Raw genomic sequence first — 43,278 nt, 5'->3', positions numbered from 1 at the left:
TCAGCGCTTCCACAAAGCTCGGCTGTCCTGTCCGCTTCACCGCCATCGTCATTCCCCCAAGGCTTTGCCCTAGGGAATCACAACTGGCGGATTACGCAACAGGCCCACAAGGGGAGAAGGGAAGAAACTAACTTTCACAAAATCGCATGCGGCAGAAACCGCGAGCCGTTGCCCGTGATGGGGCTTTCGTCCTCGCGGATCGACAGGCCGCACGGCTCGTGATTCACCAGCCAGCTTCCAATCACCGGATAGAAGCCTGAAAAATTCGGCAGCGGTGACAGCGCCTGCCGCACGAAGCCTTCGGCGCCGTAGGGACCTGCCTGCTCGTCGAGCGGCATGCCGCCCGACACCAGCGTGACATTGGCGCCCTCGCGCGACAGCAGCGGCTTGCGCACATAGGATTTTCCGAGCTCGGCGGCGCGCGGATCGTCCTCGAAGAAGGCCGGCAGCAGATGGGGATGGTTCGGAAACATCTCCCACAGCAGCGGCAGAATGCCCTTGTTGGAGAGCACCGCCTTCCACGGCGGCTCGATCCAGCGCGTGGCGGCGTCCTTGAGCTTTGCGCCGAAGGCGTCGTGGAACATCCATTCCCAGGGATAGAGCTTGAAGGCGAGTGCGATGTCGCCATCGTCGAGATCGACGAAGCCGCCGGGCTCATCGCGCCAGCCGACTTGTTCGATGTCGAGCAGCGTGGTCGACAGTCCGGCCTGGCGCGCGGTGTCCTCGAGATAGGCCAGCGTGCCGGCGTCTTCATCGTTCCCGATCGTGCCGGTGAGATGGACATGGCGGCCGGCTGCAATCTCCTTCCACGCCGCGATCAGCCGCTCGTGGATCGAGTTGAACTGATCGGCACGCACCGGAATGATGCGGCGTTCGATCGCCTGTTCGAGCCATGTCCATTGAAACACCGCGGCCTCGAAGATCGAGGTCGGCGTATCCGCGTTGTATTCGAGCAGCTTTGCAGGGCCTTGGCCGTCGTACTTCAGGTCGAGCCGGCCATAGAGGCTGCGGTCGTCGCGCGCCCAGCTTTCGGCGATCAGGCTCCAGAACGCTTCCGGGATATTCAGGCGCCGCAGATGGCGCTCGTCACTGACGACGCGGCCGGCAAGCTCCAGGCACATCGCGTCGATCTCGCCGGTCGGGGTCTCGATGCCGCGCTCGATCTCGTCGAGCGTGAAGCCGTAATAGGCCCGCTCGTCCCAATAGCGGTCGCCGCCGATGGTGTGGAACACGAAACCGCATTGCGCGGCGGTCTCTCGCCAGTCATCGCGCTCGAGACAGGTGATGCGTTGCATGGGTCAGCCGCCGCCCGAGAAGCCATGGCCGAACGAGCCGAAGCCGCCGCGGCTCACGCTGCTATGGCCCGAATCGGATGACGTTCCCGAGGAGGAATGGCTGGAGGAATCGCTGCTGAAGAAGCTCGATCGCGACGACCAGTGCGAGCCGCCGCTGCCGCCCGACGAACCGCGGCTGCTACACGTCACGCTCGTCTGCCCCGGCGCAGCTCCGGAGGAAGGCGGATCGCAATTCTGCCGCGGCATCAGCGTGAAGGCGGTGGCGCCGACCGCGATCGTGCCCATCACCAGCAGCGCGACCTGGCCGGAGCGCTTCACCGGCGGCGTCGCCGGCGGCGGTGGTGCCGGCCGGCGCTTGCCGAAATCCTTGCTGGGGCGTTTCTCGGCCATGGTCAGTAGATCATGCAGGCGGCGTTCAACAGGCCGGCGGCGAGCGAGGACAGCCCGAGCCAGATCGCGGGCGCAAGCTCGCCGGCGGCGATCCGGTTCGACAGGTCCGGCACCGGCACGCGCACGAGGAAATAGACGATCACCTGGACGACGAGCGCGATCATTGCCCAGATCAGGCAGTCCAGCACATTGGCCGAATGCGCGATCGCGCTGACCAGCGGGGCCACGAAGCCGAGCAGGCTGAGGCCGAGCGCGATCGCCGCGGCCGGATCGTTGTCGCGGATCAGCTGGAACTCGTTATGCGGGGTGATGCGGGTATAGACGAACAGATAGGCCACGATCGCGACCAGCCCGGTGCAGAAATAGACCAGGAAGGCGGGCAGGCCGGCCAGTGATTGCAGGATCATCGTTCCCCCATCGAGCAGCGACCATTCGTCGGCGGGGAGAGCATAGCGGTTCAACGTTAGAGGTGGGTGAAGCCGCGGTCGTCGCGGGCAATCGCCTATGGGGGCAATTTCTCCGCGGCCATCCTTCGAGACGCCCGCCGTTGGCGGGCCCTCAGGATGAGGACCGAGTGTGCGGCAACAGCTTCAACGATCACCGATGCCGCTTAGCCTCATCCTGAGGGGCCGCGAAGCGGCCGTCTCGAGGGACGAGGCGCGCGTTCAAGCGGAGCAAAATGCCATACGCGATTGCCCTGCGCTTGCGGGGGAGGCATAGGCCGCGCGAGCGGGAGAGGGAGAAGACGTCCCCAAAAAACAAAACCCCGCCATTTGCGGCGGGGTCCAGGCTGGGAGGAGCGAGCCGTGGCTCGCGACGTAAACCCAGGATCAGGCGGGGATGCGCTCTTCGTGCTCGTGCGGCTCGCGCAGCACGTAGCCGCGGCCCCACACGGTCTCGATGAAGTTGCGTCCCTCGGAAGCGTTGGCCAGCTTCTTGCGGAGCTTGCAGATGAAGACGTCGATGATCTTCAGCTCGGGCTCGTCCATGCCGCCATAGAGGTGGTTGAGGAACATTTCCTTGGTGAGGGTGGTGCCCTTGCGGAGCGAGAGCAGCTCCAGCATCTGGTATTCCTTGCCGGTCAGATGCACGCGCTGGCCGCCGACTTCCACCGTCTTGGTGTCGAGGTTGACGACGAGGTCGCCGGTCTGGATGACCGACTGGGCATGGCCCTTGGAGCGGCGCACGATCGCGTGGATGCGGGCCACCAGCTCGTCCTTGTGGAAGGGCTTGGTCATGTAGTCGTCGGCGCCGACGCCGAGACCCTTGACCTTGTCCTCGATGCCGGCGAGGCCGGAGAGGATCAGGATCGGTGTCTTGATCTTGGAGACCCGAAGCTGCTTGAGCACGTCGTAGCCGGACATGTCGGGCAGGTTGAGGTCGAGAAGGATAATGTCGTAATCGTATAATTTACCGAGATCGACGCCTTCTTCCCCCAAATCGGTCGTGTAGACGTTGAAGCTCTCAGACTTCAACATCAGCTCGATCGACTGCGCGACGGCGCTGTCATCTTCAATCAGCAAAACGCGCATGCCAGTTCCCCATAGTCGCCGCTCCTGGGCGTCAGGTCGGCCGCATTCGCGGCACTCAACAAAACGCCTTTGAACAACTGATTCGGATCCTGACAACAGATGGTTAACAAACTCTGATTCTGGAACGCAAGTCCCCCCGGTGCAATTTTTGTCGAATCGCCCTAAGGTCTTGCGCGCGAAGCAGCTTTCGTCAGCCGATCCCGTTCAAGTTCCACTTTAAGAGACGGGCCTAACCGACTCCCGCGACTCAGCCTTCTTCTGAAGGGGAGTCACGCTCAGTCACAAAGACAGTGACGCAATGATTAATGATGCGGGTAAACACGAAGTTAAGCGGCGTTCAGAAATATGGCGAAACTTAAGAGTTTCACCGTGAAGGCCCGGAGGCACGACGGCGATCACCCTCATGAAAGCCCTCTTATGAAGGCACGGCCCATATGAAGGCTCTTGCCGAGCAGATCGGCGACATCGACGGCATCAACATCTATGGCCGCGTGGTCGGCGTGCGCGGCCTGATGGTCGAGGTGGCAGGTCCCATCCACGCCATGTCGGTCGGCGCGCGGCTCGTGATCGAGACCGGCGCCAACCGCTCCATCCCCTGCGAGGTCATCGGCTTCTCCGGCAACAATGCCGTGGTGATGCCGTTCGCCGGCCTCGACGGCGTGCGCCGCGGCTGCAAGGCGGTGATCGCCAATGCCGCCAATCTCGTGCGGCCGTCGTCGGCCTGGCTCGGCCGCGTCGTCAATGCGCTGGGCGAGCCGATCGACGGCAAGGGGCCGCTGCCGCAGGGCGCCTCGCCGATGCCGTTCCGCAATTCGCCGCCGCCGGCGCATTCGCGAAAGCGCGTCGGCAGCCCGCTCGACCTCGGCGTGCGCGCGATGAACACCTTCCTCACCTGCTGCCGCGGCCAGCGCATGGGCATTTTCGCAGGCTCCGGCGTCGGCAAGTCGGTGCTGCTCTCGATGCTGGCGCGCAACGTCGATGCCGCGGTCAGCGTCATCGGGCTGATCGGCGAACGCGGCCGCGAGGTGCAGGAATTTTTGCAGGACGATCTCGGCGAGGAAGGCCTGGCGCGCTCCGTCGTCGTGGTCGCGACCTCGGACGAGCCGGCGCTGATGCGCCGGCAGGCGGCGTATCTGACGCTCGCGGTCGCCGAATATTTCCGCGACGAGGAGCAGGACGTCCTTTGCCTGATGGATTCGGTGACGCGCTTTGCCATGGCCCAGCGCGAGATCGGCCTGTCCGCCGGCGAGCCGCCGACCGCCAAGGGCTATACGCCGACCGTGTTCACCGAGCTGCCGAAGCTTCTGGAGCGGGCGGGGCCGGGCCTCGGGGAAGGCGCCATCACCGCGATCTTCACGGTGCTGGTCGACGGCGACGATCATAACGAGCCGATCGCGGATGCCGTCCGCGGCATCCTCGACGGCCATATCGTGATGCAGCGCTCGATCGCCGAGCGCGGCCGCTACCCCGCCATCAACATCCTCAAATCCGTCTCCCGCACCATGCCGAAATCCGCTGATCCGCAGTTCTGGCCGACCATCCAGAAGGCGCGGGCGGTGATGGCGACCTATGCCGATATGGAGGAATTGATCCGGCTGGGCGCCTACCGGGCCGGCTCCAGCCCCGAGGTCGACGAGGCGATCCGCCTGCACGAGCCGCTGGAAGCGTTCTTGCGGCAGCGCAAGGACGAAAATGCCTCGCTGGCGGACGGCTACCGCCAATTGGCGCAAATCCTCGGCAATTTGGAAACGGAACGCTAACTTTGTCAGGTCATCATCCCATCCCACAGAGTAGCAGAGCCGGTCTTGGCCCCAGTCGGGCCTGTGGGGAGACCGGTGACGTCCCAATGTGTGTATGTCTTGCAGCTAGGGGACTTCTGGGGAGTACGAGTCGATGAAGTCACGTGATACCCTCATTCGCCTGAAGAAGTTTCAGGTCGACGAGAAGCGCCGCCGGGTCACCCAGATCGAGACCATGATCGCCGACTTCCAGCGGATGTCGACCGATCTTGAACGCGAGATCACGACCGAGCAGGAGCGTGCCGGGATCAACGATCCCTCGCACTTTGCCTATCCGACCTATGCCAAGGCCGCCATCCAGCGCCGCGAGAACCTGACCCGCTCAGCCGACGAGCTGAAGGGCCAGCTCGACGAAGCCAAGGCCGCGCTGGCCGAGGCCTTCGAGGAGCTCAAGAAGGTCGAGCTCCTGGACGAGCGCGACCAGGCCCGCGAGCGCGCCGAGGAAAACGCCCGCGAGCAGGCCGACCTCGACAGCATCGGCCTGATGCGCGCCCGCATCGGCGCCGTCGCCTAACGGCGCCAGCAGCCGGATCATCTTGGAATTTGCAGAACCCGGGCCCGCTAGGTCCGGGTTTTCGCATGGGCTGTCCACAGCGTGGCGCCGCGCCCCTTGGTGGTCGGCTTTGTCGCGCGCTATGGTGGCGGGAATGAGTGCTGTGCCAGCGACGGTGGTGCCCACCTCTCCCTTGGGGGAGGTCGGCGCGGAGCGCCGGGTGAGGGGTGACGGTCCCCCGTCAGCCCTGCGCCCCCTCACCCGATTTGCTGCGCAAATCGACCTCTCGCCGTCGGGGAGAGGTGAAGGGAAGCGACGGGCCGCGTTTCAGGGGGCTGAATGCTGACGCCGGCAGAGCTGGTCGGGCTGATCGAGGCGGTCGCCAAGGGCGATCAGGCCGCGTTCGAGCGCCTCTACGTCGCCACCCGCGCGAAACTCTATGGCGTGGTGCTCCGTATCTTGCGTCGACAGGATCTCGCAGAGGAGGTCATTCAGGAGGCCTACGTCAAGATCTGGAACGGCGCGGGCCAGTTCAATCCGGCCCTGTCGTCGCCGATCACGTGGATGGCGTCGATCGCGCGCAACCGGGCCATCGACATCGTGCGGAAGAAGTCGGAAGTCTCCATCGAGGAAGAGCCCCAGGCGATGGAGGTCGCGGCCGACAGTCCCGATCCGCTGGCGCGGCGGGAGATGACCGAGGAGTTGAAGCGGCTCCTCGAATGCGTCGGCCGGCTCGAGCCGGACCGTCAGCGGCTCGTGCTTCTCGCCTATTACAATGGCTGGAGCCGCGAGCAATTGGCGGAGAAATTTGCAGCGCCCGTCAACACGGTGAAGACGTGGCTGCGGCGCAGCATGCTGGATATCCGCGAATGTCTCGGACTTTAGCGAGGTGATACTGTGAGGGTGGTTCTGGACTGCATGTGATGGCCTATTCGGAGGACCATATCGCGCTCGCCGCGGAATATGCGCTCGGCACGTTAGATGCCGACGAGCGCGTGCAGGTCGAGACCATGATGGCGGTGGACAAGGCGTTCGCCGAGATCGTGCAGGGCTGGTCGTACCGGCTCGGCGTGCTCAACCAGATGGTCGGCACCATCGAGCCGCGGCCGATCGTGTGGGAGAACATCAGGGCCGAGCTGGCGCGGACGGACTTTGCGCAAGACTCGCCTGCGCCGTCCGGCGTCGCGTCGCCGCAAGCTTCGGCGCCGCCGCCACCGCCCCTTCCCGAGGTGTCCTCGCTCGACGTCGTGCCGCCCGTGCCGGTCTCGTCCGCGCCCGACGCAGCGCGGCCCGAATTGCCGTCGGAGGATGTCAAGCAACCGGAGCCGCCGCCTGCCGACGCGGAGCAGGTGGACACCGCAAGGCCAGCGCCTGATGCGATTCCCGACATCACGCCGGTCTTCATGCCGCAGGTCCATGCGCCCGATCCCGACGTCGTGCGCGCGCCGCTGCCGCCGGTCGTCGACACCAGCAATGTGATCCGGCTCGAGGGCCGCGTGAAGCGCTGGCGCACCATCGCCTCCGGCCTCAGTGCGCTGGCGGCTGCGCTGCTCGTGACGCTGTCGCTTCAGATCCTGCGGCCCGACGCGCTGCCGGGGGCCTTGCGTCCCGCACCGCGAATCCAGACGGTCGAGGTCAAGACGCCGGCGCCGCTCGCCGCGTCCGCGCAATATGTCGCGCTGCTCCAGGGCCAGGGCGGCGGCCCCGCCTTCATCCTCACCATCGACGGCGCGACGCGGAATTTCACCGTGCGCAAGGTCGGCGCGACGCCGGAGGCCGGCAAGAGTTTTGAGCTCTGGCTGATCTCGGACAAGCTGCCGCGCCCGCGCTCGCTCGGCGTGATCGGCACCGGCGAGTTCACCGCGCGTCCGCTGCTCGCCGGCTACGATGCCGACGTCGTCAACGGCGCGACCTACGCCGTCACCATCGAGCAGGCCGGCGGCTCGCCGAGCGGCCAGCCAACCTCGGCGCCGCTGTTTTCCGGCAAGCTGATCGAGACCGTGCCGCCGTCCCAGCCGCAGGCGCCCGCGAAGAAGTAAGCGCTCCGTCGTCGTCCTGGCGAAAGCCAGGACCCATTACCCCGGTCGAATGTTGTGGCAGATCGCCGTGGCCACAGGCTGTAGGATGGGTTGAGCTCTTGCGAAACCCATCTCTTCCCGGTCACCGCTCTCCGTAGTCGCGGTCATCATCCGACTGATCGCCGGCGCTATCGCGTAGGACGGGCGGAGCGAAAGCAGCGCCCATCGATTTGAGTTCACAAAGAACACTCAGGTTCCTTGATGAGTTTGCGTATTGAGAGAAGAGGCTAGCGATGAAAGGTGTCGAGCAAGTCTTTGATTATCGCTTTCCAACCGATCGTTGCCCGATCGCTGGTTTGCGAAGCCAAATTTCCGAACTTGCAGATCGATTTGGCCTGAATGTCGAATCTTGGAACGAGGACGGGTTGGGGAAGTTGCTGGGCGTTCTGCTGAAGCTTCCGTCCAAGCGCATAGTTGCGCTCATTGAATATGAAACATACAACGAGGCTCACCGCTTGGAGCACGGCACATTGGAAGTAAGTCTCGGTGCAGAGGAGGTTGCAGCGTTGGGAGCCGAGCCCTTGATAGGCGAGGTCTTGGAGTGTCTCGGGCTTACGCGAGATGATCTTATATGGCTTGCGACTGAAGCCGTTCAAATGGAGGCCCGTGATCTACTGCGACATATGTAGGATTTGAATTACGGTGACAGTGCTGGACTGCGCCCCTGAAGTGAGACACGATAATTTCAGTGACAGGCATTTCGAGGGCGACCTGTTCCAGTACGAGAAAGAGCTGTTAGTCCGTAGGATGGGTTGAGCCCTTGCGAAACCCATCTCTTCCCGGTCACCACTCTCCGCAATCGCGGTCATCATCCGACTGATCGCGTGCACTCAACTGATGGTTAGCCGTCGCTCCGAATTTTTCGCCGCCACCGCTCGCGCGTCGCGAGGAGCCGGTCGCGATTTCCGAAAGGGGCAGCATGGCATAGTGCCACTGTTTTGCCCGACGGGTCAAACGGAATTCGTAAAAGTCGAAATTCACGCCGGCCTTGTATCGCGCCCGCTGACGGCCTGTCTGGTCGCGAAAACGAACCCGCGCCGCTGATTCCGCGATCATTGCCGCCTTGCCTCTGATTTGTTCGACGCAGCAAGGGCTTGACGGAGCGATGTCTGCACCGGCTCGCAACCATAGTTCTACTGTGCATGGGGTTGTTTTTCATTTTTTTGCAGAAGGGCTCCCGAACGATAGGAGGGCAGGGGTGCCGGACGTCCGGTCCCGCATGTCGCTTCCGCCTTCGCTCTTCGAGCTACGGCGGACAAGCCCCTCCATGCGGGCTACAGGCCCTTCACTGTCGCCACGGTCCATCCGGCCGTCGCATGCCGACAAATCCCGCCGAATCCGCTCCCCGTTTGAACCTCCCCGCAAGTCGCGGCGTCAAATCCCGGAATTCAAAGTCGGCGCCGCCGATCATGGTGCCGGAAGAGGGGCGAGAAATCAGATGGATGCAGCGAAGACGCCGGGCATCTTCATTCACCAATATGCGGGCCTGGCGCAGGGCCCGGCCTTCGAACAATGGCGCGAGCGGGCCTTCGGGGCCTGCGGCCTCGACATCGGGCCGAGCCATGGCGACAGCATCGACTGCCGGCTCCAGATCAGCGTGGTCGACAATATCGCGCTCGCCATTCCCGAGGGCGCCTCCGCGCAATATACGCGCACGCAGAGCCACCTGGCCGACGGCAGCGACGATCTCGTCCTGATCGCAGCGCATGCGGGCCTCGTCCGCGTCGGGCAGAACGGCCATTCCGTGGAGCTCGCGCCCGCGCAGATGGTGCTCGTCGACATGGGCATCACCGGCACCGTCGGCCATACCGACGAGAATCGCTTCACCTCCATCCGCATGCCGCGCCGCGCGCTGCTCGACATCAATCCGCGCGCCGAGGACAAGCTGTCGCAAGTGCTCTCGGACGGCGCGGTCGCCGAGACAATCTTCCGCTACCACTCGCTTGCCGCTCATCACGCGCCGCATCTGGACGCCATCGGCCAGCGCCTCACCGCGCAGCACATGGTCGACCTCGTCGGTCTCTTGCTCGGCACCGATGCCGAGCATGCCAGCCTTGCGCGCGGCCGCGGACATGCGGCGGCGCGTCTCGATCTCATGCGTGCCGACGTGATGGCCGCGCTCGGCCGCAACGATCTCTGCCTGTCCGAGATCGCGACGCGCTCCGGCCTCAGCCCGCGCCAGGCGCAGCGCCTGTTCGAGCAGGCCGGCACCACCTTCACCGAATTCGTGCTGGAGCAGCGCCTCCTGCTGGCGCGCAAGCAGCTCGGCGATCCCCGCGCGCGGGCGCGCAAGATCAGCGACATCGCGCATTCCTCCGGCTTCTCCGACCTGTCCTATTTCAACCGCGCCTTCCGCAAGCGCTTTGGCGCGACGCCGTCGGAGCTCCGCGAGGCCTGAGCTGCGCCGCGGTTTCGTTCTGCGCATCACAGTTGGCCCCTTCGCGGCGATGAGCTATACCTACCTGTGCGGGCAGGCCACTCGATCGCTTGTCGTCCCCTTGTCGTCCCCTTGTCGTCCCCTTGTCGTTCCCTTGTCGTTCCCTTTGTCGTTCTCTTTGTCGTTCTCTTGGGAAAGTGCAGTCAACGGACATGGCGCGTATCGTCGTGCTCGGCGCCGGATTTGCAGGCCTGTGGGCGGCCATCGGTGCCGCGCGCAAGCGCGACGAGATCGGTGCTGTCGGCGACATCGAGATCCGCCTCGTCGACCGCAATCCCTATCACAACATCCGCGTGCGCAATTACGAGACCGATCTCAGCGAGGTCGCGCTTCCGCTTGCGCAACTGCTCGATCCGATCGGCGTCGTTCACGGCATCGGCGAGGTCGAGGCGATCGATCCGGCGCATCGCCGGATATCGCTCGTCACCAGCGGCGGCGAGGAGACGCTGAGCTATGACCGCCTTGTGCTGGCGCTCGGCAGCGAGGTGATGCGTCCCGCCGTTCCTGGCCTTGCCGAGCACGCCTTCGACGTCGACACCTATGTCGCCGCGCTCCGTCTCGAGGATCATCTCGTCTCGCTCGGACGCAGTGCGCCGTCGCCGGGGCGTTCGACGGTGGTGGTGGTCGGCGCCGGCTTCACCGGCATCGAGGTCGCCGCCGAGATGCCGGACCGCCTGGCGCGTGCGGGCATCACCGGCAGCCGCCGCATCGTCCTGGTCGATCCCAATCCGGCGGTCGGCGCCACCATCGGCGCGCATGCGCGGCCCGTCATCGAGACGGCGTTGTCGTCCCTCGACGTCGAGACGCGGCTCGGCGCGCGCGTCGCATCCGTCGAGGCGGCCGGCGTTCACCTGAGCTCGGGTGAGTTCATTCCGACGCAGACGGTGATCTGGTGCGCGGGGATGCGTGCGAGCCCTTTGGCGGCGAGCTTTCCGGACGCGCGCGATCGCCTCGGGCGCCTGCTGGTCGATCCGTTCATGCGGGTGGCCGATGTCGGCGGCGTGTTCGCGGCCGGCGACATCGCCTCCAGCGTGGTCGACGGATTGCATCCGACCGTGATGTCCTGCCAGTTCGCGCGTCCCATGGGCCGCTTCGCCGGCCACAATGTGGTGGCCGATCTCGCGGGCCTGCCGATGCTGCCGCTGCGTATCGACTGGTACGTCACCGTGCTCGATCTCGGCACCTGGGGCGCGCTCTATACCGAGGGGTGGGATCGCGAGGTCCGCGCCACCGGTGCGGCCGCGAAAGCGACCAAGCAGACCATCAACCGCAAGCGCATCTATCCGCCGCTCACCGGCAACAAGGACGAACTGTTCGCCGCGGCAGCTCCGACCGTGCAGGCGCCGCCGCCGACTTATGGAGGGCGCCGCTGAGACGGACGGCGCATCGGCGCGAGGCAGCGTCGCCTGCCAGCCTTGCGTAGCCCGACGGGCAAAACACCCAAGCAATAGGGCAATGGGCGCCGCCGAAAATATTCCACTTTACCGAAATTCGGAAACGGCGTATGTGTGACCTCGCTCCAGCCCGAGGAAGAGGGGCGTATCGCGATCGTCACGGACGCGGGCTGGACGGCGGTGGACGTGGGTCACATCGGCGCGAAAGGCATCGCAGGGCGGGCAACCGTGAGCGGAGGCGTCGCGCATGCGACCGGTGTGATCCGCGTACGGCAAAATCGTGTGGTCCTGACGCCCGGGGTCTGTGCGTCAAGCCTTGCGGGGATGCGTGCGGCCCAACCGGGTCCTCGCATCAGTCATCCGCAAGGCGACGGGGGCAATAGTGCATCGCTCCCCGGGGAGAGCGCGACATAGGCCGTAAAACCACTGCGCAGGGAAGGTCGGATGTTTTGGCTTCACCTGTATGCCGCTGTGCAAGTTCTTTGTTGCCACCTATCGCACAGTGGACCGTGGGTGCCCGGCCGGCACCCGGTCTTCCCTGCGCCCTTTTCCAATCGAGGGTGAAGCGATGAAGCAAAGCTCGGGCGAGGTGAGCCGCGAGAGCGCGAAAGTGTGTCTGCGATGGAAATGCGAGCCATGGAAGCGACTTCGGTGCGCCATGCACCGTCGTTGCGAGGAGCCAATCGACGAAGCAACCCAGACTGTCTCTGCGGAGGGTTTTGGATTGCTTCGCTAGCTCGCAGCAATGACGACGTGGAAGCATTTTTGCGCCATCACTCTGCTCTCGTGCCCCGGACGCAGCGCAGCGTCTCTTCGATGGTGCGCTGCAGGGCCGGTGCCCATCAATCAGTATGCCGTACGGTCTCCTGGGACCCGGCTCTGCGCAGCAGCGTAAGAACGCTGCAGCGCGTCCGGGACACGAGAGACGAGTTCGGAGTGGTGCGCTCCCCAGTGACTCAGAGTCCCCCAGACATGAGAAAGCGCCCGTGGGGGGCGGGCGCTTTCTGTAGTCGACTTGGGGTTGGGGTCGTCTACATATCCACGTGGCGACTTTGGGGGGCTGGTAAAGAGCCGCGTGAATTCAAAAAACTCGTCAGATCTCCTTAGCGAACGAGGGACGCGTTCGAGCTGGTGATTACGACCGGCTTGCCGGCCTTGATGACGCGGGCCGTCTGGGTCAGACCTTCATCCGAACCCGAGCGTGCCGTGATGCCGAAGCCCGCCACCGCGATCCCTGCGACGAGGGCCACGACCACGATCTTCAGATGGGTCGAGCGATCTGCGCTGTAGATCGAGTGGTTCATGGAAGCCTCCTGCCGCCATCTACCCGAAGTAGTCGCCGGCCGTTTGAGGCAGGTTCATGCTTCCGGTGCCCAACAACCTAGTATTGGGGGGATTCGTTCCCAAGGGGCGATCACAAGAGCGTGACAGGACGTGAAAGATCGCGATCGAAAACGAGCCTCGATCGTGCATTTTTGTAATTATTTCAAAGCTGTAATGTGCTTGTAAGGCGCCTTACCCACCTTTGGTCGACAAGGCGCCAGGAACTCAAAAACCATTTGCCTGTGGCTGAAAAACACACGGCTTCTTAAGGCAAATCAGACGCTTCCGACTGTTTTCAACCTCGCCCTGGGATGGATTTCAGCCTGCGAGAGCACGGTCGTCTGGGCCCGGAACCGCTCCACCAGGGAACGGACGAAGGGACGAATTGCCGCAGATGTGACCAGCACCGGCGCCTCGCCTTCGCGCGCCGCGCGCTCGAACGCCTCGCGCACCGCGGTCATGAATTCCGACAGTTTCGAGGGCTGCATGGCAAGGCTGCGCTCCTCGCCCTGGCCGATGATGGATTCGGCAAAGGCCTGCTCCCAGCGCGCCGACAGCGCGATCAGCGGAAGGTAGCCGTTGTACGACGTGTTCTGCGCGCAGATCTGCCGCGCCAGGCGGGCGCGGACGTGCTCGACCATGGTCGTGGGATTGCGCGAGAAGGCCAGCGAATCGGCGATGCCTTCGAGGATGGTCGAGAGGTCGCGGATCGAGATGCGCTCGGCGAGCAGCAGCTGCAGCACGCGCTGGATGCCGGAGACCGTGACCTGTCCCGGCACGATGTCCTTGACCAGCTCGCTCTGCTCCTTCGGCAGCTCCTTGAGCAGCTTCTGCACCTCGCCATAGGAGAGCAGGTCCGACATGTTGGCCTTGAGCAGCTCGGTGAGATGGGTGGAGAGCACCGTCGCGGCGTCGACGACGGTGTAGCCCTTGAGCGAGGCCTCCTCCTTGAGGCTGGCGTCGACCCAGGTCGCGGGCAGGCCGAAGGTCGGCTCGGTGGTGTGGATGCCGGGCACCTGCACCTGGCTGCCGCCGGGGTCCATGACCATGAACTGGTTCGGCCAGATCTTGCCGGTGCCGGCGTCGACCTCCTTGATCTTGATGATGTAGGTGTTGGCCTCGAGCTGGACGTTGTCGAGGATGCGCACCGCAGGCATCACAAACCCCATCTCGATCGCGAGCGACCGGCGCAGCGCCTTGATCTGCTCGGTGAGACGGTCGGTGCCGTCGGGCCCGTTGACCAGCGGCAGCAGCGCGTAGCCGAGCTCGATCTTGAGATCGTCGATCTTGAGCGCGGCCGAGATCGGCTCCTCCGCCGCGGCAGTGCCCGGCGCACCCGGCGCCCCCGGAGCGGGCGCGGCCTTGGCGGCTTCCTCGGCCTTGGCGGTCACCCGGTTGCGGTTGCGGGCGTGCCAGGCGAGCGCGCCGGCGCCGGCGCCGAGCGCCAGGAAGGGGATGGTCGGAATGCCCGGCAGGGCCGCCAGCACCAGCATGACCGCCGAGGACATCGCCAGTGCCTGCGGATAGCCGGAGAACTGCTTCATCAGCGCCTTGTCGGCGGCGCCGGACACGCCGGCCTTGGAGACGAGCAGGCCGGCCGCGGTCGAGACGATCAGCGCCGGCACCTGGGTGACGAGACCGTCACCGACCGTCAGCAGCGTGTAGCTGCGTCCGGCGTCGGCGAAGGACAGGCCTTGCTGCGCGACGCCGATGATCATGCCGCCGACGACGTTGATGAAGACGATCAGGAGGCCCGCGATGGCATCGCCGCGGACGAATTTGGAGGCACCGTCCATGGCGCCGAAGAAGCCGCTTTCGTCCTCCAGCTCCTTGCGGCGATGCTTGGCGACCTTCTCGTCGATCAGGCCGGCGGAGAGGTCGGCGTCGATCGCCATCTGCTTGCCGGGCATGGCGTCGAGGTGGAAGCGGGCGGCGACTTCGGCGATACGGCCCGAACCCTTGGTGATGACGACGAAGTTGACGATGATCAGGATGGCGAAGACGATGATGCCGATGACGAAATTGCCGCCCATCACGAAGCTGCCGAAGGCCTCGATGACGTGACCGGCGGCATCCGTGCCCTCGTGCCCGTGCGACAGGATCAGGCGGGTCGAGGCCATGTTGAGCGACAGCCGCAGCATGGTCGAGATCAGCAGGACGGTCGGGAAGGCGGAGAATTCCAGCGGCGTCTGGATGAACAGCGACGTCATCAGGATCAGGATCGAGAGCGTGATCGAGATCGCCAGGAACAGGTCCAGCACGATCGCGGGCAGCGGCAGGATCAGCACCACCAGGATGGTGAGGACGCCGAGCGCCAGCGCGATATCGCCGCGCTTGAGGATGTTGACGATCTCGTTGAGGGAGGGGAGGCCCGGCCTCGCGCTGCCTACGCCCTGTCCTGCGGTGACGTCGACCATGGTAGCTGCCTCCCCGCGCGACTGCCGCCCGCGCGCCCCAAACGTCTGCGCGGCGGCCGATGGGCCGCCGTTCCGAAAGTGAGGCACCGCACTGGCGTCCACAGGGGATCCCCCGTTCTACGCGGCTGACGACACTCGACTTCACTCGGCAATTCTTGCCGGGTGTATGGTTAGCAAAGGGTTAACGGAGGGGCGGCAGGAGGTCAGACCGGGGTGTTTCGGGGGCAAGGGTGTCATCCGGGGCGGTGCGCAGCACCGAACCCGGAATCTCGAGATTCCGGGTCTGGTCCTGCGGACCATCCCGGAATGACGGCGCGGCTGGCAAAGCGCCCCTACTTCGCCTTCTCCATCTTCGTCACTGTGTACCCCGCCGCCGCCTCCTCGGCCTCGAAGGTGACCTTGTCGCCGACCTTCACCTGCTTGAGCAAAGCGGGGTCCTTGACGCGGTAGACCATGGTCATGGGGTCATCCATGCCGAGGCTTTTCGCCGGTCCGTGCTTGAGCGTGATCTTGCCGGCGCCCTCGTCGATCTTCTTGACCTCGCCGCTGATCGCGGCGCCCTGGGCGGCGATGGCTCCGGTGGCGAGGCTTGCGGTCAGCGCCAGTGCTGCGGCGATACGGATGATGCGGTTCATGGGGGGCTTCCTTCGTTACTTCACGGTGACGTGGCCGACCATGCCGTAGTCGCGGTGGTCGGGAATCAGGCAGGAAAATTCGAACGTGCCGGCCTTGCTGAACTTCCAGACGATCTCGGCTGTCTTGTTCGGGGCAAGCCGCACGCCGTTGGGATCGTCGTGCTCCATGTGCGGATGCTTCTTCATCACCTCGGCATGCGCGAGATTTTCCTTGGGCGTGGCGAGCAGGAATTCGTGGTCCTCCTTGCCGACATTGCGCAGCACGAAGCGGATCTGCTCGCCGCGCTTCACGTCGATCTTCGACGGCTCGTACGACATCTCGCTCAGTGAGATCTCGATGGTGCGCGCCGGCTTTTTGGGATCGCCGGGCTCGCCCGCGGAAAAGGACGCATGGCCGTGATTTTCGTGCGCGCCGGCGGACGAGATCGAGAGCGCTGCCAGCGCGAGGACGAATGTGACGGTCTTCTTCATTGTGGTCTCCAGTTGGTGGTTCATCGAAACGCTCACATCTTCATGTTCTTCATCGGCGGGCTGCCCGGCTTTTGCCGCGTCGGTTCGGCAGCCGGTGCCGTGACTTCGTAGGCGACGGTGCCTTGCGGGAACTTGTAAGGTCCGGGATCGCGATAATCGTCGTGCGCGAGGTCCTCGCGGATCTTCATCACCGTGAACATGCCGCCCATCTCGATCGGACCGAACTGGCCGGCGCCGGTCATCATCGGCAGCGTGTTGTCGGGCGCGGGCATCTCCATGTTGCCCATCGCCATCCCGGTCGATCCCATCGCCATGCCGTCAGGCGCGAGCTTGCCGACGGCCTTGGCGAGGTCCTTGCGCGACACGCCGATGAGATTGCGCACGTCGTGTCCCATGGCGTTCATGGTGTGGTGCGACTTGTGACAGTGAAACGCCCAATCGCCGGGATTGTCGGCGAGGACGTCGAACACGCGCACCGCGCCGACCGGCACGTCCGTCGTCGTCTCCGGATATTGCGCGCTCTCCGGAATCCAGCCGCCGTCGGTGCAGGTCACCGCAAAACTGTGGCCGTGCAGATGGATCGGATGGTTGGTCATGCTGAGGTTGCCGATGCGCACGCGCACCTTGTCGCCGAGCCTGACCGGCAGCGGATCGATCCCCGGAAACACCCGCGAATTCCAGGTCCACATGTTGAAATCGGTCATCTCGTTGACCTGCGGCAAATAGGTGCCGGGATCGACGCGATAGGTGCTCATCACGAAGACGAAGTCGCGGTCGACGGTTCGGAAGTTCGGATCGCGCGGATGCACGACGACCATGCCCATCATGCCCATCGCCATCTGCACCATCTCGTCGGAATGCGGGTGGTACATGAAGGTCCCGCTCTTCTTCATCTCGAATTCGTAGACGAAGGTCTTTCCCGGCTCGATGTGCGGCTGATTCAGTCCGCCGACGCCGTCCATGCCGCTCGGCACGATCATGCCGTGCCAGTGCACGGTGGTGTATTCGGGGAGCTTGTTGGTGACGAAGATGCGAACCTTGTCGCCCTCGACCGCCTCGATCGTCGGGCCCGGCGACTGGCCGTTATAGCCCCACAAATTCACCTTCATGCCTTCGGCGAATTCGCGCACAACCGGTTCTGCGACGAGATGGAATTCCTTCCAGTCGCCGTTCATGCGGAACGGCAGCGACCAGCCGTTCAGCGTGACGACGGGACGGTAGTCGGGCCCGCTGATCGGATGCAGCGGCGGCTGCATCACCACCTTGTCCATGGTGGGCGCTTCCGGAATCGAAGCGGCCTGCACACGGCCGCTGACGGCCGACGCTCCGGCAAGCGCGGCGGTCCCTAAAAATCCTCGGCGGGAAAACATGCTGGCCTCCATTTCAGTGATCACCGTCGGCAGACGCTGCCGCAGCGATGGTGGTTGCGTTGTCGCCGCCCGAAGCGGGCGAGCCGCCGCCATTGACGGCGGTCTGCAGGTCGGCCTGCGCGAGGAAGAATCGCTGCCTGGCATCGATGGCGCCGCGCAGCGACGCCAGGCGCTGCCGCGCCTCGGTCAGCAGCGCAAAGATGTCGACCTGCATGCTGGAGAAGCGCAACTGCATCTCCTCGGTGATGATCTTGCGCAAGGGAACGATCTCGCGCTGGAAGTGGCTGGCGATGTCGTAAGTGGACCGGTAGACGCGATAAGCGTCTCGCGCCTCCGAGCGGACGTTCACGGCGCGCTCGGTCAGGCGGTTGAAGGCGAGATTGTAGGTCTCAGCCGCCTGCCGCACGCGGACCTCGCCGCCGTCGAAGATTGGGATCTGGAACTGCACGTCGAAGCCGCGTTCGCGAAACGGTGCGCCCTCCGGATCCTGGGTGCGGCGGGAGATGCCGGCGAGATCGAGCAGCGTCACGAAACGCGTCGCCTCGGTGAGGTTCAACGCTTTCGCCAGCGCCGTCAGCTCCAGCCGCGCGATCTGCAGGTCGATGCGATGGGCGACCGCGTCGGCCTCGATCGAGGGCAGGGCCTGCGGCCGGCGCGGCAATGGCGGCAGCTGGTTGGGCAGACGGAAGTCGAGGCCGTCGTCCCACAGCCCCATCAGACGCGCGAGTCTTTCGCGCGTGCTCGTCGCGGCTTGTCGCGCGGTCGCGAGGTCGGCGGTGGTCTCGGCGTAGAACACCTGTTCGCGGGCCTGGTCGAGCTTGTTGATCGAGCCGGTCTCGCCGAGCTTGACGGCGAGCTGGGCGGTGGATTCCGCCGTGGCCTTCGCGTCCGTCAGCAGCACCACGAGCTCGTTGCAGGTGACGGCGCGGACATAGGCGCGGCGCACGTCGGCCGCGAGCCGCAACGTCGCCAGCGCCGCGCGCAACTGCGCTGCGCGGAAGCGCTCGCGGGCGATGTCGGAGCGGAACGGCAGGGTGGCCAGCGCGAGGATGTCGCCGACTACCTGGCGCTCGATCTCGTTCGCGCCATTGCCCGAGATTCGCGACACCGAGAAGACCGGATTGGGCGGCAGGCTCTGCTCGACCAGATCGGTCTCGGCCAGCGCCAGCTCGTTATAGGCGGCCTGCAGTCCCTTGTTGTTGAGCAGCGCGATCTGCACGGCGGTCTCGATGGTCAGCGTGCGCGTCAGCAATCGGCGGACGGTCGCGTCGACGGCCTCGGCACCTTCGGCCGATCGGACGAAGGCAACGTCCTTTTTGATGGTCTGGCTGGTGAGGTCAGCGACCGTCGTCATGCCGCCGTCCGGCGAAAACGCCATGCAGCCGGCAAGACTTATTGATGCAAGCCCGAACGTGGTGAGCACGAGCAGACCACGCGCAAGATGATGTGCCATGGCGCGCGCCTACCGGTCTTGCTTCGATTGCGGCGTGACCGCGTCGTTGCGGTCCCGCCAGGGTGCCGGTGTCGCCGGCCGCAGGCTGGTATAAGGCGCAACGGTCGAGCGATAGCCGACGCGCGCCACCTTCGCCGAGGGGTCGGCGGGGTCAGCGCTGGCGATGTGTGTCGTTGCCGGCATGCAGCCGGGCAGCGCCAGCACGGCAAGAGCCAGCAGCAGCCAATTGAATCGAAAGTGTCGTCCACCCACCGCAGATGCGGCGGCGGACTTCGCCCCGGAAAGCGCAAGCATGATTTATTCCTGATCTGGAGACCACAGGTTCGCGCGCGCAGATGCGCGCTCGGACCGAAATCGTCGCGTCAGATCAGGCGATGGGGGGGCGGTAGTGCTGGGGCGGCGCCGAGCTGTGCAGGCTAGCGACGATCTCGGGCGCGCAGGTGGACGTCGGCCGGACCGGTGTTGCGACGATCGGCAGATCGGCCGGCAACGCGCTGACGCACATCATCGCACAGCACGGACCCACTGTTCCCTTGCCGCCATGATGATGCGGGGCGGGGACGTCCTTTGCGGCGGTCTGGTGATGAGCGTGGGTTCCCGCATGTTCGTGCGAGGCATCGCCATGCAGATGGCTCGCCATCTGGTGATGCGCCGGCACGAGATCGGCGAGGATCGCATCGTCGAGGCACGGCGCCGGACCAGCACCCCAGGCGAGGCTTGCCGCCGGCGCGAGCACGCAGAACAGATAGGCGAGGGCGATGATCCGCCCCACCCTGATCCGCATCGATCGCGTCAACCGCAACAACATTCCGCCGATAGGCTCCTCGCGCGGCAAGGTTGCACACGCTGATTGCAAACTAATCGCAAAACGCGCATTCGCCAAGCTCATTTTACCGCAGTGCACCGCGCATGACCAATATATCGCCACGTTGCTTGACCCTCGGTTGATCCGCGGGCCATGTTCCGGCCCGTGCACGCGCCAAATCATCCAGGACAAACGCCTGATTCGTTCAGCCCTGATTCCCGTCAGGCATGGATGCGGCTCGTCATCGCGCTGGTGATCGGCTCGATCGGCGCCGTCGGCATGTGGGCGGTCGTGGTTGTGATTCCCGTGGTGCAGGCGGAATTCGGTGCCACACGCGGCGCGGTGTCGCTGGCCTTCACGCTGATGATGTTCGGTTTCGGGCTGGGCGGCGTGATCGCCGGCAAGATCACCGACCGGTTCGGCATCGTGTCCGCGATGGCGATCAGCATTGCTTTTCTAGCCGTCGCCAATGTGCTTGCGGGCCTGTCAACTCAGCTCTGGCAGTTCGTCGCGGCGTATTTCCTGATCGGCCTCGGCACGTCCGCGACCTTCGCGCCGCTGATGGCGGAGGCTTCGCACTGGTTCGAGCGCTACCGCGGGCTTGCCGTGACCATCGTCGCCAGCGGCAATTACGTCGCCGGCACGATGTGGCCGCCGATCGTGAGCTGGGGTACGCAGACCGCCGGCTGGCGCACCACCCATATCGGCATCGGCATCGTCTGCGCGAGCACGATGGCGCTTCTGGTCCTCGTCCTGCGCGCACAGATCGGCGACGACCATACCCGTGATCATGCCAACGCGCCGCCGCCGCGGGTCGATCTCAAGCTGTCGACCAACACGCTGACGGTGCTGCTCTCGATCGCCAGCATCTCCTGCTGCGTGGCGATGGCGATGCCGCAGGTGCATATCGTCGCCTATTGCGGCGATCTTGGTTACGGCGTCGCCCGCGGCGCCGAGATGCTGTCGCTGATGATGGGCTGCGGCATCGTCAGCCGCATCGGCTCGGGCTATCTCGCCGACAAGATCGGCGGCATCCGCACGCTGCTGATCGGATCGCTCGCGCAGGGCTTTGCGCTGGTGTTCTACTTGTTCTTCGACAGCCTCGCCTCGCTTTATCTCATCTCCGCGATGTTCGGTCTGTTCCAGGGGGGCATCGTGCCGAGCTACGCCATCATCGTGCGCGAGGCGATGCCGGCGAAGGAGGCCGCAACCCGCGTCGGCATCGTGATCTTTGCCTCGGTGTTCGGCATGTCCTTCGGCGGCTGGGTGTCGGGCGTCATCTTCGACGCCACCGGCTCCTACGGCGCAGCCTTCGCCAACGGCGTCGCCTGGAATGCGCTCAATATCGGCATCGTCCTGCTGCTGCTGATCCGCGCGCGGATGAGCGCGACAAAGGCCGGCCCGGGGTTCGCGACCTAAAGCATGATCCGGAAAAGTGCGAAGCGGTTTTCCGGAAAAATCATGCGCAAACAACAACCTAAAGCGCGATGACGATTCATCCAAATCTCATCGCGCTTTAGGCTTCCTGTCCCACCTTCAAGAGTGAGCAGCCGGTGATCTTGTAGCTGCCATCGCCCTGCTGCTCGAGCGTGTAGAGCGCTTCCCAGGCGTTGCCGTCGGCATCGACGATGTGGACGTGCTGGGCAATCCAGCTGCCTTCGCTCTTGCTGTCGCCGAACTCGAAGCTCTTATGCCGGTAGACCGGCGCGTAGCCGTTCTGCACCATGGACATGAAGATGTCAGGCGCGGGGAAAATCTCCCGAATCGCCGGGGCGGCGTAGGAATAGGCCGCGGCCGCATCGTCGTGGACGAATGCCTGTTCCTGGGCGCGGATGACGCCTTGCGCCGCGGCGATATCATCGGCGAATGCCGGAGGGGCGCCAAGGGCAAAACTGATTGCGACGAGCAAGGCGGCAATGCGCATGGCAAGCTCCGCGTTGAGATCCCGGCGGCACCGATCCTAGCACGTCAGCTGGACTATCGCTTCCGTTTTGCGGCCGGCTTCGCCACTTTGGCCGTGTGCGCCTTGGCGGCCGGTTGCACGCGCAGGCCGTCCACGAACACGTCGAGCATCCGCAGCACTGACGACTGCCAGCCTGGCTGGTCGTGCATGTAGCACATGCCGATCAAGGCCCTGAGCAAATCCTCCGGACTGACATCGCCGCGCATCTGGCCGGCCGCGACCGCGCGATCGAGCAGCGAGCCGATCGCCTTGGTCAGCCGGTCTATCGAGAACGCCGCGAGGTCCGAGGAACTCTGGAACGTCAGCGCCAGTGCGGCCGACATGCCTTTCTTGGTGGCGACGAATTCGACATTGGAGCGCAGCCAGCGCCTGAGCGCATCGACCGGGTCCTTGGCGTTCTTCAATTGCTCGGCGAGCTCGCTGAGCTGCTCGACCTCGCGCCGGTACACCGCCTCGAACAAATCCTCGCGCGTCGGGAAATGCCGATAGAGCGTGCCAATGCCGACGCCGGCGCGCTTTGCCACGGCCTCGAGGCTCGCTTCAGGCCCGCCGGCATTGAACACGACTTTCGCGGCCTCGAGCACGCGCTCGCGATTGCGCACGGCATCGGCGCGGGGTTTGCGAATCTGGTCGGCGTGGTCGTCCATATCAGGCAATGTAGATCACGAATTGGTTAGATTGAACCCGTGTTGGACCCTCGCAGGGCTGCATCGCGTTGGTCGCCCACGGGCTTTTGACGAATTCCAAATATTTTCTGGCGGCCCTTGTTAAGCGGAGGCAGCCTCCGTATCTTCGCCGGTGTCAGCTCGGGTCATGCCCGGGCGATGCGATATCGACGGCGGCCACGGCGGTGGCGCGCTGCGCGATGAGCCATGTCCATATCTGATCGGAGCCTTGTATGAACCACTCCATCAGCCTCACCGTGAACGGTGCGCGGCGCGACTTCGTCCTCGACGATCCGCGCGTCACGCTGCTCGATCTCCTGCGTGAGCGCCTCCATCTGACCGGAACCAAGAAGGGATGCGACCGCGGCCAGTGCGGCGCCTGCACCATTCTCGTCGACGGCAAGCGCATCAACTCCTGCCTCGCGCTCGCCATCAGCCATGATGGCGCCGACATCCTCACCATCGAGGGCGTTGCGCGCGGCGACCAGCTTCACCCTGTCCAGGCCGCCTTCATCGCCCATGACGGTTTTCAGTGCGGCTTCTGCACGCCCGGCCAGATCATGAGCGCGATCGGCATGATGAGCGAGGCCCAGGCCGGCAACGATCCCGAGCGCATCCGTGAATGCATGAGCGGCAATCTGTGCCGCTGCGGCGCCTATGCCGGCATCGTCGATGCCGTGCTCGAGGCGCAGGCCGGCGCCGACGAGACCAACCAGAGGCGCTCCGCATGAAACAGTTCGAATATGTCAGGCCTGCCACGGTCACGGAGGCCGTTGCCGCCGCGGCCCAGCCGGGCGCCGCTTATCTTGCCGCCGGCACCAACCTGCTCGATCTGATGAAGGGCGGCGTCAGCCGTCCGGATCGTCTGGTCGATCTCACGCATCTCGACGGTCTCGATCAGATCGAGACCCTCGCCGACGGATCGTTGCGCATCGGCGCGCTCGTCAGCAACGCCGATCTCGCGCATGACGCAAACTTCGCGAAGTCCTATCCCGCCGTAGCCGAAGCGCTCCTTTCCGGCGCGTCAGCGCAACTGCGCAACGCCGCCACCGTCGGCGGCAATCTGCTGCAACGGACACGCTGTGCGTATTTCTACGACACCGCCAGCCGCTGCAACAAGCGCGAGGCCGGCACCGGCTGCGATGCCCTCGGCGGCGAGAATCGTAGCCATGCCGTGCTCGGCTGGAGCGAGAGCTGCATCGCTACGCATCCATCCGACTTCTGCGTGCCGCTGGTTGCGCTCGACGCCATCGTCGAGATCGAGGGCAGGAACGGCCGTCGCGAAGTCGCGCTCGACGACCTGCATCGCCTGCCCGGCGATACACCCGAGCGTGAATCCGCGCTCGAACCCGGTGATCTCATCGTCGCAGTGCGCCTGCCGCCCGCCGCGCGCGGCTTCGCCGCGCATGCGCGCTACCTGAAGGTTCGTGAGCGAACGTCCTACGCCTTCGCCGTCGTATCGGCCGCTTCTGCGTTGCGGATCGAGAACGGCAAGATCGCGGAGGCGCGGCTTGCGCTTGGCGGCGTCGCCGCAAAGCCGTGGCGCGTTCGCGCCGCGGAGGACGTGCTCAGGGGCGTCGCGCCGACGGCCGCCGCCTTCCAGGAAGCCGCCCGGCGCGCGCTCGCCGACGCAAAGCCGTCCGGCGACAACGCCTTCAAGATCGAGCTCGCACGCCGCATCGTCGTGCGCGCGCTGACCCTTGCCGCTGCCGGTACGCCCGTGCGGATTCCCGCGCTGCCGGCCTCTCCTTTTGCTTCGACGTCTGGAGCCATTCATGCCTGAGCTCAATCTGACCAGCGCGCCGGCCCATCTGCGCCACGGCTCGAACATCGGCCAGCCGCTGACCCGCCGCGACGGCATCCTCAAGGTCAAGGGACAGGCGACCTACGCCGCCGACAATCATCCACCCGGCATGCTGTTTGCGGTGATCGCCGTCGCCGGCATCGCGCGCGGCCGCGTGACGTCGCTCGATGTCGCTGCTGCCAAGCGGCATCCCGGCGTGGTCGACGTCATGACGCCCGATCACAAGCCACAGCTTGCGGTCGATCCGGAGATCAAGACCAATCCGTTCGTGTTCCGGATGGAGGCGTTGCAGAGCAACGAGGTCCGCTACGCCAATCAGCCGATCGCCGTCGTGATCGCCGAAACGCTGGAAGCGGCCACGGAAGGCGCGGCGTTGCTCGCGCCGCGCTACGAGACGCTGCCTCCGCTGGTCGGACTCGACGCCGGCGAGAGTTTCGTGCCGCCCGTCGTCGGCGTCGGCAACCCCACGGAAAATCATCGCGGCGATGTCGAGACGGGCCTTGCCTCCGCCGACAAGCGGATCGATGCGACCTACGAGACGCCGCCGCAATATCACAACGCGATGGAGCCGCATGCGATCGTGGCTCACTGGGATGGCGACAGGCTGTCCGTGGACATGCCGACCCAGGGCCTGAAGCTGTCGCTCGCGCGTATGGCCGAGTTGTTCGGCATCGCGCACGACAAGATTCACATCCGCAGCCCGTTCCTCGGTGGCGGCTTCGGTTCGAAGGGACTCATGGGCGGTCCGCCGGTCCTCGGCATCATGGCGGCCAAGCTGGTCGGCAAGCCGGTCAAGCTCGTGCTGCGTCGTGAGCAGATGTATGGCCCGGTCGGTCATCGCGCGCCGACGCGCCAGCGCTTGCGCATCGGCGCCGATGGCGAGGGACGTCTCACCGCGCTCGATCACCATGCCAGAACCGTATCGAGCACGTTCGACGATTTCTACGAGCCCGCGGCCGATGCCTCGCACACGCTCTATGCGGCGCCGGCGATCCGTACCTCGCACGACGCCGTGCGCGTCAACACCGGCACGCCGCTGTTCATGCGCGGACCCGGCGAGGCGACCGGTTCGATCGCGCTGGAGAGTGCGATCGACGAGATGGCCTGGGCCTGCGGCATCGATCCGCTTGCCTTCCGCCTGAAGAACTACGCCGAGGTCGAGCCGATCAGCGGCAAGCCGTTCTCCTCCAAGGCACTGCGTGCCTGCTACGAGCAGGGCGCGGCGCGTTTCGGCTGGACGAAGCGACCGCTCCAGCCGCGGCAGATGCGCGATGATGCCGGCCATCTGGTCGGCTGGGGCATGGGCACGGCGACATTCCCGGCGCTGATGTTCCAGGCCGAAGCGCGCGCCGTGATCCGCCGCGATGGGTCCGGCGCGATGGGGATCGGCGCCCATGACATGGGGCAGGGCGCCTGGACGGCGCTCGCGCAGATCGCAGCCGATGCCGTCGGTCTCGATATCGATCATGTGGAATTCAAGGCCGGCACGTCCGACCTGCCGGATGCCGGCATTGCCGGCGGCTCCGCGCACACGGCAACCGCGGGTGCTGCGATCCACAGCGCCGGCGCGGCCGTGATTGCAAAGCTCGCCGATCTCGGAACGAACGACGAGCGATCGCCGCTGTTCGGTGCCGGCAACGCCGGTGTGATCGCACGAGACGGCAGACTGATCCGGCGTGACGACGAAAGCCGAAGCGAGAGCTACGCGGAGATCCTCGCGCGCGCTGGCCTCGCCGAGGTCGAGGCCCGCGGCACCGGCGCGCCGAACCCCGCGGCGATGGAGCAATATGCGATGCACGCCCACGGCGCGGTGTTCGCGGAGGTGAAGGTCGATCCCGACCTCGGCCAGATCCGCGTCACCCGCATGATCGGCGCCTTCGCCGCGGGGCGGATCGTCAACCCGCATCTGGTCAGGAGCCAGCTGTTCGGCGGCATGATCTGGGGGCTGTCCTTCGCGCTGCATGAGGAGGCCATCACCGACCGCCGCAGCGGCCGGATCATGAATGCCAATCTCGGCGAGTACCACATCCCCGTGAATGCCGACGTGCCGCCGCTCGACGTGATCACAATCGAGGAGCACGACCCGCATGTGAATGCGCTCGGCATCAAGGGGGTCGGCGAGATCGGCATCACTGGCAGCGCCGGCGCGGTCGCCAACGCCGTCTGGCACGCGACCGGCGTGCGTGTCCGCCGCTTCCCGATCCGGATCGAGGAATTGCTGACCCAGCGTTGAGGCAAAAGGCGGGGCGAGCTCTTCTCGCTCCGCCGCGTACTGCTAATGCAGCTTCTTGCGGAGCGCCTTGAGCGCCTCTCGCTGCGTCTCGATGTAGGCGGCAATGGCCTTGCGCAGTTCGCGCGAATGGAGCTTGTCGGCATCGCGCTGGACTTCGTCGAGCGCAGCCTCTGCATTGGCGAGCGTGATCTTCATCTGCGAGCCCTGTTACGAAGCGGCCCCGGAGTACCTAGGAGTCCGGGGCCATAACCTCAGCACCTCTAAGCCAGGCTGCTCGGCTACGGTTCGTAATATATAGCGGTCTGCCGCGCGGATATTGAGATGGCTCAATCTCCGTAAGATAACGGCGGCTGATCGCGCTTCAGAACGTCGGCGGCGTGCAGGCCGAGATCACCTCGCACGGCTTGCCGCCGACGCAGCGGAAGCGGTGCGGGCGGCGGCTCTCGAAATAATAGGCATCGCCCGGATTGAGGATGCGGCGTTCGTCCTCGACGGTAACTTCGAGCTTGCCCGAAATCACGATGCCGCCTTCCTCGCCGTCATGGACGAGGTGCACGCGTCCGGTGTCGCTGCCGGGCTCGTAGCGCTCTTTCAGGATCTGCAGGCTGCGGCCGAACAGATTGTCGCCGATCTGGCGATACGAGATCGGCTTCTTGCCGACCTCGGTCAGCTCCTCCGCGCGGTAGAAAATCTTGCGCCGCGACTCCGGTTCGAGCGCGAAGAACTCGGCGAGCCCCATCGGGATGCCGTCGAGGATGCGCTTGAGCGCGCCGACCGACGGGTTCATCTGGTTGGATTCGATCAGCGAGATCGTCGAATTGGTGACGCCTGCGCGCTTGGCCAGCTCGCGCTGCGACAGCTTGTGGCGTGCCCGGATGAATCGCAGCCGTCCACCGATGTCGACGCTCATGGCCAAGTCCCGTGTTGCAGGTGTTGCGGATCGCGCAAATATGGACCGGCAGCCCCAGTGAAATCAATGGCTTGCAGCTCGCCAGAAAAGGACTTGTTGCGCTTTTGAAGCCGTGGCTCTGCTAGAGGGTCAGCAAAGGAGCGTGGCCGTGACCCTTCATCAGATTCCGAACACTATCAAGACCGACTCGTTCTGGATGCCGTTCACGGCCAACCGGCAGTTCAAGAAGGCGCCCCGGCTGTTCTCCTCGGCCGAGGGCATGCACTACACCACGGTCGACGGCCGCAAGGTGATCGACGGCTCCGCCGGCCTCTGGTGCGTCAATGCCGGCCACGGCCGCAAGCAGATCGCCGCTGCTGTCGAGCGGCAGCTGATGACGCTGGATTTCGCGCCGTCGTTCCAGATGGGCCATCCGCTGGCGTTCGACTTCGCCGAGCGCCTCGCCGAGATCGCGCCGAAGGGCCTCGACCGCATCTTCTTCACCAACTCCGGCTCCGAGTCGGTCGACACCGCGCTGAAGATCGCGCTCGCCTATCATCGCGCCAACGGCCAGGCGAGCCGCACCCGCCTGATCGGCCGCGAGCGCGGCTATCACGGCGTCGGCTTCGGCGGGACGTCGGTCGGCGGCATGGTCGCCAACCGCCGCGCCTTCGCCACCCTGCTGCCGGGCGTCGACCACATCCGCCACACCCATGATCTGACCCGCAACGCCTTCGCCAAGGACCAGCCCGAGCACGGCGCGGAGCTCGCCGATGATCTTGAGCGGCTGGTGGCCTTGCACGGCGCCGAGACGATCGCCGCCGTCATCGTCGAGCCGGTGCCGGGCTCGACCGCGGTGCTGCCGCCGCCGAAGGGCTATCTCCAGCGCCTGCGCGAGATCTGCGACAAGCACGGCATTCTCCTGATCTTCGACGAAGTCATCACCGGCTTCGGTCGCCTCGGCACGCCGTTCGCCGCCAACTTCTTCGGCGTCACGCCGGACCTGATGACGACCGCCAAGGGTATCACCAATGGCACCATTCCTTGCGGCGCGGTGTTCGCGAGCCGCAAGGTGCATGACGGCCTGATGGTCGGCCCCGAGAACCAGATGGAGCTGTTCCACGGCTACACCTATTCGGCGCATCCGACGGCCTGCGCCGCCGGCATCGCGACGCTCGACATCTACAAGGACGAGGGCCTGCTGACGCGCGGTGCATCGATCGCCGAATATTGGCGCGATGCGCTGCATTCGCTCAAGGGGCTGCCCAACGTCGTCGACATCCGCAATTGCGGCCTGATGGGCGCGGTCGAGCTGTCACCGCGCGACGGCACGGTCGGTGCGCGTGGCTACGACGTGATGGTCGACTGCTTCAATCGCGGATTGTACTTCCGCATGAGCGGCGACTCCTTTGCGCTGTCGCCCCCGCTCATCGTCGAGAAGAGCCACATCGACGACATCGTGTCGATCCTGGGCGATGCCATCAAGCGGGTGGCCTGATAATTGCTCTCGCCGTTGTGAGTTGTTTCCTTGCAGCGGCGAGCGTGATGCCGCGGGAGTTTGACCAAGCGTGAAAGTTCTGATCCTCGGCAGCGGTGTCATCGGTGTCACCTCTGCCTACTACCTCGCACGTGCCGGCCACGAAGTGACGGTCGTTGACCGTCAGCCCGAACCGGCACTGGAGACCTCTTTCGCCAATGCCGGCGAGGTGTCGCCCGGCTATTCCTCGCCCTGGGCCGGGCCCGGCGTGCCGGTGAAGGCGGTCAAGTGGCTCTTGATGAAGCACGGCCCGCTGGTGATCCGGCCGAAGCTCGATCCTGTGATGTGGGTCTGGCTGCTCAAGATGCTGCGCAACTGCACCAGCGAGCGCTACGCGGTCAACAAGAGCCGTATGATCCCGATCGCGGAATACAGCCGCGATGCCTTGCGCGATCTGCGCCGCGACATCGGCATTCAGTATGACGAGCGCTCGCAGGGCACGCTCCAGCTGTTCCGTTATCAGTCCCAGCTCGACGGCACCGGTGAAGACATCGCCGTGCTCAAGCAATATGGCGTGCCCTTCGAGGTTCTGAGCCGCGAAGGCTGCATCGCGGTCGAGCCGGCGCTATCAGGCGTGAAGGAAAAGTTCGCCGGTGGACTTCGGCTGCCGCAAGACGAGACCGGCGACTGCCACATGTTCACGCAGGCGCTGGCCAAGCACGCCGAGGCGCTCGGCGTGCGCTTCATGTTCAACACCGGCATCGACCGCATCCTCACCGACGGTGCGCGCGTCAGCGGCGTCGCCACCAGTGCCGGCATGTTGCAGGCGGACGCTTATGTGCTCGCGCTCGGAAGCTGGTCGTCGCGGCTCGCCGCGCCGCTCGGCATTTCGCTGCCGGTCTATCCGGTGAAGGGCTATTCGATCACGGTGCCGATCAAGGACGCTTCCGGCGCGCCGGAATCGACCGTGATGGACGAGAGCTACAAGGTCGCGATCACCCGCCTCGGCAATCGCATCCGCGTCGGCGGTACCGCCGAGATCTCCGGCTATTCGAGCCAGCTCTACGACGCGCGGCGTGCCACGCTCGATCATTCGCTGACCGATCTGTTTCCGCGCGGCGGCGATCTCTCCAAGGCGACGTTCTGGAGCGGCCTGCGTCCGATGACGCCCGATGGTCCGCCCGTGATCGGTCCGACAAAATACGCCAACCTCCACCTCAACACCGGCCACGGCACGCTCGGCTGGACCATGTCGTGCGGTTCGGGCCGCGTGCTCGCGGACATGCTGTCGGGCAAGAAGCCGGACATCGACGTGAGTGAGCTGACGGTGGATCGGTACGATCACCGGTTCGGATAATTGGCTTCAGCGCATTGATGCGCGTTCAGCGAGAAACCTGGTGACGGGTCCTTCGTCACCGTACATCGCCTTCCAAAGATCGGTGCCCGAAGCCCAATCACCCATCCATCGCGCAAAGCTAGGAGCTTCGTCGAAGAAGGCTTCATTCCAATCGGAGCCGTCATAGACATTCGGGTCGAACATGCGAATCCGGAAATTTTCGTCTGCACAATCTACGCAGGATAAGATCGCGCATCCCCAATGGCAGACAGGCAGAAGTCTCGAAGGCCACTTCCAATTCGGCTCGTCGGCACAGTCGCCCTGGAACTGCTCATAAATGGCCGGGCCGGTTTTGCCGGTATCGTCCGGCGCGCCATTGGTGAACCCGATTAGACCGTACCCAGGCCCAAATCCACCATTGCCGATCTCGGCGTAAATTCGTTTCAAGAGGGGCGGGAACGAGAAACCGAGCCGCTGTTCGTCGGATGCGACATCAGCAGGGTTGCTACGTGTCAATCTCGCGCGTGAACCTCCGCCAAGATCGGTGAGTTTCGTCTTTAATCGCTGGTGGATGGCCGCAACAATAAAGTCGTCCATCGAGCTTCTTTCAGAATGACGCGGTCAAGATATCTCAGCACATCAAAGCGATGCGCGCTACCCCGCCCCCGTCACGCAGTTCACCCACAGCACCACGGCCTTCGCATCCTCAGCCGGATTTGAAAACCGGTGCGGCCGACGGCTCGCAAACCGAAAGCTGTCGCCCGTCTTCAGCGACCAGGTCTCGCTGTCCACCGTCAGCATCATCTCGCCTTCGAGCACGAGGCCGGCCTCTTCGCCGTCATGGGTGTAGAGCTCGTCGCCGGTGGAGCCGCCGGGCTCCAGATGCACCAGGAACAGATTGAGCTTGTTGTCGGCGCTCGCCGGACTCAGCAATTGCTTGGAGACGCCGGTGCGCCAGAGCTTCAGTTCGGGTCGCTGCAGCCCGCGCGTGACCACCTGATCGGACGCGCCGTCGGCGCTCGGGCTCGCGCCGAACAGCGCGGCGATGCCGACGCCGAGCACGTCGGCAAGTGTCGCCAGCACGCGCAGCGACGGCGACGACAGGCCGCGCTCGATCTGGCTGAGGAAGCCGATCGACAGCTCCGTGCGCGCGGCGACCGTCTCCAGCGAGAACTGCCTGACGCGCCTGAGATCGCGGATGCGGCGACCGACCGCTACGTCCATCGCGGGCTCGGCCGGGTTGGTGGCAGCCTTGACCGGTGCCTTTCTGGCCTTCACCTTCTTCACCGGCTTTGCGGCGGCCGGTCTGCGCATTCTTTTGCCACCGCTCACGTCAAACCGCTTCCTTCATGTGCATGAAAACCACTTGCATCACCCGCGAAAGTGTGACCAAATTTTCATATTGGTGAAAATAGGCCGAAACGGCTTGGCCCGCAACGTCTGATCACGACATGTGCGAGCGCCGCCATCGGCCAGACCCAAAGGGGGATGCGATGAAGCGTTTTGTTCAGGCCGCGGTCGCGGCGCTCGCTCTTAGCGCCGTGGTGCCGGCTTCGGCGCAGCAGGTGCTGAAGGTCGGCTCGACGCCGACGGGCATTCCCTTCACCTTCCTTGACACCAAGACCAACACGATCCAGGGCATCATGGTCGATCTCGTCACCGAGATCGGCAAGGATGCCGGCCTCAACGTCCAGATCGAGCCGATGGCGTTCTCGGCGCTGATCCCGTCGCTGACGTCGAGCAAGATCGACATCATTGCGGCCGCAATGTTCATCACCGCGCCGCGCAAGGAAGTCGTCGACTTCTCGGACCCGATCTACACCTACGGCGAAGGCCTCGTTGTGCCGAAGAGCGACACCAAGGCCTACGCCACGCAAGAGGACTTGAAGGGCGAGACGGTCGGCGCCCAGGTCGGCACCGCCTTCGTCGATGCACTGAAGAAGTCCGGCCTGTTCGCCGACGTCAAGGCCTACGACACCATTCCCGACATCATGCGCGACGTGAACACCGGCCGTCTCAAGGCCGGCTTCGCCGACTATCCTATCCTCGCCTACAATCTGAAGCAGGGCGGCTTTGCTGATGTGCGGCTGGTCGACAGCTACAAGCCTGTCACCGTCGGCTCGGTCGGCATCGGCGTGCGCAAGGGCGAGGGCGCGCTGCTCGGCAAGATCAACGCGTCGCTGGCGAAGCTGAAGGCCAACGGCACCATCGACAAGATCCTCGAGAAGTGGGGTCAGAAGGCACAAGGTTGATCGATAGCGTCCGATTGTTGAAGGCTGCCCGATGAAAGGCTTCTGGCACGACGCCGCCGAGTTCTTCCCGATCCTGATGAGCGGCGTCGCGCTGACGATCGTCGTCACCATCGGCTCGCTGCTGCTCTCGACGGTGCTTGGCCTGATCTGGGCGATGATGCGGGTCTCCGGCATCAAGGCGCTGTCGATGCTCAGCGCCAGCCTGATCAACGTGATCCGCGGCATCCCGATCATCGTGTTGTTGTTCTACCTCTATTTCGTGATGCCCGATCTCGGTGTCACGCTGTCGGCCCTGCAGGCCGCGATCCTCGGGCTCGGCATTGCCTATTCGGCCTATCAGGCCGAGAATTTCCGCGCCGGCATCGAGGCCATCGACAAGGGGCAGATCGAGGCGGCGCAGTCGATCGGCATGGGCTGGTGGCTGACCATGCGCCGCGTTGTGCTGCCGCAGGCCGTGCGGATCGTGCTGCCGCCCTACGGCAACGTCATGATCATGATGCTGAAGGACTCCTCGCAGGCCTCGACCATCACGGTCGCCGAGCTCGCATTGCAAGGCAAGCTGATCGCGTCCTCGACCTTCAAGAACACCAACGTGTTCACGCTGGTGGCGCTGATGTATCTCACCATGAGCATTCCGCTGATCCTGCTGGTCCGTCATTTCGAGAAGCGGGCCGGCAAGCGATGATCGAGCTGAGCGACGTCCACAAGAGTTTTGGCAAGGTCGAGGTGCTCAAGGGCATCACGGCGAGCGTCGAGAAGGGCGAGGTGGTCTGCATCATCGGGCCGTCAGGCTCCGGCAAGTCCACGATCCTGCGCTGTATCAACGGGCTGGAGAGTTATGACCGCGGCGAAATCAGCGTCGAGGGACTGAAGGTCGACCGCGATGCGCCGTCGATCGTGAACATCCGCACCCAGGTCTCGATGGTGTTCCAGCGCTTCAACCTGTTCCCGCATCGGACGGCGCTCGAGAACGTGGTCGAAGGGCCGCTTTATGTGAAGAAGGAAACGCGTGCCGCAGCGCTCGAGCGCGGCCGCGCGCTATTGGCGCAAGTGGGACTCGCCGAGAAGGCCGACGCACATCCGCCGCAGCTCTCCGGCGGTCAGCAGCAGCGCGTCGCGATCGCGCGGGCGCTCGCGATGCAACCCAAGGCGATCCTGTTCGACGAGCCGACTTCGGCGCTCGATCCCGAATTGGTCGGCGACGTCCTCGGCGTGATGCGCAAGCTCGCCGACGACGGCATGACCATGGTCGTCGTCACCCACGAGATGGGCTTTGCCCGCGATGTCGCTGACCGTGTGTTGTTCATCGACGGCGGCGTCATCGTCGAGCAGGGGCTGGCGAAATCGGTGCTCAATCAACCGCAGCACGCACGGACGCAGGACTTCTTGCGCCGCGTGCTGCATCCGCTCTGACCGGACTTCGCCATGACGCGCCTGCCTCTGCCGCCCTCGCTCTACGCCGACACCGCCGTCGCGGCGGTGGCCACGCCGCCGCTCGATGGTGACAAGACCGTCTCCGTCGCGATCATCGGCGGCGGCTACACCGGCCTGTCCACCGCGTTGCATCTGGCCGAGCAGAGCGTCGAGGCGCTGGTGCTCGAGGCGCAGGAGCCGGGCTGGGGCGCATCGGGCAACAACGGCGGCCATACCAATCCCGGCCTGAAGCACGACCCTGATCAGATCGAGGCGGATTTCGGCGTGGACCTCGGCCGCCGCATGATCGAATTCTCCTACGGCACCACGAACTTCACGCACGAGCTGATCCGCCGCTACCAGATTCCCTGCGAGGCGCGGCAGAACGGCACGCTGCGCGCGGCCTATAACGAAGCCAGCGCCGCCGCGATCGAGAAAACGGCGCAGCAATGCATCCGCCGCGGCATGCCGGTGACGTACCTGAACCGTGAGCAGCTGCGCGAGATGACCGGCACCGACCGCTACATCGGCGCCATGCTCGATGCGCGCGGCGGCGATCTGCATCCGCTCAGCTATGCCCGCGGCCTGGCGCGCGCCGCGATCTCCGCGGGCGCAAAGGTGCATGGCGAGACGCCCGCTCTGTCACTGCGCCGTGACGGCTCGCGCTGGCGCATCGAGACGCCGCGCGCGGTCGTGCATGCGGACAAGGTCCTGCTCGCCACCAACGGTTTTACTGATGATCTCTGGCCGGCGCTTCGCCGCACCATCGTGCCGGTATTTTCCTCGATCGCCGCCACCGCGCCGCTCTCCGACGCGGTCGCCCGCTCCATCATGCCGACACGTCCCGTGCTCTACGAGAGCGGCCACATCACGGTCTATTACCGCATCGATCAGCAGAACCGCCTCCTGATGGGCGGTCGCGGCCCGATGCGCTGGATCAACTCGCCCAACGACGTCGCCTATCTCATGCGTTATGCCGAGCGGCTGTGGCCGCAGCTCAAGGGCGTCGCCTGGACGCACGGCTGGAACAGCCGGCTCGCCATCACCGGGGATCATTACCCGCATGTGCACGAGCCCGCGGAGAGCATCCTGATCTCGCTCGGCTGTAACGGCCGCGGCGTCGCGCTCGCGACCGCGATGGGCGCGCAGCTCGCCCGCCGGCTGATCGGCGACGCCGGGACCGAGATCGACATGCCCGTCACGGGCATCAAGCCGATCCCAATGCACGCATTCTGGCCGGTGGGCGTGACCACCGCCGTGATCGCGGGCCGCGTGCGCGATCGTCTTGGCATCTAAAAAAGGCGCCGCCTCGTTACGGGCGACGCCTCGTCAACAATGCTGCTCGCGTCAGCAGCGGCCCTGCTTCCACAGTCCGGGCGGGCACCCGTGACCGCGCCAGCCGACCTTGCGTCCATGCGACCATCCGGGCGGCGTGCCGTGGTGATGATGGCCCATCCCATGGCCATGACCGCCTCCGTGTCCGTGCCCATGCCCGCCCTTGGCCAGCGCAGGATTGGTCAGCGTGAGGCCGGCTGCAATGATCAGCGAGGCGGCGAGCGCAAGTTTCTTCATCATGTCCTCCAGTGGGGCGGGCGCACTTGTCCGTTCAACGAACGAACGGCGTGCGGGTAAGTTCCTTGCAAATGTGGAGGAGTCGTGACGCTCGCGGAGGTGCGCAACCGCGCATCGCCTCAACGCATGCTGGCGCATCTCGCTTGCGACGTGCTCGCGGTTCACCGCTGGCACCCTCTCCCGTCAAACGGACTCAGTCTTCGGCCACCGCTTCGGCCCACGGTTGAAAGATCTCGACCGCGCCCGAATTCGTGTCGCCCTCGCGCATCACCACGCTCGGGCAGGCGAATTTCTGCGGCAGGGCCTGTATCTTCGTCTCCTCATAATCGAAGCGCGCCGCCAGGGCCTCGCGCGCGTTCGCCGGCAGGCGGGCGTCACCGATCACGACCGCGCCCTCGCTGGCATCGATCCGTGGCTGATGAATCGCGGCATCCAAATCCATGCCGTAATCCATCGCAAAGGAGACGAGCTGCATCACCGACGGCAGGATGCGGCGGCCGCCGGAGGCGCCGACTGCGAGGCGCTTGCCGTCCCTGGTCTCGGCGATGACGGGCGTATAGTTGCAGAGACAGCGCTTGCCGGGCGCGAGCGAGTTGGTGGTGCCCGGCGTCGGATCGAACCACATGATGCCGTTGTTCATGGCGATGCCGGTGTGCGGCGTCACATATTTCGAGCCGAAGGACGAGAGCAGCGTCTGCGTCACCGCGGCGATGTTGCCATGGCGGTCAACCCCGGAAAAATGCGTGGTGCAGGCGGGCGCCAGATATTCGGCGCCGAGCGAGCGCTTGCCGTCGGCATCGCCCATGTCCTTGAGCCGCTCGCGGAAGGCCGCCTGCAAGGCGAGCGCATATTCGACATAGGCGGCCGCGTCCGGCGCGCTGGCCGGCTTCAGACCCTCCTGCAACAGGCGCAGCGCATGCGCCATGGTCGGCCCGGCCGTAAGCTCCGGCGTCGCAAATACCTTGCCGCCGCGATAGGGGATCGCCAGTGGTTCACGCAAATGGCTGCGGAACGCGGTGAGGTCCTCGACCGACAGTGAGCCGCCGTCGGCCTTGATGTCGGAGGCGATGCTCCTGGCGAGATCGCCCTGGTAGAAATCACGCGGACCCGCGGCGGCGAGATGCGACAGCGTCGCCTTGAGCGTGTCCTGCGGCAGCCGCGTCTCGGCCTTGATTCCCCATGGCGCACTCGGCGGCAGTCCGTCCTTCAGGAATGCTGCGGCGCTTGCGGGATAGCGCCTGAGGTCGGCGGCCGAGCCCGCGATCGTCAGCGTGGTCCACCAATCGACCAGCAGGCCTTCGCCAGCGAGGGCGACGGCCGGGGCGACCAAGTCCTTCCACGGCATCCTGGCGTAGCGGCGATGCGCCTCCTCCATGCCGGCGACGACGCCGGGCACGGCGATCGAGCCGGGGCCGTGGATGTTGCGGTCGTCCTTCACCCGCGGCCAGGGGAAGAGATCGGAGGCCGCGCCTTCGCCGCTGAGCGGATAGTCTGCGATGCGCAGGCTCTGCGGCGCACACATGCCGTAGTCGATCACCTCGGTGCGATTGTCCTTGGCGCGGTAGAGCACCATTGCGCCGCCACCGCCGATGCCGCTGTTCCAGGGCTCCAGCACGTTGAGCGCGAAGGTGGTCGCGACGACCGCATCCACGCAGTCGCCGCCCGCCGCCAGCACCTCTGCCCCGACTTCAGCCGCCCGCCGCGATTGCGAAGCGACGATGCCGCCCTTGGACGTGACGGCGGGCTTGTGGACGGTTTGGTTGAGGCTGAACTGGTGAGGCATGATGTCGTCTTGTGTCTTTATCTTGGCTTCGTTGCGCTGACCTTGAAGCTTCGCAATTGGCGGAGCGCGCGGACAATGGCACATTGAGACCAACGAGAACATCCACGGGGAGACGCGACATGGCTGGTGTGAAACAGGCGCGGGATGGCGCGGTCGGGATTTTGACGCTCGACGAGCCGGCAAGCCTGAACGCGATGACGCCGGATCTGCTCGGCGCGCTCGCCGCCGCCGTCGCCGAGATGACTGAGGACGAGGACGTCCGCGCGCTGATCCTGACCGGCGCGGGCCGCGGTTTTTGCTCGGGACAGAATTTGAAGGCATCCGATGCGCTGGGCGAGGACATCGCCGCGGGCGTGATGCGATTCTACTGGCCGGCCTTCAGGGCGTTGCGCGAATGCCGCGTGCCTGTCGTCGTCGCCGTCAACGGCGTGGCGGCCGGCGGAGGCTTCAGCCTGGCGATGGCCGGTGACATCATCGTCGCGGCGCGGTCGGCGAGCTTCATCCAGGTGTTCAGCCGCATCGCGCTGGTGCCCGATCTCGGATCGACCTGGCTGTTGCCGCGGCTGATCGGCCGGCAGCGCGCGCTCGAGCTGATGCTCCTGAACGAGCCGCTCACGGCAGAGCGCGCCCAGGAGATCGGCCTGGTGCGGCAGGTCGTCGACGACGCGAAGCTGATGGACGAGGCGCTGGGTCTGGCGCGCCGTCTCGCCGATGGTCCGACCCGCGCTTTGGTGGCAACGCGCGCCCTGGTCGAGGAGAGTCAGCACGCGACCTACGAGGCGCAGTTCCGCCGCGAGATCGAGCTTCAGGCCACGATCCGCAAGAGTGCCGACGCCGTCGAAGGCCGCAACGCCTTCGTCGAGAAGCGCAAGGCGAAATTCACGGGAAGGTAAGGTAGGGCACGCTCATCCCACCCGTCATGGCCGGGCTTGTCCCGGCTATCCACGTTCTTCGTCGTGGCCAAGAACGTGGATGCCCGGGACAAGCCCGGGCATGACGATGGAGAAACCGTTCTCGGGAAATCTAAGAAGCCGCGCTCAGAGCGTGCGGTTCAGCCGGCTGGCCTGATACTTGGCGTGCCATTTCGGGCCAGGCCCGCGCATGTAGTGCAACTCGGGCCGGTACGGGTCGCCCGCGACCCTGATCAGCGTCTGCCATTTGGTGGCGACGAAGTTCAGAGGCTGGCGGAAGAGGCTCAGTGAAGCGAGCAACATGGCATCACCTCAATGCGGCTTGCCGAGCATGGCAGTGAAGGGGAGGTCGAAAATTTCCTCGCCGTCGTCGTCGCTGACGTGGATCACCCAGTCGCGCCAGTCCTCGTTGCTCGGTGTCAGGATCATCGACCGCATGATCTGGGCGGCACGGTCGCGGGCCTCGGTGAGACTGGAGACGGCGGCGCCGTAACGATCGACCAGCGTGCCCTCGGTATTCGAGCAGTGAAAATAGACCTGGACCATATGCGCCTCCGGTAGAGAGCGATTGGGATGGCAAAGAGATACCACCCGAGGCATTTGCGAAACATTCGGGTCGAACCCGGTAAGGGAATCTACGGATATTGGTCGGCACGACGGCCCCTGCGGGTTTTATCACAGGGGGGTGATCATCAACTGGACGGCGTTCCTGCGACATGGAACAACTTTGAACCGAAAGTCGGGGGGAAGCCGTGAATTACCTCACATTCTCGTTCGAATGCCGAAGCCTGCGCTTGTTTGCCGCGATCGTCGCCGGAGCGCTGCTTGGCCTCGGCTCGGCTGCGCCTTCCGAACCGGTGAGGAAGAGCGGCTATGCGATCGGCGCGGAGACCTGCGGCAGCGGCGACCTCGCCTTTCCCAGGATCCAGATCGACATGAAGGCGGGATACTGCGCTGGCCTGGTCGCCAGCGAAGAGGATCATCTCAAATTTCCGCGCTCGATCGTCCAGGTGCCCGGCCGCGACCTGTTCGTGGTCGTCGACATGGGCGGCTGGGGCCACACCGATGGACGGCTGCTGCTGCTCGATCCTCACGCCCCCCAGGGGCAGCGGTTCAAGGAGCTTTTGACCGGTGTCGAATATCCATTCGGCCTGGTGATCGGCCCGGACAGGAAGCTCTATGCCTCGAGCGCCGAGACGATCTTCCGCTTCGATCCGCTCGCCGACAATCCACGGAGCACGGTCGAGACCATCATCCGTCATATGCCTGGCCGCCGGATCACGCTGCCTGGCGGCACCAGGCTCGACGAGAGCGCGCATCCGCTCAAGCAGTTCGTGTTCGACAGGAACGGGCGGCTGTTCGTCAATGTCGGCTCGCACAGCGACGACTGCATCACGCCGGCGCCGATCACAAAGCCCTGTGCAGCGGCCGAGGGGGCTTCCGCGATGGCCGCGATCTGGCTGTTCATGCCGCCCACAGGCGGCGTCTTCCCGGCGTTGAAGCCGAACGATGCGGATCCGCCGCACACCGTCTACGCGCGCGGCCTGCGCAACTCGATGGCGCTGGCGCTGCATCCGAACTTCCCCGATGCCGGCTACGCCTTCCTGCAGGGCGAGAACGGCCGCGATCTGCCCGATATCTTCAAGCCGAACGAGGAGATCAATGCGATCGAGCAGGGCAGGCATTACGGCTGGCCCTATTGCTACGACCTGTCGACGCCGAGTCCCGAATTCAGGCTCGTGCTGCAATCCGGCGTCTACAAATCGCTCTGCACGGCGAATGCGCTCTACAAGGCGCCGTTCTCGCTGATGCCGCCGCACGGTGCGCCGCTCGCGATGCTCTATTATCACGGCGCCAGATTTCCGGAGCTGGAGGGCAAGCTACTGGTCGGCCTGCACGGCTATCGCCCGACCGGCAGCCGCGTCCTCGTCTACGACGTCGACGACCACGGCTTTCCCAAGCCGAGCCCGGCGCCGGTGCGTTACCACGTCAGCTGCGCGGCCGATCCGACGCGCAGTTTCCAGACCGATGCCGGCGAGGTCGCCGCCGCGCCGTTCGAGGAACTGATTGCGGGCTGGCACCGCGTCAACGGCGCGCGGCCGCAAGGCGCGCCGGTCGGCATGACGGTCGCGGAGGACGGCGCGATCTGGCTGGTCGAGGACAAGAACCAGACCGTGATCCGCATCGATCGCGCTGCGGGCGATCCGCCGCAGCCGCTATCCTGCGACACGCGCAGCCAGGCGATGATCGACCAGCTCGCAGCCTTCGTCGCCAGGGACGCTCAGAACAGCATCCGCCTCACCACGCTGCGCAAGGGCCTGGTCGAGAAGCATTGCGTCGGCTGCCATTCCGATTTCGGCCTGCAGGCAGGGCAATCGGAGGCAGAGAAGGACAGCGCGGTGCTTCGCTTCATGCTGTCTCAGGACGGCTGGATTTACCCTGATGATCCCGAATCCGGCAGGCTGCGCGCCCGGCTGCGCGGCCTCGGCGCCGAGCGGCTGATGCCGCCGGGCGGCGAAAGCCTGCCGAAGACCGAGCCCGGCTACACGCGCCTGCTCGATACCGCGGACCTGCTGGTCGCGAAAATGGTCCCGGGCACGCGGATGCGCATCAGGCCCGGCCCGCCGCAGCGCAAGTTCTTCAGCAAAACGAGCAAGGAATGCGGCGAAATACCGGCCGCCAAGGTCGTTGTCGTGACACAAAGGAGCGCTGTAGACAAACTCGGCTTCAGCCGATTCTTCCGGCCGGCCGATCCCTTTCTGAACGGCGAGTGCAGCGACGGCGATGGCTATTACATCCGGCAGGAATTTCTGGTGCCTGTGCAGTAGCGTCCTTCTCGTCATGGCGACGGCGCCCGCCTGCGCCGAGACCAAATTGTTCGAAAGCGTGCAGGTGACGCCGTCTGGCGAATACACCTTCGGTATCGAGGGGCCCGCCGCCGATCTCGACGGCAATCTCTTCGTCGTCAATCTCGGCAAGCCCGGCACCATCGGCAAGCTGCCCGCGGGCGGCGCGGCGTCGGAGCCGTTCGCGGCACTGCCTGAGGGCAGCATCGGCAACGCCATCCGCTTCGCGCGTGACGGCACCATGTTCATCGCCGATTACAAGAAGCACAACATCTTCGCGATCCCGAAGGGCGCGACCGAGCCCGTCGTCTGGTTCCACTCCGACGAGATGAGCCAGCCGAACGACATCACGATCGCGCGCGACGGCACGATCTACGCGAGCGACCCGAACTGGAAGGGCAGGGAAGGCCACATCTGGCGCATTGCGAAGGGGGCCGACGGTACGGTGCAGGGCCAGGTCATGTCGGCGCCGCGCGCGATGGGCACCACCAACGGCATCGACCTCAGCCCGGACGGCAAGACGCTCTATGTCGGTGAATCCAGCAGCGGCCAGATCTGGTCCTATGCGATCAACGGCAACGAGCTCACCGGCGCCAAGCAGATCAAGGCGTTTCAGCCCGACACCGTCGACGGCCTGCGCACGGACGTTGCCGGCCGTCTCTATGTCGCGCGCATTCTCAAGGGCACCATCGTGCTGATGAAGCCGAACGGCGCAGTCGAGCGGGAGATCGTGCTGAGGGCCAAGGAGCCGACCAACCTCGCCTTCGGCGGCAGCGACGGCAAGTCGGTCTTCGTCACGCAGCGCCAGGGCGGCTTCGTCGAGTCCTTCCGCACCGACCAGCAGGGCCGCGAGCACTGCCTTCAGCGCGGCCGCTGCTGAGCGCTTCAAAGGCGCTCTGCTGCCAGCGCAGGGCCGTGCGGCAGGGACGGCATTCTTCTTGCTTGCTTCCTGCGGCCGCAGCGATCAAGACATCTGTGGCACCTTCAAAGCGTTTTCGAGCGAAGTGGATACCGGTTCGCGTGAAGAAAACGCGTCAAAACAGAGCACGCGACCACGGAGTGTTTGAGTGAAAGCCGTCCATACCGAACTGCATCGCAGCCACGATCCGCAATTCTTTCTGGTGCGTGGCGTCGTCAAGCGCACCACCGAGCAGCCCGAGCGCGCGGATCGCCTGCTCAGGGGGCTGAAGGACGGCAAGCATCAATTGGTCGAACCGACCAAGTTCGGGCAGGGGCCGCGTGCACGCATTCACAGCCCGGAATACCTGACGTTCCTGAGTGAAGCCTGGGACGCCTGGACGGCGCTCGGCGATTCCGGTCCCGAGATGATCGGCAACATTCATCCCGTCCGCCATGCCGCGACCTATCCGACCCACATCGTCGGCAAGCTCGGCTGGCACACCGCCGACACCGCGGCGCCGATTGGTCCAGGCACCTGGGCTGCGGCCTGCGCCGCGACCGACGTTGCGGTCACCGCCGCGCAGATGGTGATGGACGGCGAAGATGCGACCTATGCGCTCTGCCGTCCGCCCGGCCATCACGCCTATCGCGACATGGCCGGCGGCTTCTGCTTCCTCAACAACAGCGCGGTTGCCGCGGCGCATCTGCGGCAGAAGCATGAGCGCGTCGTGATCCTCGACGTCGACGTCCATCACGGCAACGGCACGCAAGGCATCTTCTATGCGCGGCCGGACGTCTACACGATCTCGATCCATGCCGACCCGACCGCCTACTACCCGTTCGTCTGGGGCTACGCGCATGAGCGCGGCGAAGGACCCGGCCTCGGCACCAACCTCAACATCCCCCTCGCCATCGGCACCGGCGACGACGGTTACATCCAGGCGATGGACGTCGCACGCAAGGCGATCGAATCCTTTGCGCCCGGCGCGCTCGTGATCGCACTCGGTCTCGATGCTTCCGAGCATGATCCGCTGAAGGGCCTCGCCGTCACCACGCCGGGCTTCCGCCGCATCGGCCAGGCCATCGCGAAGATGGGCCTGCCGACCGTGTTCGTGCAGGAGGGCGGCTATCTCTCGGATATCCTGGGCGCGAACCTGACCTCGGTGCTGGCAGGATTTGAAGAGGCGCGGTGAGGTTCAGCGAAACTCGTCATGCCCGGGCTTGTCCCACGGCTGTCCGGTTCAAAATTATTGGACAGAGCGCATGGCGTTGATTCTACTCGATCCTGGACGTCTGCAAGCGTTCCGGGACACGAATGGAGATCAGCGCCATGCCGCACCAC

45 protein-coding genes are annotated in these 43,278 nt (G+C 65.1%); 22 read left to right on the top strand and 23 right to left on the bottom strand.

Annotation, left to right across the window (positions count from 1 at the left end; translation table 11 throughout):
* Nucleotides 1-134: 134 nt before the first annotated feature.
* The 4 genes from RAD15_RS41210 to ctrA all read right to left on the bottom strand — a co-directional run bounded on the left by RAD15_RS41210 (nt 135) and on the right by ctrA (nt 3,217).
* Entirely contained in the window at nt 135-1,295 is a 1,161-nt protein-coding gene (locus RAD15_RS41210) for a glutathionylspermidine synthase family protein (protein ID WP_458184422.1), read from the bottom strand.
* A 3-nt stretch (nt 1,296-1,298) separates the two neighbouring features.
* Complete coding sequence (locus RAD15_RS41205) at nt 1,299-1,685, bottom strand: hypothetical protein (protein WP_458184421.1); 387 nt, start codon at nt 1,683-1,685, stop codon at nt 1,299-1,301.
* A gap of 2 nt (nt 1,686-1,687) precedes the next feature.
* Nucleotides 1,688-2,092: a DUF350 domain-containing protein gene (locus RAD15_RS41200; RefSeq protein ID WP_458184420.1), complete on the bottom strand. Its 405-nt coding sequence runs from the start codon at nt 2,090-2,092 to the stop codon at nt 1,688-1,690.
* A 423-nt stretch (nt 2,093-2,515) separates the two neighbouring features.
* Nucleotides 2,516-3,217 (bottom strand): response regulator transcription factor CtrA, encoded by a 702-nt coding sequence (gene ctrA, locus RAD15_RS41195; RefSeq protein WP_008138878.1) that lies wholly within the window; start codon nt 3,215-3,217, stop codon nt 2,516-2,518.
* 434 nt (nt 3,218-3,651) lie between these two features.
* Between ctrA and fliI the strand changes: the two genes are divergently transcribed.
* The 5 genes from fliI to RAD15_RS41170 all read left to right on the top strand — a co-directional run bounded on the left by fliI (nt 3,652) and on the right by RAD15_RS41170 (nt 8,216).
* Nucleotides 3,652-4,977: a flagellar protein export ATPase FliI gene (fliI, locus tag RAD15_RS41190; RefSeq protein ID WP_458184419.1), complete on the top strand. Its 1,326-nt coding sequence runs from the start codon at nt 3,652-3,654 to the stop codon at nt 4,975-4,977.
* A 133-nt stretch (nt 4,978-5,110) separates the two neighbouring features.
* Nucleotides 5,111-5,530, top strand: a complete 420-nt coding sequence (gene fliJ, locus RAD15_RS41185) for a flagellar export protein FliJ (RefSeq protein WP_008138882.1) — start codon at nt 5,111-5,113, stop codon at nt 5,528-5,530.
* Nucleotides 5,531-5,848: 318 nt separating this feature from the next.
* The gene (locus RAD15_RS41180) at nt 5,849-6,394 is read left to right on the top strand and encodes a sigma-70 family RNA polymerase sigma factor (RefSeq protein WP_458184418.1); all 546 of its coding nucleotides are present in this window, start codon (nt 5,849-5,851) and stop codon (nt 6,392-6,394) included.
* A gap of 38 nt (nt 6,395-6,432) precedes the next feature.
* Complete coding sequence (locus tag RAD15_RS41175; protein ID WP_458184417.1) at nt 6,433-7,548, top strand: anti-sigma factor domain-containing protein; 1,116 nt, start codon at nt 6,433-6,435, stop codon at nt 7,546-7,548.
* 272 nt (nt 7,549-7,820) lie between these two features.
* A complete protein-coding gene (locus RAD15_RS41170; RefSeq protein ID WP_458184416.1) occupies nt 7,821-8,216 on the top strand; it encodes a hypothetical protein in 396 nt (131 codons plus the stop codon).
* A 154-nt stretch (nt 8,217-8,370) separates the two neighbouring features.
* On the opposite strand, the gene RAD15_RS41165 is transcribed toward RAD15_RS41170, so the two are convergent.
* Complete coding sequence (locus RAD15_RS41165; protein ID WP_458184414.1) at nt 8,371-8,643, bottom strand: hypothetical protein; 273 nt, start codon at nt 8,641-8,643, stop codon at nt 8,371-8,373.
* A 382-nt stretch (nt 8,644-9,025) separates the two neighbouring features.
* On the opposite strand from RAD15_RS41165, the gene RAD15_RS41160 reads away from it, so the two are divergent.
* Nucleotides 9,026-9,985, top strand: coding sequence for an AraC family transcriptional regulator (locus RAD15_RS41160; RefSeq protein ID WP_458184413.1), 960 nt, complete (start codon nt 9,026-9,028; stop codon nt 9,983-9,985).
* A gap of 191 nt (nt 9,986-10,176) precedes the next feature.
* Nucleotides 10,177-11,397, top strand: coding sequence for an NAD(P)/FAD-dependent oxidoreductase (locus tag RAD15_RS41155; RefSeq protein WP_458184412.1), 1,221 nt, complete (start codon nt 10,177-10,179; stop codon nt 11,395-11,397).
* Nucleotides 11,398-12,521: 1,124 nt separating this feature from the next.
* On the opposite strand, the gene RAD15_RS41150 is transcribed toward RAD15_RS41155, so the two are convergent.
* From RAD15_RS41150 to RAD15_RS41115, 8 genes are all read right to left on the bottom strand, one after another.
* The gene (locus tag RAD15_RS41150; RefSeq protein WP_092193413.1) at nt 12,522-12,722 is read right to left on the bottom strand and encodes a hypothetical protein; all 201 of its coding nucleotides are present in this window, start codon (nt 12,720-12,722) and stop codon (nt 12,522-12,524) included.
* A gap of 294 nt (nt 12,723-13,016) precedes the next feature.
* Nucleotides 13,017-15,158, bottom strand: coding sequence for a flagellar biosynthesis protein FlhA (flhA, locus tag RAD15_RS41145; protein WP_458184411.1), 2,142 nt, complete (start codon nt 15,156-15,158; stop codon nt 13,017-13,019).
* A 332-nt stretch (nt 15,159-15,490) separates the two neighbouring features.
* On the bottom strand, nt 15,491-15,793 hold the full coding sequence (locus RAD15_RS41140; protein ID WP_458184410.1) for a copper-binding protein: 303 nt from the start codon (nt 15,791-15,793) through the stop codon (nt 15,491-15,493).
* Nucleotides 15,794-15,808: 15 nt separating this feature from the next.
* The gene (locus tag RAD15_RS41135; protein ID WP_458184409.1) at nt 15,809-16,264 is read right to left on the bottom strand and encodes a cupredoxin domain-containing protein; all 456 of its coding nucleotides are present in this window, start codon (nt 16,262-16,264) and stop codon (nt 15,809-15,811) included.
* A gap of 32 nt (nt 16,265-16,296) precedes the next feature.
* Nucleotides 16,297-17,634, bottom strand: coding sequence for a copper oxidase (locus tag RAD15_RS41130; protein WP_458184408.1), 1,338 nt, complete (start codon nt 17,632-17,634; stop codon nt 16,297-16,299).
* 13 nt (nt 17,635-17,647) lie between these two features.
* On the bottom strand, nt 17,648-19,087 hold the full coding sequence (locus tag RAD15_RS41125; RefSeq protein ID WP_458184407.1) for a TolC family protein: 1,440 nt from the start codon (nt 19,085-19,087) through the stop codon (nt 17,648-17,650).
* A gap of 9 nt (nt 19,088-19,096) precedes the next feature.
* A complete protein-coding gene (locus tag RAD15_RS41120; protein WP_458184406.1) occupies nt 19,097-19,381 on the bottom strand; it encodes a hypothetical protein in 285 nt (94 codons plus the stop codon).
* A gap of 73 nt (nt 19,382-19,454) precedes the next feature.
* Nucleotides 19,455-19,871: a hypothetical protein gene (locus RAD15_RS41115; RefSeq protein WP_458184405.1), complete on the bottom strand. Its 417-nt coding sequence runs from the start codon at nt 19,869-19,871 to the stop codon at nt 19,455-19,457.
* Here RAD15_RS41115 and RAD15_RS41110 point away from each other — a divergent pair.
* Complete coding sequence (locus RAD15_RS41110; RefSeq protein WP_458184425.1) at nt 19,846-20,148, top strand: hypothetical protein; 303 nt, start codon at nt 19,846-19,848, stop codon at nt 20,146-20,148. The two genes, RAD15_RS41115 and RAD15_RS41110, sit on opposite strands and share 26 nt — an antisense overlap.
* Nucleotides 20,046-21,311, top strand: coding sequence for an MFS transporter (locus RAD15_RS41105; RefSeq protein WP_458184404.1), 1,266 nt, complete (start codon nt 20,046-20,048; stop codon nt 21,309-21,311). Before RAD15_RS41110 ends, RAD15_RS41105 begins: the two co-directional genes overlap by 103 nt.
* A gap of 97 nt (nt 21,312-21,408) precedes the next feature.
* On the opposite strand, the gene RAD15_RS41100 is transcribed toward RAD15_RS41105, so the two are convergent.
* Together RAD15_RS41100 and RAD15_RS41095 are read right to left on the bottom strand one after the other, a co-directional pair.
* The gene (locus RAD15_RS41100) at nt 21,409-21,816 is read right to left on the bottom strand and encodes a DUF4864 domain-containing protein (RefSeq protein WP_458184403.1); all 408 of its coding nucleotides are present in this window, start codon (nt 21,814-21,816) and stop codon (nt 21,409-21,411) included.
* 53 nt (nt 21,817-21,869) lie between these two features.
* Nucleotides 21,870-22,502, bottom strand: coding sequence for a TetR/AcrR family transcriptional regulator (locus RAD15_RS41095; RefSeq protein ID WP_458184423.1), 633 nt, complete (start codon nt 22,500-22,502; stop codon nt 21,870-21,872).
* 251 nt (nt 22,503-22,753) lie between these two features.
* On the opposite strand from RAD15_RS41095, the gene RAD15_RS41090 reads away from it, so the two are divergent.
* Genes RAD15_RS41090 through RAD15_RS41080 form a run of 3 tightly spaced genes read left to right on the top strand, consistent with a single transcriptional unit; the run spans nt 22,754 to nt 26,557 of the window.
* Nucleotides 22,754-23,251 carry a (2Fe-2S)-binding protein gene (locus tag RAD15_RS41090; protein ID WP_458184402.1) on the top strand — a complete coding sequence of 166 codons (498 nt, stop codon included), beginning with the start codon at nt 22,754-22,756 and terminating at the stop codon, nt 23,249-23,251.
* The gene (locus tag RAD15_RS41085; protein WP_458184401.1) at nt 23,248-24,303 is read left to right on the top strand and encodes an FAD binding domain-containing protein; all 1,056 of its coding nucleotides are present in this window, start codon (nt 23,248-23,250) and stop codon (nt 24,301-24,303) included. The genes RAD15_RS41090 and RAD15_RS41085 overlap by 4 nt, the downstream gene beginning before the upstream one ends.
* Nucleotides 24,296-26,557, top strand: a complete 2,262-nt coding sequence (locus tag RAD15_RS41080; protein WP_458184400.1) for a xanthine dehydrogenase family protein molybdopterin-binding subunit — start codon at nt 24,296-24,298, stop codon at nt 26,555-26,557. The genes RAD15_RS41085 and RAD15_RS41080 overlap by 8 nt, the downstream gene beginning before the upstream one ends.
* 42 nt (nt 26,558-26,599) lie before the next feature.
* On the opposite strand, the gene RAD15_RS41075 is transcribed toward RAD15_RS41080, so the two are convergent.
* Nucleotides 26,600-26,752, bottom strand: a complete 153-nt coding sequence (locus RAD15_RS41075; RefSeq protein ID WP_458184399.1) for a hypothetical protein — start codon at nt 26,750-26,752, stop codon at nt 26,600-26,602.
* Between the two features lie 166 nt (nt 26,753-26,918).
* The gene (locus RAD15_RS41070; RefSeq protein WP_008561958.1) at nt 26,919-27,467 is read right to left on the bottom strand and encodes a cupin domain-containing protein; all 549 of its coding nucleotides are present in this window, start codon (nt 27,465-27,467) and stop codon (nt 26,919-26,921) included.
* 148 nt (nt 27,468-27,615) lie between these two features.
* Here RAD15_RS41070 and RAD15_RS41065 point away from each other — a divergent pair, with 148 nt between their 5' ends.
* Nucleotides 27,616-28,944 carry an aminotransferase class III-fold pyridoxal phosphate-dependent enzyme gene (locus RAD15_RS41065; protein ID WP_458184398.1) on the top strand — a complete coding sequence of 443 codons (1,329 nt, stop codon included), beginning with the start codon at nt 27,616-27,618 and terminating at the stop codon, nt 28,942-28,944.
* A 70-nt stretch (nt 28,945-29,014) separates the two neighbouring features.
* Nucleotides 29,015-30,280 carry a D-amino acid dehydrogenase gene (locus RAD15_RS41060; RefSeq protein WP_458184397.1) on the top strand — a complete coding sequence of 422 codons (1,266 nt, stop codon included), beginning with the start codon at nt 29,015-29,017 and terminating at the stop codon, nt 30,278-30,280.
* 6 nt (nt 30,281-30,286) lie between these two features.
* Here RAD15_RS41060 and RAD15_RS41055 read toward each other — a convergent pair whose 3' ends face one another.
* Complete coding sequence (locus RAD15_RS41055) at nt 30,287-30,856, bottom strand: SMI1/KNR4 family protein (protein WP_458184396.1); 570 nt, start codon at nt 30,854-30,856, stop codon at nt 30,287-30,289.
* 57 nt (nt 30,857-30,913) lie between these two features.
* Complete coding sequence (locus tag RAD15_RS41050) at nt 30,914-31,573, bottom strand: helix-turn-helix domain-containing protein (protein WP_458184395.1); 660 nt, start codon at nt 31,571-31,573, stop codon at nt 30,914-30,916.
* A gap of 179 nt (nt 31,574-31,752) precedes the next feature.
* Here RAD15_RS41050 and RAD15_RS41045 point away from each other — a divergent pair, with 179 nt between their 5' ends.
* From RAD15_RS41045 to RAD15_RS41030, 4 genes are read left to right on the top strand one after another with little or no spacing between them, the layout of a single operon-like run.
* Nucleotides 31,753-32,511: an ABC transporter substrate-binding protein gene (locus RAD15_RS41045; RefSeq protein WP_458184394.1), complete on the top strand. Its 759-nt coding sequence runs from the start codon at nt 31,753-31,755 to the stop codon at nt 32,509-32,511.
* A 31-nt stretch (nt 32,512-32,542) separates the two neighbouring features.
* Nucleotides 32,543-33,196 carry an amino acid ABC transporter permease gene (locus RAD15_RS41040; RefSeq protein WP_438744028.1) on the top strand — a complete coding sequence of 218 codons (654 nt, stop codon included), beginning with the start codon at nt 32,543-32,545 and terminating at the stop codon, nt 33,194-33,196.
* A complete protein-coding gene (locus RAD15_RS41035) occupies nt 33,193-33,924 on the top strand; it encodes an amino acid ABC transporter ATP-binding protein (RefSeq protein ID WP_458184393.1) in 732 nt (243 codons plus the stop codon). Before RAD15_RS41040 ends, RAD15_RS41035 begins: the two co-directional genes overlap by 4 nt.
* Before the next feature lie 12 nt (nt 33,925-33,936).
* Nucleotides 33,937-35,220, top strand: coding sequence for an NAD(P)/FAD-dependent oxidoreductase (locus RAD15_RS41030; protein ID WP_458184392.1), 1,284 nt, complete (start codon nt 33,937-33,939; stop codon nt 35,218-35,220).
* 51 nt (nt 35,221-35,271) lie between these two features.
* Here the strand turns inward: RAD15_RS41030 and RAD15_RS41025 are convergent, their stop codons facing one another.
* Nucleotides 35,272-35,496 carry a hypothetical protein gene (locus RAD15_RS41025; protein ID WP_458184391.1) on the bottom strand — a complete coding sequence of 75 codons (225 nt, stop codon included), beginning with the start codon at nt 35,494-35,496 and terminating at the stop codon, nt 35,272-35,274.
* Between the two features lie 193 nt (nt 35,497-35,689).
* Nucleotides 35,690-37,279 (bottom strand): gamma-glutamyltransferase family protein, encoded by a 1,590-nt coding sequence (locus tag RAD15_RS41020; protein WP_458184390.1) that lies wholly within the window; start codon nt 37,277-37,279, stop codon nt 35,690-35,692.
* 119 nt (nt 37,280-37,398) lie between these two features.
* On the opposite strand from RAD15_RS41020, the gene RAD15_RS41015 reads away from it, so the two are divergent.
* Nucleotides 37,399-38,172, top strand: a complete 774-nt coding sequence (locus RAD15_RS41015; protein WP_458184389.1) for an enoyl-CoA hydratase-related protein — start codon at nt 37,399-37,401, stop codon at nt 38,170-38,172.
* 144 nt (nt 38,173-38,316) lie between these two features.
* Here the strand turns inward: RAD15_RS41015 and RAD15_RS41010 are convergent, their stop codons facing one another.
* Together RAD15_RS41010 and RAD15_RS41005 are read right to left on the bottom strand one after the other, a co-directional pair.
* Entirely contained in the window at nt 38,317-38,493 is a 177-nt protein-coding gene (locus tag RAD15_RS41010; RefSeq protein WP_458184388.1) for a hypothetical protein, read from the bottom strand.
* A 9-nt stretch (nt 38,494-38,502) separates the two neighbouring features.
* Nucleotides 38,503-38,736 (bottom strand): DUF6894 family protein, encoded by a 234-nt coding sequence (locus RAD15_RS41005; RefSeq protein ID WP_458184387.1) that lies wholly within the window; start codon nt 38,734-38,736, stop codon nt 38,503-38,505.
* 206 nt (nt 38,737-38,942) lie between these two features.
* On the opposite strand from RAD15_RS41005, the gene RAD15_RS41000 reads away from it, so the two are divergent.
* The 3 genes from RAD15_RS41000 to RAD15_RS40990 all read left to right on the top strand — a co-directional run bounded on the left by RAD15_RS41000 (nt 38,943) and on the right by RAD15_RS40990 (nt 43,129).
* Nucleotides 38,943-41,018: a PQQ-dependent sugar dehydrogenase gene (locus tag RAD15_RS41000; protein WP_458184386.1), complete on the top strand. Its 2,076-nt coding sequence runs from the start codon at nt 38,943-38,945 to the stop codon at nt 41,016-41,018.
* Nucleotides 40,975-41,916, top strand: coding sequence for an SMP-30/gluconolactonase/LRE family protein (locus tag RAD15_RS40995; RefSeq protein WP_458184385.1), 942 nt, complete (start codon nt 40,975-40,977; stop codon nt 41,914-41,916). Before RAD15_RS41000 ends, RAD15_RS40995 begins: the two co-directional genes overlap by 44 nt.
* 187 nt (nt 41,917-42,103) lie before the next feature.
* Complete coding sequence (locus tag RAD15_RS40990) at nt 42,104-43,129, top strand: histone deacetylase family protein (RefSeq protein WP_458184384.1); 1,026 nt, start codon at nt 42,104-42,106, stop codon at nt 43,127-43,129.
* Nucleotides 43,130-43,278 lie beyond the last annotated feature (149 nt).

This window comes from Bradyrhizobium sp. 14AA (assembly GCF_054185205.1).
The sequence above is the reverse complement of the archived record's forward strand: the minus strand, read 5'-3'. Positions and strand labels throughout refer to the sequence as shown.

Excerpts from the sequence above, each read along its gene's own strand:
- RAD15_RS41210 (WP_458184422.1), bottom strand. The coding sequence starts at position 1,295 with ATGCAACGCATCACCTGTCTCGAGCGCGATGACTGGCGAGAGACCGCC.
- RAD15_RS41205 (WP_458184421.1), bottom strand. The coding sequence starts at position 1,685 with ATGGCCGAGAAACGCCCCAGCAAGGATTTCGGCAAGCGCCGGCCGGCA.
- RAD15_RS41200 (WP_458184420.1), bottom strand. The coding sequence starts at position 2,092 with ATGATCCTGCAATCACTGGCCGGCCTGCCCGCCTTCCTGGTCTATTTC.
- ctrA (WP_008138878.1), bottom strand. The coding sequence starts at position 3,217 with ATGCGCGTTTTGCTGATTGAAGATGACAGCGCCGTCGCGCAGTCGATC.
- fliI (WP_458184419.1), top strand. The coding sequence starts at position 3,652 with ATGAAGGCTCTTGCCGAGCAGATCGGCGACATCGACGGCATCAACATC.
- fliJ (WP_008138882.1), top strand. The coding sequence starts at position 5,111 with ATGAAGTCACGTGATACCCTCATTCGCCTGAAGAAGTTTCAGGTCGAC.
- RAD15_RS41180 (WP_458184418.1), top strand. The coding sequence starts at position 5,849 with ATGCTGACGCCGGCAGAGCTGGTCGGGCTGATCGAGGCGGTCGCCAAG.
- RAD15_RS41175 (WP_458184417.1), top strand. The coding sequence starts at position 6,433 with ATGGCCTATTCGGAGGACCATATCGCGCTCGCCGCGGAATATGCGCTC.
- RAD15_RS41170 (WP_458184416.1), top strand. The coding sequence starts at position 7,821 with ATGAAAGGTGTCGAGCAAGTCTTTGATTATCGCTTTCCAACCGATCGT.
- RAD15_RS41165 (WP_458184414.1), bottom strand. The coding sequence starts at position 8,643 with ATGATCGCGGAATCAGCGGCGCGGGTTCGTTTTCGCGACCAGACAGGC.
- RAD15_RS41160 (WP_458184413.1), top strand. The coding sequence starts at position 9,026 with ATGGATGCAGCGAAGACGCCGGGCATCTTCATTCACCAATATGCGGGC.
- RAD15_RS41155 (WP_458184412.1), top strand. The coding sequence starts at position 10,177 with ATGGCGCGTATCGTCGTGCTCGGCGCCGGATTTGCAGGCCTGTGGGCG.
- RAD15_RS41150 (WP_092193413.1), bottom strand. The coding sequence starts at position 12,722 with ATGAACCACTCGATCTACAGCGCAGATCGCTCGACCCATCTGAAGATC.
- flhA (WP_458184411.1), bottom strand. The coding sequence starts at position 15,158 with ATGGTCGACGTCACCGCAGGACAGGGCGTAGGCAGCGCGAGGCCGGGC.
- RAD15_RS41140 (WP_458184410.1), bottom strand. The coding sequence starts at position 15,793 with ATGAACCGCATCATCCGTATCGCCGCAGCACTGGCGCTGACCGCAAGC.
- RAD15_RS41135 (WP_458184409.1), bottom strand. The coding sequence starts at position 16,264 with ATGAAGAAGACCGTCACATTCGTCCTCGCGCTGGCAGCGCTCTCGATC.
- RAD15_RS41130 (WP_458184408.1), bottom strand. The coding sequence starts at position 17,634 with ATGTTTTCCCGCCGAGGATTTTTAGGGACCGCCGCGCTTGCCGGAGCG.
- RAD15_RS41125 (WP_458184407.1), bottom strand. The coding sequence starts at position 19,087 with ATGGCACATCATCTTGCGCGTGGTCTGCTCGTGCTCACCACGTTCGGG.
- RAD15_RS41120 (WP_458184406.1), bottom strand. The coding sequence starts at position 19,381 with ATGCTTGCGCTTTCCGGGGCGAAGTCCGCCGCCGCATCTGCGGTGGGT.
- RAD15_RS41110 (WP_458184425.1), top strand. The coding sequence starts at position 19,846 with ATGATCCGCCCCACCCTGATCCGCATCGATCGCGTCAACCGCAACAAC.
- RAD15_RS41115 (WP_458184405.1), bottom strand. The coding sequence starts at position 19,871 with ATGCGGATCAGGGTGGGGCGGATCATCGCCCTCGCCTATCTGTTCTGC.
- RAD15_RS41105 (WP_458184404.1), top strand. The coding sequence starts at position 20,046 with ATGTTCCGGCCCGTGCACGCGCCAAATCATCCAGGACAAACGCCTGAT.
- RAD15_RS41100 (WP_458184403.1), bottom strand. The coding sequence starts at position 21,816 with ATGCGCATTGCCGCCTTGCTCGTCGCAATCAGTTTTGCCCTTGGCGCC.
- RAD15_RS41095 (WP_458184423.1), bottom strand. The coding sequence starts at position 22,502 with ATGGACGACCACGCCGACCAGATTCGCAAACCCCGCGCCGATGCCGTG.
- RAD15_RS41090 (WP_458184402.1), top strand. The coding sequence starts at position 22,754 with ATGAACCACTCCATCAGCCTCACCGTGAACGGTGCGCGGCGCGACTTC.
- RAD15_RS41085 (WP_458184401.1), top strand. The coding sequence starts at position 23,248 with ATGAAACAGTTCGAATATGTCAGGCCTGCCACGGTCACGGAGGCCGTT.
- RAD15_RS41080 (WP_458184400.1), top strand. The coding sequence starts at position 24,296 with ATGCCTGAGCTCAATCTGACCAGCGCGCCGGCCCATCTGCGCCACGGC.
- RAD15_RS41075 (WP_458184399.1), bottom strand. The coding sequence starts at position 26,752 with ATGAAGATCACGCTCGCCAATGCAGAGGCTGCGCTCGACGAAGTCCAG.
- RAD15_RS41070 (WP_008561958.1), bottom strand. The coding sequence starts at position 27,467 with ATGAGCGTCGACATCGGTGGACGGCTGCGATTCATCCGGGCACGCCAC.
- RAD15_RS41055 (WP_458184396.1), bottom strand. The coding sequence starts at position 30,856 with ATGGACGACTTTATTGTTGCGGCCATCCACCAGCGATTAAAGACGAAA.
- RAD15_RS41050 (WP_458184395.1), bottom strand. The coding sequence starts at position 31,573 with ATGCGCAGACCGGCCGCCGCAAAGCCGGTGAAGAAGGTGAAGGCCAGA.
- RAD15_RS41045 (WP_458184394.1), top strand. The coding sequence starts at position 31,753 with ATGAAGCGTTTTGTTCAGGCCGCGGTCGCGGCGCTCGCTCTTAGCGCC.
- RAD15_RS41040 (WP_438744028.1), top strand. The coding sequence starts at position 32,543 with ATGAAAGGCTTCTGGCACGACGCCGCCGAGTTCTTCCCGATCCTGATG.
- RAD15_RS41035 (WP_458184393.1), top strand. The coding sequence starts at position 33,193 with ATGATCGAGCTGAGCGACGTCCACAAGAGTTTTGGCAAGGTCGAGGTG.
- RAD15_RS41030 (WP_458184392.1), top strand. The coding sequence starts at position 33,937 with ATGACGCGCCTGCCTCTGCCGCCCTCGCTCTACGCCGACACCGCCGTC.
- RAD15_RS41025 (WP_458184391.1), bottom strand. The coding sequence starts at position 35,496 with ATGAAGAAACTTGCGCTCGCCGCCTCGCTGATCATTGCAGCCGGCCTC.
- RAD15_RS41020 (WP_458184390.1), bottom strand. The coding sequence starts at position 37,279 with ATGCCTCACCAGTTCAGCCTCAACCAAACCGTCCACAAGCCCGCCGTC.
- RAD15_RS41015 (WP_458184389.1), top strand. The coding sequence starts at position 37,399 with ATGGCTGGTGTGAAACAGGCGCGGGATGGCGCGGTCGGGATTTTGACG.
- RAD15_RS41010 (WP_458184388.1), bottom strand. The coding sequence starts at position 38,493 with ATGTTGCTCGCTTCACTGAGCCTCTTCCGCCAGCCTCTGAACTTCGTC.
- RAD15_RS41005 (WP_458184387.1), bottom strand. The coding sequence starts at position 38,736 with ATGGTCCAGGTCTATTTTCACTGCTCGAATACCGAGGGCACGCTGGTC.
- RAD15_RS40995 (WP_458184385.1), top strand. The coding sequence starts at position 40,975 with ATGGCTATTACATCCGGCAGGAATTTCTGGTGCCTGTGCAGTAGCGTC.